The sequence below is a fragment of the Streptomyces sp. NPDC058373 genome (assembly GCF_042723275.1).
In the GTDB taxonomy this organism is placed as follows: domain Bacteria; phylum Actinomycetota; class Actinomycetes; order Streptomycetales; family Streptomycetaceae; genus Streptomyces.
In genome coordinates this window covers 79,300-131,087 of record NZ_JBHXJE010000013.1, presented here as the reverse complement: position 1 = coordinate 131,087, position 51,788 = coordinate 79,300, and the positions used below count along the sequence as shown (strand labels likewise).

Below are 51,788 nucleotides of genomic sequence, written 5' to 3'. Positions count from 1 at the left end.
GGGTCTTGGGTTTTTCGGGGGGTTGTCTTCTCCTCCCCCGGCTGCGGGCGGCGGGTGCGGCGCGCACCCGTCGTGGGGGCCCCCCCACCACGACGTGTGGCGCCCCGGCGGCGAGCGAAGCTCCCAAAAAGGGTGTCTCGACAACGACATGTGGCGCCCCGGCGGCGAGCGAAGCTCAAGAAGGAGGTGCCAGGGTCTCGATCAGGCTTTCCTGCAGCCCCGCCAGCCAGAGCTGAGCGATCACCATCGGCTTGCGAGGGTCGGAGTCCGGCAGCTGGAACAGCTCGTCCGTGTCCGACTCGTCCCGCAGGTCCAGCCGCGCGGCGATGGCCAGCCGCAGGTCGTTCAGCGCGCCGATCCACTGGCGCGACTGCTCGGGCGTCAGCTCCAGCGTCCCGCCGCCCTCGCCGTCGACCGGGACCGCGTCGAGGGTCCGGACGACCAGGAGCGCCGATTCGCGCTTGGCGGCGCGCAGGTCGTTCTCGGTGAAGCGGCGGAACTCGGCCGAACGGGCACGCAGCTCCTCGGCCTCCTGCGCGGTGTCGGCGGTGGCCGGGTCGGCGTAGGCGTCGGGGAAGAGGCGGCGCAGGACCGGGTCGGTCGGTGCCTCGCTGGGGCCTTCGGCGAAGAGCTCGGCGAGCGGGTCGTCGCCGAGATGGTCGTCGCCGGGGCCGATCAGCTCCAGGAGCTGGACGGCGAGGGAGCGGATGATGGAGATCTCGACGGCGTCCAGCGCCGCCGCCGCGCCCTTCTCGGTGGGCTCGAAGTACCCGGCCATCAGGCGCGGTCCTGCTGGAGGGTGGCCCAGAGTCCGTAGCCGTGCATGGCCTGCACGTCGCGCTCCATCTCCTCGCGGCTGCCGCTGGAGACGACGGCGCGCCCCTTGTGGTGGACATCGAGCATCAGCTTGTTGGCCTTCTCCTTGGAGTACCCGAAGTACGCCTGGAAGACGTAGGCGACGTAGCTCATCAGGTTCACCGGGTCGTTGTGGACGATGGTGACCCAGGGCAGGTCGGGTTCGGGTACGGCGAAGGTCTCCTCCGCCGCTGCGGGTTGCTCGGTCTCTGCGGGCGACACACTCACCCTGCCCATGCTGCCATCCGGGGCGCGCGGGCGCACAAACGGCGGGCCCGGGAGGTGCCGCGCCGCGGGGGTGGGCCCGGGCGCCGGAAATCGTCATACTGACGTTAAGTGGGGTAGCATCCAGCCCTGCCCGCCGCTGTGGCGGTCGTCGGCCGCACCCGGAAATGCGAGGTTGTCCCCGTGAGCACTGCGGAACCCAGGAACACGGCGCCCGGACCCCGGCCCGCACGGACCGGCGAGGAGGCGTTGCGGCTGCCGGTCGAGGTGCCCTCCACGGCGCTGTTCACCGACCACTACGAGCTGACGATGCTCCAGGCGGCCCTGCACGCCGGGACCGCCGACCGCCCCTGCGTCTTCGAGGTCTTCACCCGCAAGCTCCCCGAGGGCCGCCGGTACGGGGTGCTGGCGGGGGTCGGCCGGGTCCTGGACGCCGTCGAGCACTTCCGCTTCGAGCCGGCCCAGCTCGACCACCTGCGGGCGCACGACGTGGTGGACGAGGCGACCCTCGACTACCTGGCCGGCTACCGCTTCAGCGGCGACATCCTCGGCTACCCGGAGGGCGAGGTGTACTTCCCCGGCTCCCCCGTGCTGCGGGTGGAGGGCACCTTCGCGGAGTGCGTGCTGCTGGAGACGGTGATCCTCTCCATCCTCAACCACGACTCGGCGATCGCCGCCGCCGCTTCCCGGATGTCCTCGGCGGCGGCCGGGCGGCCGCTGATCGAGATGGGGGCGCGCCGCACCCACGAGCTGGCGGCGGTGGCCGCCTCCCGGGCCGCGTACATCGGCGGCTTCACCACCACCTCCGATCTGGCGGCCGGGTTCCGCTACGACATCCCGACCACCGGGACCAGCGCGCACGCCTTCACCCTGCTGCACGACAGCGAGCGGGACGCCTTCGAGGCCCAGGTGGCCGCGCTCGGGCGGGGGACGACGCTGCTGGTCGACACGTACGACGTCCAGGAAGCCGTCCGGACCGCCGTCGAGGTGGCCGGGCCTGAGCTGGGCGCGGTCCGGATCGACTCCGGGGACCTGCTGCTCGTCGCCCACCGGGTCCGCGACCAGCTCGACCGGTTGGGGGCCCGGGACACCCGGATCGTGGTCACCTCCGACCTGGACGAGTACGCCATCGCCTCGCTGGCCGCGGCGCCGGTGGACGCGTACGGGGTCGGGACCCAGCTGGTGACCGGCAGCGGGCACCCGACCTCCTCGATGGTCTACAAGCTGGTGGCGCGGGCCCGCTCCACCGAGCCGGGGGCGCCGCTGGAGCCGGTGGCGAAGAAGTCGCTGGGCGGGAAGACGTCGCTGGGCGGCCGGAAGTGGGCGGCCCGCCGCCGGGACGCCGAGGGCACCGCCGAGGCCGAGGTGGTCGGCACCGGGTCGGTCCCGGCGGAGCTGGCCGACGCGCAGTTGCTGGTGGAGCTGGTGCGCGGCGGCGAGGTCGTCGGCCGGGAGCCGATGGACGCGGCGCGCGAGCGGCACGCCGCCGCCCGGGCCGCGCTGCCGCTCTCCGCCACCCAGCTCTCCAAGGGAGAGCCGGTCATCCCGACCGAGTACGTCGCCCCGCAGCCGGGCTGAGCTCCGCCGCCCCCCTGCCGCGGGCGGCCGCCGGTGCCTAGGCTCGGAGGGGTGAGCCGCCCGGCTCCGCCCGCCCCTGTCCGCTCCCGTATCCGCCCCGTCATCCGAAGGACATGCCATGCGCCGCGCACTGATCGTCGTCGACGTCCAGAACGACTTCTGCGAGGGCGGCAGTCTCGCCGTCACCGGTGGGGCCGAGGTGGCCGCCGCGATCACCGAGCACCTCGACGGGCCGGGGCGGGAACTGTACGACCACGTCGTCGCCACCCGGGACCACCACATAGACCCGGGCGACCACTTCTCGGCCCGCCCCGACTTCCGCGACTCCTGGCCGCCGCACTGCGTGGCCGGGACCGAGGGGGCGAGCTTCCACCCGAGTTTCGCCCCGGCGCTCGCCTCCGGCGCGGTCGAGGCCGTCTTCGACAAGGGGGCGTACACGGCCGCCTACAGCGGGTTCGAGGGGGTCGACGAGAACGGGGTCGGTCTGGCCGACTGGTTGCGGGGGCAAGGGGTCACCGATGTGGACGTGGTCGGTCTCGCCACCGACTACTGCGTGCGCGCCACGGCCTTGGACGCCCTGGCGGCGGGCTTCGGTACGCGGGTCCTGCTGGACCTCGCCGCCGGGGTCGCGCCCGACTCGGTCGAGGCCACCGTGGCCGAGCTCAGGGAGGCTGGCGCCTCCCTCACCGGGGACCTGGCCCAGCCCTGAGCCGGGCTCCGCCCGCCTTCCCCGGCCTCACGCGCCGGCCGGGCTGGGTTCTGGCTGAGCGCCGCTCGACCGTGCCGGTCACAGGTGGCCTCAAGCGCCGGCCGGGCTGGGATTCGGCTGAGATCGGCTCGACCGTGCCGGTCCAAGATGGCCTCAAGCGCCGGCCGGGCTGGGATTTCTCGGTTGCCGGTGTTTTGAGTGTCGGCCTGGCCACGGGGTTTCGCCGTTGCTCCGGGGCGGGACCGCCTCAGGGCACCCCGCGAACAAACCGCGAACCCCAAGCCCGGCCGGCGATTGAGGCCACCTGTGACCGGCACAGCCGAGCCGAGCTCAGCCAAAACTCAGCCCGGTCGGCGATTGAGGCCATCTTGGACCGGCACAGGCGAGACGGGCAGAAGCCGAGAACAGCCCGGCCGGCGATCGAGGCCCAGGCGGGTCAGACGAGGAGGGCCCGGATGGGACGCCACAGCTCCGGTGCCCGGGACACCGCCACCGCACCCCCTGCCGGCTCCCCAGGCTCCACCCCGGCGGTCCGCCATATCAGCCCGTCGGGATGATGCAGCACAGCCGTGATCTCGTCCGGCGTCGGCGGAGCCGCGTTCCCCCGGAGGTAGACGGCGCGCAGGCCGAGGTTGCGGAGCCGGGTCAGGGCCCGGGCCCGGTTCTTGGCGTGGACGAGCACGCGTACGCGCTGCTCCCCGCCCCCGGCACACGGCGCGGGAAGACTCAGCGCGACGACCACGCTACCCCCCGGCATCCGGACAAATCCGCCTGCGGCCATGGCTCAGCTCACCCCCGTGAGAAGTCGTGTCAATAAGACGGTCACGGGTGCATCTAAGCGCGATCGGCCGCCGCCCGCTAGGGGGCAGCGACCGATACGCCTGTGACCTGCGGTTTCGCTGGCTACTTCAGCGAGGGTCCGACCTTCACGGTGATCGTCTTGCCGCTCAGCGGCTCGTTGGAGATCGTGATCCGGGTGTTGGTGTCAGTGACCTTGACCGAGCCGGTGGGGTTCGACGCGTCGTAGTACCGGCCGGGGAAGCCGTCGTCGAAGACCGGGATGCCGAGCTTCGGCTTGACCTTGGCGGGCTTGCCGTCCTGGTGGAGGGTGAAGCCCTGCGTCGGGTACCAGCTGAAGGGCGCGTCATACGCCTGGACGCGGTTGCGCATGATCGTTCCGTCGGCCCACTTCTCGGCCTTCGGGTGGGCGTCGACCGGCAGCACGCGGCCCTCACCGGGGTGGACACCGGTGTTGTTGTCCTTCTGGGAGGTGTCCCACAGCCAGATCAGCAGACCGTTCTGGTAGGGGAAGTGCTCGACCCAGTCGGGGCGCGTCGAGGTCCAGCCGAAGTTGTACGGGCCGGTCTTCAGCGTGGTGTCGTAGCTGACGTACTGGCGGTTCTCGGCGATGTAGTACTGCGGGTAGTCCTGGGTGAAGGAGGCGCCGATGCGCTGGAAGCCCTCGGCACTCCAGCCGTTGTCGCCGTCCTCGGCGCCGTCGGCGAAGAGCTCCTCGCCGTCGGCGGTCAGGGTGATCGCGTCGGCGGCGAAGCCGGGCTCGGAGAGGCCGCCGTCGGTCTGGTAGCGGAACCGCAGCTCGACCTTCTGGCCGGCGTAGGCGTCCAGCGGGAAGGAGAGGGCGCGGTAGCCGTCGGAGACGCCGTGCAGCGCGGGGGTGTCGCCGCCGTCGCGGGGCAGCGGCTTGCCGTCCACGGTGCCGTCGAGCGCGGTCCAGTCGGCGCCGCCGTCGGTGGAGACCTCGGTGTAGAGGAAGTCGTAGTTCTCCTCGATGTCCCACCAGCCCTGGAGCTCCAGGGTGGCGGCGGACCTGCCGGTGAGGTCGACCGGGCGGGTCAGGGTGTTCTTGAGGTCGTCGCCGCTGTCGGACCACCACTGGGCCGCGCCTTCGGCGGGCTCGGTGATGGTGGTGGTGACTTCCTTCTCGGGCAGCTCGACGACGAGCGCCTGCTTGTCCTTGGTGTTGTACTCGGCGAGGCCCAGCTTGTGCGTCGACTTCGTGCCGGCCTTCGCGGTGGCGTGGTCGAGCCAGCCCAGCTGGAGCTTGTCCCAGGCGGTCATGTCGCCGGGCAGGTTGCCGATCTCGCTCTCGCCGGTGCCGAGCCAGGAGCCCGAGGACATCAGTGACCAGAAGGCGGTGGAGTTCTCGCCGGCGCCGCTGGTGTCGTAGTGGTCGGGCAGGCCGAGGTCGTGGCCGTACTCGTGGGCGAAGACGCCGAGGCCGCCGTTCTCGGGCTGGACGGTGTAGTCGCCGACCCAGACGCCGGTGTCGCCGATCTGGGTGCCGCCCGCCTTGTTGTCGGCGGGGCCGGTCTTGCCCGCGTCGGTGCCGTACGCGTACCAGCGGTGGGCCCAGATGGCGTCGGTGCCCTGGGCGCCGCCGCCGGCGGACTCGTCCTCACCGGCGTGCACGATCTGGAAGTGGTCGATGTAACCGTCGGGCTCGTTGAAGTCGCCGTCGCCGTCGAAGTCGTAGCGGTCCCAGGTGTCGTACTGGGCGAGCTGCTCCTTGATCTCGGCGTCGGTGCGGCCGGCGGCCTTCTGGTCGGCGGCCCACTGGGTGACGCCGTCGCGGACCGCGTCCCAGACGTTGGCGCAGTTGGTGTCGCCGCAGTAGTTGGAGCCGTAACGGGCCTCGTTGTACTCGACCTTGACCCAGTCGGAGACCTCGCCGTCGACCGAGTAGCGGCCGGAGGACTGCTTCTCGTAGTACTTCTTGACGGACTCCTTCTTCTTGTCCGTGGAGAAGTACAGGTCCTGGAAGTGCTCCTGGGAGAAGTCGGCCCTCCAGTCGGTGGAGTTGTCGTTCTTCCGGTCGGGCTCGGCGATCTGGTTGTGCAGCGGGCCGGGCTCGCCGCCGTACTTGACGACGGGTTCCTCGGGGCCGTCGGGGCCGTCCGGGTCGTACATCGTGGTGTCGTCGACCTTGTCGCCGAACTCCACGAGGATGGTGAAGATCTTGTCGGTCTTCTCCCGGCCCAGTTCGACGTACTTGCCGTCGTCCAGCCTGAGGACCCGGGAGGCGCCGCGCTGGCTGGCCTTCTTGTCGCCCGATATGAGCTGGCGCAGGGCCTCGCCCCGCTGCTTCTCCTGCTTCTCGCTGAACGGGCCTTCGAGGTTGTGCTCGACGTGGCCCTTGGCCGGTGCCGGGTCGCGGCGCTCGACGGCCGTGTCGTCTCCCGCCGGGCGGTCGGCGGCCTGTGCGGTGCCGATCGTCGCGGTGGTGGCGCCTATCGCGGCGATGGCCACGGTCAGGGCGGTGGCCCTGAAGGCTCTCCGATGTCTGCTCACGTGTGCGCTGTCCTCCCGGGGAGGCCGGACGCCGGGGACTTCGGCCTCTTGCCGGGTCCGCGCCCGGCACGGAACACAAGTGACGACATTCGACCGGAGTGGCGGAGGAAAAGACAGACCTTGACTTGAACAGGTCAATAACGTTATGCGCGCGGCCAGTTGGCCCGCACACGCGCCCGGGCGGCGGCCGACTGTACGAGGGCGCGCCCGCCGGGCGCCAGTGCTCCGCACCCGGTGACTCCGTGCGCCCCCGTGTGCCTCACCGCCGAAGAGGCGGGTGGCTTACCGGCCTTGGGCGTGGGGCATCGCCCCCCTGAGGCCGAGCCACGGCCCTGGCCCGGCCGCCCGGTGCCCCACCCGCGCGGCCGGCCGCACCAACCCGCCACCGCCTCCCCGTCTCCACCAGGACCGGAGGCACGACATCCCCGAGAAGCCGAGGACGGTCCCGCCATGGCTCGCCCCACCACCGCCCAGTACGCCACCGGTTCGGCCACCGTGGTCCTCGCCACGCTCGCCCTGCTGCTGCTCACCGGCACAACCGAAGGGCCGGGGCTCGCCCTGGTCGCCTGCGCCGCGCTCGCCCTCGGGCTGCTGGCGGCGGGAGCCGTGCCGGGGGCGCGCCGCGCGGCGGAGGCGGGTGGGCGCCGGGAGCCCATCCGGCCCGCCGCCACCCGTGGCGGGGTCGCCGTGCCGGGCGGGGAGCGGGGACTGCGGGGCTGAGCATCCGCCGGGCACCGCGCGCCCGGCCCTGCCGCGACAAAACAGGTCCCGGCCGGACCCCTTGAGGGATCCGGCCGGGACCTGGTGCGGCTGCCGCCGCCGCGCGGCCTGCCGGGAGCGGGGCCGCCGCTCAGGCGGTGGAGACCTCCACCGTCTTCGCCGCCTTGTCGTGCAGGCCCTGCTTGTAGGGCCGGTCGAAGAAGCTCCAGCCGCCGCAGATGACGGTCCAGACGCAGGCGCAGCAGAAGGCGAAGGGGAGCCAGAGGACGACCGCGCGGATCAGGGAGGTCTGCATGCCAGGCGTCGCGCCGTTGCTCAGGTCGGCGACGCGCAGGTGCAGCAGCCGCTTGCCGAGGGTCTGGCCGGTGCGGGCGGTGAGGATCGTGTCGTAGCCGATGTAGAGGATGGCGGCGATCAGCGACTGGCCGAAGGACTCGCCCGCTTCGATGTTGTCGATGTCGGTGCCGTACGTGCCGACGCCGAACAGCAGCGAGAGCAGCCACACCACGACACCGACGATGATCATGTCGATGATGCGGGCCAGTACGCGCTTGCCACTAGGCGCCAGCGGCGGCATGCCCGCCAGCGGGTCGCCGCCGTAGGGGCCGCCTCCCCCGGCCCCGCCGTACGGTCCCCCGCCCGAGCCGGGCGGGGGCGTGTCGTAGGGGTTGCGGCCGTACGGGCCGCCCCCGCCGGGCGGGGGGGCTCCCTGGCCGCCGCCGGGAGGCGGGCCGTACGGGTTCCCGCCGCCCGACGGGGGCGGGTCGTAGGGGCTGCCGCCGCCGGAGGGCGGCGGGTCGTGCGGGGTGCCGCCGCCGGAGTGGGGCGGCTTGCGGAACGGGTCGTCGTCCGGCGAGGAGCCGGACCCGGGGGGCGGCGGTTCGGTCGTCATGGGCCGAGTCGACCGCGCCCCGGGGCGCCCCGCATCCGCCGGGCCGCCGTCCGGGGGAGGCGGGTGAGCGCGGTTGGGCCTATCGGGCGACGAAGGTGCGGGCCGCCTTGTCGTGCCAGCACTGGCGCCACGGCCGGTCGAAGAGGCACCACAGGACGCCGACCACGCCGATCACCAGCAGCCCGGGGACGCTGTACACCAGCCAGCGCTTGAGCGCCGCCCCGAACGTGGGGGCGTCGTGCTCCTCGATGTCCTGGACGCGCAGGCCGAGCAGCTTCTTGCCGAGGGTGCGGCCCCACTTGGCGGTGGGCAGCGCCTCGTAGACGACGCCGAAGAGGAGGAGGACGGCGAGGACCGCGCCGAGGTAACCGGCGGTGGTGCCGTCCAGCAGCCAGACGGTGACGGTCCGTCCGGAGAGCCTGGCCGACTCGATCTTGGCGTCGATGTGGTCGCGGGCGCTCGACGCCAGCGGGACGGCGGCCGCGGCGGTGACGGCGGCCACCACCAGCGTGTCGACGAGCCGGGCGGCCAGCCGCCTCCCGAGTCCGGCCGGGCGGGCGGCGGCCTGCGCGCGGGCGGCGGCGAGGAACGGGTCCTCGACCGGCGGCTTCCACGGCACCACCGGCACGTTCTCGTCGGGCTGGGCGGCCCCGTGCCCCGGGGCGGCTGGGCCGGGCGGCTGCTGGGCCCACCCGGGCGAGGGCTGGGGCCGCGCGGGCGCGGCGGGCTGCGCCGGGGGCGCGGGGCGGGGCTGGGGTACGGCGGCCGGGGCCGGGGCGGGCGCGGGGTGCGGCTGGGCCGGAGCGGCCCCCTGGCCCGGCGCCGGGCTCTGGGCGGGCAGCGCCGCCGGGGAGGCGGGCTGTTCGGCGGCGGGCGGGGCCGAGCGGGGCAGGGCGCGGATCGACAGGGTGCCGGGGTCGTGGGCCGGGGCGGGGGCGGCCGGGGCGCCGCCCGGCGGTGCCGGGGCCGAGGTGCCGCGCGGGTCGACCGGGGATGGGGCGAGGCCGGGCGGGCCCGCGGGGCTCGCCGGGTCGCGGCGGGCGGCCGGGGGGACGGGGCCTGCCGGGCGACGGAAGGTCAGGGTGCCCTCGGCGGGGGCGGGCGGGGCCGACTCGCCGGTGCGCGGGTCGGGCACGTCGGCGGCGGGCGGGGCGGCGGGCCCGCCCCAGGAGACGCGGTGGTCCGGGGCGCCGCCGAAGCCGGACTGGCGGGCGGGGTCGGCGCCCCAGGCGGCGTCGCGGGCGGGGCCCTCGGCGCTGGGCGCGGCCGGGTCCTCGTCGAGGAAGACGGGTCCTGTCTCCTCGGCGGGTGCTGGGGTGGGGCGGGGTGGTTCGGGGGCGGAGCCCGGGGGTGGTCCGGGCAGGGGTTCGCCGTCGGCGGGGGCGGGGCGGCTGGTGCCGGGGGCCCAGGAGGCGCCGTTCCAGTACCTGATGTAGCCGGGAATGGACGGGTCGGGGTAGTAGCCCGGGCGGGGCCTGTCGTCACCGGGTGCCGGAGTTGGGGCGCTCATGGTCCGTCGTCCCGTATCTGTTCGGGGGTGTTGTGGTGGCGTCCACATTTATCAGAACTCCCCTGTCCGGCGGGCCGGTGTGGGCGGACCGGCCCGCTCACGGGCGACGCCGGGCACGGTACGGAGGGGGCTTCGCGGACGGGCGCGACTTCGGCGGAAAAAAATTCCGCCGAAGTCGCGTAATGCCCGGCATCCGGCGCGCTCTCGCCTGGTGACGGGCCGTCCCGCCGCCCTGCCGGGGCAGGCGGGACGGCAGGACGTCCGGTCCCCGGGGGACGGACTTGTGGGAGAGCTGAGGAGCGCACCGAGATGAACACCGTTGTGGAACGTGAGCTGGAACTGCGGCTGGTCCTTTCGCCCGAGCGGAGCATCGCCGTCCCGGCCCGGCTTGTGTACGCGGCGGCCGATCCGTTCGCGGTGAGTGTCACCTTCCACCTGGGTTCGCAGAACCCGGTGCACTGGACGTTCGCCCGCGAACTGCTGGTGGAGGGGGTGTTCCGCCCGTGCGGCCACGGGGACGTGCGGATCTGGCCGTCGAAGGCGGAGGGGCGCAGCGTGCTGCTGATGGCGCTGAGTTCGCCGGACGGCGACGCGCTGCTCCAGGCGCCGTCGGCCGCGATGTCGGCGTGGCTGGACCGCACCCTCGCCCTGGTCCCGCCGGGCACGGAGCACGAGCGGCTGGAGATGGACGAGGGCCTGGCCCGGCTGCTGGAGCCCACTCCGGCCGACGACCTGTGGCGCGGGGACCCTTGGTCGGAGGAGGCGCCGGGGGCGGACGGTGAGTGAGCCCGGCCCCGGGCCGGCCGCCGCCCCGCGGGGAGGCGAGCCGCCGGGCCGGGCACCGGCTCCCGTACGGCGTGACGGGCGCCGGTGTCCGGCGCGGCGGCCCCTCCGGCGGCCGCGGGCGGTGCCGCGCGCCGGGTTGACGGACCGGCGGTTCGGCCGGGTCAGTGGTCAGGGGTCAGGGCCATAAATGAGGGTGGGGGTCAGAACAGCTTGCCGGGGTTGAGCAGGCCGAGCGGGTCGAGGGCGGCCTTGACCGAGCGCTGGATCTCGACGCCGGTGGGCCCGAGTTCGCGGGCGAGCCACTCCTTCTTCAGGACGCCGACGCCGTGTTCGCCGGTGATGGTGCCGCCGAGTTCCAGGCCGAGCGCCATGATCTCGTCGAAGGACTCGCGGGCGCGGCGGGCCTCGTCGGCGTCGGTGGCGTCGAAGCAGACGGTGGGGTGGGTGTTGCCGTCGCCGGCGTGGGCGCAGACGCCGATGGTCAGGTCGTACCGGGCGGCGATCTCTTCGACGCCTTCGAGGAGTTCGGCGAGGCGGGAGCGGGGCACGCAGACGTCGTCGATCATGGTGGTGCCCTTGACCGCCTCCAGCGCGGTGAGCGACATCCGGCGTGCGGCGAGCAGGAGTTCGGACTCGGCCTCGGTGTCGGCGGGGACGGTGCCGGTGGCTCCGGCGGCTTCGCAGAGGGCGCCGACGGCGGCGAGGTCGGCGGCCGGGTCGGGCGTGTCGAAGGCGGCGAGGAGGAGCGCCTCGGTGGTCTCCGGGAGTCCCATGCGGGCCATCGCGTTGACGGCGCGGACGGTGGTGCGATCCATCAGTTCGAGCAGGGACGGGGTGTGCCCCTCGGCCATGATCCGGCAGACGGCGTCGCCCGCGGCGGCGGCCGAGGGGAACTCCGCGGCCAGCGCGAGCTGCCGGGGCGGGCGGGGCTTGAGCGCGAGGACGGCCTTGACGACGACGCCGAGGCTGCCCTCTGAGCCGACGAAGAGCCGGGTGAGGTCGTACCCGGCGACGCCCTTGGCGGTGCGGCGGCCGGTGGTGAGCAGGCGGCCGTCGGCGAGGACCACGTCGAGGCCGAGGACGTACTCGGCGGTGACCCCGTACTTGACGCAGCACAGCCCGCCGGAGGCGGTGCCGATGTTCCCGCCGATGGTGCACGTCTCCCAGGAGGACGGGTCGGGCGGGTAGCTGAGGCCGTGTTCCTCGACGGCGCGGGAGAGGACGGCGTTGACGACGCCGGGTTCGGTGACGGCGATGCGGTTGACGGGGTCGATCTCCAGGATGCGGTCCATCTTGACGAGGGAGAGCACGAGGCACCCGTCGCTGGCGTTGGCGGCGCCGGAGAGGCCGGTCCGGGCGCCCTGCGGGACGACGGGGACCCGGAAGGCGGTGGCGGTCCGCATGACGTGCTGCACCTGTTCGGTGGTGCGGGGCAGCACGACGGCGGCGGGCTTGCCGGCGTCGCAGAAGCTCGCCATGTCGTGGGCGTAGGCGGCGGTGACGTCGGGGTCGGTGAGGACGGCTTCGTCGGGCAGGCCCTCGCGGAGCCGTGCGAGGAGCGCGGTGGGGCCGGTGGGCGCGGGCGGCTCTGCGGTGGGGGGCGCGGGCATCTGCGGCTCAGGCATGGGCACAGGGTGGCACCGGCGGCCATTGGTGTGAACCCGTCGGCGACCAGCGGCTCTCCGCGTCGATGGGATCGTCGTACTGGCGCACAGTGTGCGGCATGGACAGGGAGACAGGGCGGCCCGGCACGGGGCTGCGTACGGACCGCCGCACGCCGCTGCCCGGGGCGGTACGGACCCCCCGCCCGCGCCAGCCACCGGGCGGCCCCGGTGCTCCCCCGCCGCCCCCTGCGCGCCGCCCCCGGCGCCGGGGCCTGCGCCTCCTGGCCGCCGTCGGCGTGGGTCTGCTGCTGGCGGGCGGCGGGGTCGTCGCCGTCGACCGCCTCGCCCGCGACCGGGCCGCCGTCGCGCCGCTCACCCCGGCAGGCCGGGCGCTGGCCGCCGCCGCGGCGGGGCGCCCCGCCGCCCTGGGCGACCTGGCCGCGCTGATCGGCGAGCGGGAGGCGCGGGTGCGCCGCGATCCGGCCGACCGCGACGCCTGGGCGGTGCTCGGCGCCGCCCTCGCCGAACGCGCCGCGCGCTCCGGCGCCCCCGGCGCGCACACCGAGGCCGAACGCGCCCTCCAGCAGGCCTTGGCCGGGGACGGCCCCGCCGACGTACGGGCGCTGACCGGGCTGGCGGTGCTCGCGGGCGCCCGGCAGGACTGGGCGGGCGCGGCCCGCTGGGGCGAGGCGGCCCGGGACCGGTCGCCGGGGCGCTGGACGACGTACCTGGTGCTCCTCGACGCGTACCGGGGGGCGGGGAACGCGAAGGCGGCGGACAAGGCGCTGGAGCGGCTCCAGGAGCTGCGGCCGACGCCGGTGGCGGCGCTCGCGGCGGCCGGGGCGCACCGGGAGCGCGGCTGGCGGGAGGACGCCGAGGCGACCGTGTACGACGCGGCGGCGCGCGCGGCGACCCCCGCCGAACGCGCCGGGGCGCTGCGCCGCGCCGGTGACCTGGCCTGGGAACGCGGCGAGGCCGAGACCGCGCTCACCCGCCACGAGGCGGCGCTGCGGGCCGAGCCCGCGCACCATCCGGCAGCGGCCGGGCGGGCCCGGGCGCTGGCCGGGCTGGGCCGCACCGAGGAGGCGCTGGCCGCCTGGGCGCGGGCCCGCGCGCTCGCCCCGCACCCCGGTTACGCCGTGGAGTCCGGCGAGCTGCTGCTGGCGCTGGGCCGCTCCGGCGAGGCGGCCGACCACTTCTCGCTGGCCCGGGACCAGGTGGCGGCCCTGGCGCGGGACGGCGTACGGCAGGAGCCGCTGCTCGGACGGCTGGAGGCCGACCACGGCGACCCGGCGGAGGCGGTGCGGCTGCTGACCGCCGAGCACCGCCGCCATCCGGGCCCGGCGGCCTCCGACGCGCTGGGGTGGGCGCTGCACCGGGCCGGGCGGTCGCGGGAGGCGCTGCCCCGGCTGCGGGCGGCGGTGAAGGACGGCCCGAACACGGCGCTGCCCGCGTACCACCTGGGCATGGCCCATCTGGCGCTGGGCGAACGAGGCGCGGCCAGGCGGCAGTTGGAGCGGGCCCTGCGGATCGCCCCGGAGTTCTCGCCGCTCCACGCCGAACGGGCCCGCCGCGAACTGGCGGCGCTGGGCGAGCCGGCCTGGGGGCCGCCGCCCGCCTGAGGACGGCCAGGCGGCGCAGGCGGGACCCGTCCGGGAGGCGGGCGCGCCGACGGCCCGCCTCCCGGGCCCGCGAGGGGAGGCGCGGGTGGGGAGGCGGGCCGTCGTGTGGTGCGGCTCAGAGGTTCCCGCGCCGCTCCTGCTCGCGCTCGATCGCCTCGAAGAGCGCCTTGAAGTTGCCCTTGCCGAAACCCATCGAGCCGTGCCGCTCGATGAGTTCGAAGAAGACGGTCGGCTTGTCCTGGACCGGCTTGGTGAAGATCTGGAGCAGGTAGCCGTCCTCGTCGCGGTCGACGAGGATCTTCAGCTCGCGCAGGGTCTCGACCGGCACCCGGGTCTCACCGGCCCACTCGCCGAGGGTGTCGTAGTACGAGTCGGGGGTGTTGAGGAACTGGACACCGGCCTCGCGCATGGTGCGCACGGTCCGCACGATGTCGTTGGTGGCCAGCGCGATGTGCTGGACGCCCGCGCCGCCGTAGAACTCCAGGTACTCGTCGATCTGCGACTTCTTCTTGGCGACGGCCGGCTCGTTGATCGGGAACTTGACCTTGAGCGTGCCGTCGGCGACCACCTTCGACATGAGGGCGGAGTACTCGGTGGCGATGTCGTCCCCGACGAACTCCTTCATGTTGGTGAAGCCCATGACCTTGTTGTAGAAGGCCACCCACTCGTTCATCCGGCCGAGTTCGACGTTGCCCACGCAGTGGTCGATGGCCTGGAAGGTGCGCTTGGCGGGCGGGGCGACGATCGGCTCGGCGGCGACGTAGCCGGGCAGGTACGGGCCGTCGTAGCCGGAGCGCTCGACCAGGGTGTGGCGGGTCTTGCCGTAGGTGGCGATGGCGGCGAGGACGACGGTGCCGTGCTCGTCCTTGACCTCGTGCGGCTCCTCCAGGCCGGTGGCGCCGTGGGCCACGGCGTAGTCGTAGGCGGCGCGGGCGTCGGGCACCTCGATGGCGAGGTCCACGACGCCGTCACCGTGGGCGGCGACGTGGCTCTCCAGGAAGGCGCCGCGCTCGGTGCTCGCCTTGATGACGGAGGTGAGGACGAACCGGGCCGAGCCGTTCTCCAGGACGTAGGAGGCGGTCTCGCGGCTGCCGTTCTCCGGTCCGGAGTAGGCGACGAGCTTCATCCCGAAGGCGGAGGAGTAGTAGTGGGCGGCCTGCTTGGCGTTGCCGACCGCGAAGACCACGGCGTCCATTCCCTTGACGGGGAACGGGTCGGCCTCGCGCGCGGTGTGGGGGGAGGACTGGGGGGCCTGGGGGTTCGTCGATGTCGCTGCCATGGCCGCAGCTTCACCCCGTTCCGCAAGGTGCGCAATAGTTCGCGAAAGTACTGGGCAAGGTGCCCGGTGACCCGCCAGTATGGGCGGCTCATCTGTACAGGATGACCATCTGGGAGTGGGGAGGGTGGCCTGATGGGCATTGACGAGCTGGACGGCCGGCTGATCGTGCTGCTGGCGCGGGAGCCGAGGATCGGGGTGCTGGAGGCGTCGCGCAGGCTGGGAGTGGCGCGCGGCACGGTGCAGTCGCGGATGGACCGCCTTCAGTCGAACGGAGTCATCCGCGGTTTCGGCCCGGACGTCGATCCCGCGGCCCTCGGGTACCGCGTGACGGCCTTCGCGACGCTGGAGATCCGCCAGGGCCAGGGCCCGGACGTGCGGGCGCACTTGGCGCAGGTCCCGGAGGTGCTGGAGCTGCACACGATCACCGGTGAGGGCGACATGCTGTGCCGCCTGGTGGCCCGCTCGAACGGCGACCTCCAGCGGGTGATCGACCGGGTTGTGGGTTTTGATGGCATCGTCCGGGCCGCCACGGCGATCGTGATGGAGAACCCGGTGCCGCTGCGCGTCATCCCGTTGGTGGAGCAGGCGGCCCGGGAGATCTGAGCGCGACCACGAGGCGGCCCCGCGACACCGACCCGAAGGCGAAGCCGAGACCCTCGGCCGACCCGCCCGCGACCACCGCGCGGGGCCGCCTCCCCACAGGCACCCCGCACACAGCCGACCGGGCGCGCAGCGCCCCAGGAGCTCCGGGAGCCAAAGGGGCGCCCCGGCGGCGAGCGAAGCTCCAAGAAGAGAGGCGCCTGGTGAATCTCTGGGAGTACCTCGGCAACCGCCATCAGCAGTTGCTCGCCGACGCCTATCAGCACGCCAGCGCCGTCTTCCAGTGCATGGTGGTGGCCACCGTGATCGGCGTGCTGATCGGCGTCGTCACGTACCGCAGCGGGTGGGCGGGGAACCTGGCGACGCTGACCACCTCGTCCATCCTGACCATCCCGTCGCTGGCCATGATCGGTCTGCTGATCCCGCTGGTGGGGTTCGGGGTGGCGCCGACGGTGATCGCGCTGACGCTGTACGGGCTGCTGCCGATCGTGCGGAACGCGATCGTGGGGCTGCGCGGGGTCGACGCGACGCTGGTGGACGCGGCGACGGGGATCGGGATGTCGCGGTGGGCGCGGCTGCTGCGGGTGGAGCTTCCGCTGGCGTGGCCGCCGATCCTCACCGGTATCCGGGTCTCCACGCAGATGCTGATGGGGATCGCGGCCATCGCCGCCTTCGCCTCGGGCCCGGGCCTGGGCAACGAGATCTTCCGCGGTATCTCCTCCCTGGGCAGCGCCAACGCGCTGAACCAGGTCCTGGCGGGGACGCTCGCCGTGATCGTGCTGGCCCTGCTGTTCGACGCGGCGTACGTGCTCATCGGCCGCCTGACGATTCCGAGGGGTATCCGTGCCTGAGTCGCCCGCACCGCCCGACTCCCCCGACTCCCCCGGCTCGGCCCCGGCGGGCGCGACGCTCGCCGAGGCGGCGCCCGGCGGCGGGGCGGCCTCGGGTGCCTCGATCGAGCTGGAGCACCTGACCAAGCGGTACCCGGGCACGTCCGTCCCGGCAGTGGACGACGTGAGCCTGGAGATCAAGGCGGGCGAGACGGTGGTCTTCGTCGGCCCGTCGGGCGGCGGCAAGACGACCCTGCTGAAGATGATCAACCGGCTGATCGAGCCGACCAGCGGCCGCATCCGGATCGGCGGCGAGGACGTCACCGACATGGACCCGGTCAAGCTCCGCCGCAAGATCGGGTACGCCATCCAGTCCTCGGGGCTGTTCCCACACATGACGGTGGCGCAGAACATCGCCCTGGTGCCGAGGATGATCGGCTGGCCGAAGGGCCGGACCAAGGCGCGCGTCGAGGAGATGCTCGACCTGGTGGGGCTGGACGCCGCCGAGTTCCGGGGCCGCTATCCGCGCCAGCTCTCCGGCGGCCAGCAGCAGCGGGTCGGGGTGGCGCGGGCGCTGGCCGCCGATCCGCCCGTGCTGCTGATGGACGAGCCGTTCGGCGCGGTCGACCCGATCACCCGGGACCACCTCCAGGACGAGCTGATCCGGCTCCAGCACGAGCTGCACAAGACGATCGTCTTCGTCACCCACGACTTCGACGAGGCGATCAAGATCGGCGACCGGATCGTGGTGCTCCGCGACCGCTCCCAGATCGCCCAGTTCGACACGCCGGAGGCGATCCTCACCAACCCGGCGGACGACTTCGTCTCCGGTTTCGTCGGCGCGGGCGCGGCCCTGAAGCGGCTCAACCTGACCCGGGTCCGCGACGTGGAGATCCGCGACTGGCCGACGGTGGGCGTGGACGATCCGCTGCAGAACATTTTCGAGTCGCTGCGCTCGGGCCGTACCAACGAGCTGCTGATGCTGGACCGGCGGGGCCGCCCGTACAAGTGGCTCAGGCGCGGCGACCTGATGCGCGCCAAGGGGTCGCTGGCGGCGGCGGGCACGCTGGTGCACGACACGGTGACCCGGGACGCGACGCTGCGGGACGCCCTGGAGGCGGTCCTCACCGACAACGCGGGCCGGGTCGCGGTGACCGGGCGGCGCGGCGAGTACACCGGGGTGGTCGACATGGCGACCCTGATGAACTCGGTCCACGAGATGCTGGAGGAGGACCGGCTCGACGCGATGGAGCACCAGCAGGAGCTGGCCGACCAGCGCGCCGGGCAGGAGCGCGGGGAGCCGGGGGCGGGCGGCGGGGAGGCGGGCGCATGAGCGGTCCCGCGCCCCGCGAACCGGGTACGCACGAGACGCACGGCCACGTCTACCGCGACGTCGGCGAGGCCGACCACGACGACCGGCCCGCCCCCGGGCCTCCCGCCCCGAGGAAGCCGGCCCGCCGGGTGAGCTGGCAGAAGCTGACCTTCCTGCCGGTCTTCCTGCTGCTGGTGCTGCTCGCGACCTGGCTGTGGTTCCAGGGCGCCGACCTGGACGCCATCTCCGAGAACGCGCTGGGCGGCGGCAACGTCTGGCTGCGGCTGCGCCAGCACATCCAGCTCACCGTCATCTCGACCTTCTTCGTGCTGATCATCGCGATCCCGCTGGGCATCCTGCTGACCCGCCCGCGCCTGCGCCGGACCGCGCCGATCGCCACCGCCCTCGCCAACATCGGCCAGGCCACCCCGGCCATCGGTCTGCTGGCCCTCTTCGTCATCTGGCTGGGCATCGGCGAGCGCCCGGCCCTGTTCGGCATCATCATCTACGCCGTGCTGCCGGTCCTCTCCAACACGGTGGCGGGCCTGAAGGCCAACGACCCGACGCTGCTGGAGGCGGCGCGCGGCATCGGCATGTCCCCGCGCGGCGTCCTGCTCAAGGTCGAACTGCCGCTCGCCGTCCCGCTGATCCTGGCCGGGGTGCGCACGGCGCTGGTCCTCAACGTCGGCACGGCCACCCTGGCGACCTTCGGCGGGGGCGGCGGCCTCGGCGACCTCATCACCACCGGCATCACCAACCAGCGCATGCCGGTCCTGGTCCTCGGCTCGCTCCTGACCGTGGCGCTGGCCCTGCTCGTCGACTGGCTGGCCTCGCTGGCCGAACTGCTGCTGCGTCCGCGCGGCCTGGAGGTGGGCACGTGATCCGGGGACGCGCGGTACGGGGGCGGGCCGCGGCGGCGCTGCTGCTCTGCGGAACGCTGCTGGCCGGGTGCGGCCTGAAGAGCGGCAGCCCGATGGTGGACAACGTCCAGCCCGGCATCGTCGGCAAGGGGCGCCCGCTGGAGGGGGCGCAGCTCACCGTCACCTCGAAGGAGTTCACCGAGCAGCTGGTCCTCGGCGCCATCATGGGCATCGCCTTCCAGGCGGCCGGCGCCTCGGTCCTGGACCGCACCGGCATCCAGGGGTCGATCGGCGCCCGCGAGGCGGTCAGGTCGGGCGACGCGGACGCCATGTACGAGTACACCGGCACCTCCTGGATCACCTACCTCGGCAACAGTGAGCCGATCGTCGACCCGCACGAGCAGTGGGTGGCGGTCCGCGACGCGGACCGGGCCAACGGCATCACCTGGCTGGCCCCGGCCCGCCTCAACAACACGTACGCGCTGGCGGTGAACCCGGCGACGGAGAAGAAGTACGGCATCAAGAACCTCTCCCAGGTCGCCGAGTTGGCGAAGCGGGACCCGGGCGCGGTGACGCTCTGCGTGGAGAGCGAGTTCGCCTCGCGCCAGGACGGGCTGCCGGGCATGCAGAAGAAGTACGGGATGAACATTCCCGCCTCCAACATCCGCAAGATGGACGGCGGCATCGTCTACACCGAGCTGTCCAGCGGGCGTTCCTGCACCTTCGGCGAGGTGTACACCACCGACGGCCGCATCAAAGCGCTGGACCTGACGGTCCTGGACGACGACAAGAAGTTCTTCCCCAACTACAACGTCGCCCCCGAGATCAACACCGCGGCCCTGAAGAAGTACCCGGCCATCCCCGAGGTGCTGGCCCCCGTCACGGCCAAGCTCGACAACGCCATCGCCCAGGAACTGAACTCCAAGGTGGCGGTCGAGGGGCAGGACCCGCACACGGTGGCGCTGGAGTGGATGCTCTCGGAGGGGTTCGTCAAGGGCTGAGGCGGGCGGCGCACTCGCGGGAATGCGCCCGTCCACTTGCAAAGGTTCCCTTGCAAAGGGTTCCGTGCAAAGAATCGCTTGCAAAGCAGTCTTTGCAACCTTACGTTGCCGGCATGCCTCCTCCCTCCGCCGAAGAGCCCGACGACGGACCCCCTCCCCCCGCCGCCCCGGCCCACCAGGTCCGCACTCTCGACCCTCGCTCCCTGCGTGGCATCGCCCACCCGCTCCGGCTGAAGATCTTCCGGGCGCTCCGGGCGGGCGGCCCCGCGACCGCCTCCCAACTCGCCGCGCTGCTCCACGAATCGAGCGGGGCCACCAGCTACCACCTGCGTCAGCTCGCCACCTACGGCTTCGTGGAGGACGCGCCCGAACTCGGCAGGGGCCGGGAGCGGTGGTGGCGGTCGACCGTGGAGGGCATCCGCATGGTCCCCGGCAACCTCGACCTCGCCGACCCGGTCCAGCGGGGCGCCATGGACACCCTCCTGCACGAGATCGCCGACAACCACACCGAGGAAGTGTCGACCTGGATCGGCACCCGCCACGAGTGGCCTGCCACGTGGCAGGAGGCATACGACCTGAGCGACTTCACCTTCTCCCTGACCCCGGCGCAGGCCGAGGAACTCCGCAGCCGTACACAGGAGTTGCTGGAGTCCTTCCGCTCCTACGCCGCACAGAACGCGGATGCCGCTGACGCCACGGCCTACCGCGTCCACCTGCACGCCTTCCCCCGCGCGTCCACCGGCCGCGCGGAACACCCGGATCCCCCGGAGGCCCAGTCATGACCCCGCACCCGGACGTCCACCTCCTCCTCCACGCCCAGGCCGTACGCGCGCTCCCCGCCGGCCCGGCCCCGGAACCGGCCCCCTGTGACGCGCACGCCTCCCCGCGCGCCCGCCTCGGCTGGGCCCTGGTCACCGTCGGCCTGCGCCTCGCGATGCCCCCAACCGCCCGCCCGGCCCTGCGGTGACCGCCGACGCCCCCACGCCCCCACGCGACCGCCGCCCCCTCGCCCTCACCCTCGCCGCCAACACCGTCTTCTCACCGGCAACGCCCGCACCCTGATCGGCGCCCCCCGGTTCGCCCTCCAGACCACCGGCTCGGCCACCCGGGCCGGGGTCGTCGCCCTCTGCGCGACGCTGCCGGTCGTCACCTCCGCCCTCTTCGGCGGCCCGCTGATCGACCGGATCGGCCGGCGGCGGGTCAGCGCCCCCTACACCTAGCCCTTCCGGACGAGCAGATGGATCTCCTGGAACTGGCGCCGGTCGGCGGGCTGCGGCTCGCGCACCATCCGGGCCACCTCGTCCAGCCCGCGTTCCCGCAGCATCGCCGCGAGATGGTCAGGCCACCAGCGGTAGGCGGGTGCGACCGCGTGGTCGAAGACCTGCGTCGGGTGAAAGGCGTCCTCGCTTCCCCAGAACCCGAGCAGGAGGTGGCCGCCGGACGTCAGTACGCGCTGGAACTCGGCGAGTACGGCCGGGAGTTCGGACGGTGGCGTGTGGATGACGGACCACCGCGAGAGGATGCCGCCCAGCGCGCCGTCGGCGATCTCCAGTGCGGCCATCGAGCCCACGTCGAACCGCAGCGCCGGGTAAGCGGCGCGGGCCAGCTCGATCATCGCGGGAGAGGCGTCGACTCCGGACGCGGTCAGCCCCGACTCCGCGAGGTGAGCGGTGACATGGCCGGGCCCACAGCCCAGGTCCGCGACCGGCCCGTCCCCGCCCGCGCGCACCGCCTCGGCGAAGGCCGCCAGCATCGCGCGGTCCAAGGGGCTGTTCCGCAGGGTGTCGCGGAACAGCTCGGCGTAAGCGGGGGCGACGGCGTCGTAGGCGTCGCGGGTGGCGGTGAGGGCGTCGTGGTCGGTCACGGGCGCGACAGTAGTCGCCGCCTCCGACAGTGCGCCGGGGCGGCGCCCGGCCTGGGGCGATGGCCGCAGGGACGGGAAAGTCCTTCCCATGCTCCACTTCGTGGGCGTGGCGGCCGCTGAGTGCTCGCCGTCAGCGCGACGGCGTCAGCAGGAGGGGACCTTGCCCCCGTGCTCCAGCGCCAGCAGCGAGTCGACGGCGCCGTCCAAGGTGGTGACCGGGATCAGCCGCATGCCCGAGGGCAGCTCCGCCCGCGCGTCCCCGCACTCGGCCTTCGGGACGAGGAAGACGGTCGCGCCGTCCCGGTCGGCGGCGCGGGTCTTCAGCGACACCCCGCCGACCGCGCCGACCTTCCCGTCGGCGGTGATGGTGCCGGTGCCCGCGATGCTCCGGCCCCCGGTCAGGTCGCCACCGCTGCCGTCGCCGTCCAGCTTGTCGATGATGCCGAGCGAGAAGAGCAGTCCGGCGCTGGGCCCGCCCACGTCGGCGAGCTCCAGCTTCACGTCGACACTGCCCGGCTCCAGACCGAGCTGCTTCAGCGCCGCCTCGACGGCGACGTTCTGCGACTCGACCATCTGCTCCCGGTTGTACTGCTGGATCTCCTTCGGGGTGTCCCCGCTCGGGTAGACCGCGTCCACCGGCATCACCGCCTGGTCGGAGCGGAACCAGCCGTCGACCACCTGCCCGATCCGCACCGGCGTCTGCGGCCCGGTCGCCTCGATCGTCGTCATCCGCAGCTCACCGGAGGTCTTGCGGACCTGCTCGCCCTTGATCGTGACGACCTCGGCCCCGTCGCGGGCGCCGAGCACGTCGGCGGTCATCCCCGGCTGGGCCACGGCGAACGGCAGCGGCGCGAGGGCGGTCACGGCCAGCAGCGCCACCACGGGCGCGGCGCAGATCGCGAGGGCACGGGGGCGCGGAAGTGCGGCGAGCTTGGAGAACACGCGCCCCAATCTATCCGCCCCCGCGCGGGGGCGGGCAGGGGCACCACCGGGCACCCCCTACCGCCGTCGCCTGCGCGTCCACGCCCACGGCCGCCCGCGCCTCAGCGCAACGCGTCCGCGACCTCCCGCGCGGCGTCCACCACGCGCGGGCCGACCCGCTCGGGTACGGCGTCGGAGAGCATGACCACGCCGACGCTGCCCTCTATCCCGGTCAGCCCGATGAGAGGGGCGGCGGCGCCGCACGCCCCGGCCTCCAACTCGCCCTGTGTCAGGGTGTATCCGGGGTCGGGCAGGGCGTTCTGGCGGACGGCGAGTATGGCCCGGCCCGCCGCGCCCCGGTCGAGGGCGTGCCGGAAGCCGGTGCGGTAGGCGACGTGGTAGTCGGTCCAGGTCGGCTCGACCACGGCGACCGCCAGCGCCTCGGCGCCGTCGACCAGCGTCAGGTGGGCGGTCGCCCCGATGTCCTCGGCCAGCGACCGCAGGGCGGGCAGCGCCGCCTCACGCACCAGCGGATGCACCTGGCGGCCGAGCCGCAGCACCCCGAGCCCGACCCGGGCCCGTCCACCCAAGTCGCGGCGGACCAGGGCGTGTTGTTCGAGGGTGGCCAGCAGGCGGTAGACCACCGTGCGGTTGACCCCGAGCTTGTTGGACAGCTCGGTCACGGTCAGGCCGTGGTCGGTGTCGGCGAGCAGCTTGAGGACTCTGAGTCCCCGGTCGAGCGTCTGAGAAGTCTCCGCGGTCACGACGCCCACTCCTTAGTGGTGAGGGTGCGGCAGTGGTGAGGGTGCGGCGGCATCCTGGGTGAGCGGCGGCGCCGGTCCCAGCGGCGACGCGCGTCAGAGGCCGCCGAGCGCATGGCACCGGCTGCGCTCCGCGGCGACGCTGCCACGGGGCGTGTACGTTGCCGGGAATGTAGCGAGCGGTCCCGCTCAGCGGAAGGGTCCGTCCAGAATCCGGGCGATCACCGGGGGGTGCGCCCCGGTTTGCCCTCGGTGTCCCGCACGGCAGCGGCGGAGGGTGCCCGTTCGGGCGGGCGCCCCGCCAGGGGGCGTCTTCGAAGTCCTGTGCGGCGTGCCGGGCCCCATGGGCGCCGTGCGGGACTTGAGGGCATCCCCTAGCGGATGTCCGCCTCCACCAGGGCGCGCGCCAGGTCGGCGCTGACCGCGAGGGTGCCGAGTGAGAGGGGCCGCAGGGCGACGGCGCCCTCGTGGAGCACGAGGAGCTGGGTGGCGAGGGTGGCCGGGTGGGCGCGGTCCGCGGCGGCGGCGAGTTCCTCGAAGAGGTGCAGCAGCCAGCGCTTCTGGTCCGCGGCGATGCGGTGCGCGGGGTGCGAGGGGTCCGGGAGTTCGGCCAGCGCGTTGATGAAGGCGCAGCCGCGGGCGCTGGCCCCGAGCCAGCTCCGCAGCGCGTCGAAGGGGGCGGTGACGGCGGCGACAGGGTCGTCTCCGGCCGCCTCGACGGCGGCCCGGACGAGGGAGCGCCAGCGCTGGTCGCGTGCGGTGAGGTAGGCCGCCAGGAGGTGGTCCTTCGACCCGAACTGGTTGTACAGGGTCCGCTTGGTGACGCCTGAGTGCTCCGCGATCAGGTCCACGCCGACCGCGGTGATGCCGCGCTCGTAGAACAGTTCCTCGGCGGCGGCCAGGATGCGGCGGCCTGCCGGTGTCATGGGCCGCGCTTCCGGCACGGGGCACCTCTTCACTGGTCGGTGTACGGTGGATGGCGTTCACCGATCAGTATACCTGCGAGGAGGTTCACGCCATGGGTGTCACCCGGACCATGCGAGCAGTGCGCATCACCGGACACGGAGGACCGGAGGTCCTGGAGCGGACGGAGGTAGCCGTTCCCGTGCCGCGAGCGGGAGAGGTGCTGGTCAAGGTCGGCGCGGTAGCGCTGAACAACACCGACCTGTGGACCCGGGAGGGCGCCTACGGCCGCCCGGGCTCCCCCGAGACGCGGTCGGGCTGGCGCGGCCCGCTCGACTTCCCCCGCATCCAGGGGGCCGACGTCGCCGGCCGGATCGCGGCGGTCGGGGCCGGCGTCGAGGAGGGCCTGGTCGGACGCCGCGTGGTCGTCGACCCTGCGATCTACGACGCCGACGGGCCGGACGCCAACCCGGTGGGCCTGATGGGGAGCGAGCGCGACGGCGGGTACGCCGAGTACGTGACGGCGCCGGTGGAACGCGCCCACGACGTGACGGAGTCCCCGCTCACCGACGACCAGCTCGCCGCGTTGCCGACCGCGTACGGCACGGCGCTGGGCATGATCGAGCGAGGCCGCCTGCGGAAGGGGGAGACCGCCCTGGTCTCGGGCGCCTCCGGCGGCGTCGGCCTCGCCCTGGTGCAGATCGCCCGGGCGCGCGGGGCGCGGGTGGTCGCCATCAGCAGCGGCTCCAAGACCGACGCGGTACGGGAAGCGGGCGCCCACGAGGTCGTCGACCGGGCGGGCGACCTCCCCGAGCAGCTCCGCGCTGCCGCCCCGGAGGGCGTCGACGTCGCCCTCGACGTGGTCGCCGGCGACCTGCTGAGCGAGGGGCTGCCGCTCCTGCGCGAGGGGGGCCGCTGGGTCGTCGCCGGGGCTCTGGGCGGATACGGCATCACCTTCGACGTACGCCGCCTCTACCTGCACAACGCGCAGGTGATCGGCTCCGCGATGCACACGCCCGCCCACTTCGGCCTGCTCATGGAGCTGGCCCGCCGGGCCGAGATCCAGCCGGTCATCGCAGCCGCATACCCCTTGGAGGAGGCCACCCGGGCGCAGGAGGAGCTCTCCCGCCGGGGGCACGTGGGAAAGATCGTCCTGCACCCCTGACGTGTCTCAGGCCCCGGTGCGCCCGTCCACCAGCTCCCGCACCACGTCCAGGTGCCCGTTGTGCCGCGAGGTCTCCTCGACGAGATGGAGCAGGACCCACCGCAGGTCGACGTGGCGGCCGTCGCGGATGGGCCGCTTCGCGGTCGCGTCGAGGCCGAGGCCGGCGACGATCCGCCGGTACCGGGCGCTCTGCTCCTCGTACTCGGCGAGCAGCTGCGGCAGCGGGGTGTCCACCGCCGTCCGCATCTCGGGGTCGGGGTCCTCCTCGGTCGCGTGGACCAGCGGTCCCGACGGCTCCTGGCCGAGGAAGACCTCCTCCACCCAGTAGTGCTCGACCCACCGCAGGTGGTTGATCAGCCCGCTGAGCGTCATCAGGGGCGAGCCGGGAAGCGGCGCCTTCACCGCGTCCTCCGCGGAGACGCCTTCGCACTTGGCGTGCGCCGTGGCACGGGCGTAGTCGAGGAAGGTGGTGAGCTGGGTACGTTCGTCCCAGGCGGCCGGGGTGTCCGTTCGTCGCGTCATCGCGAGGAGTCTGGCATACGGGCAGACGCGCGGCGAACCGTTAATCTCACCGGTACGACCGGGCCCTCAACCCGAATCCCCCGACGCCTGAGGCCGAGCCAGGCACAACCAGCCCGGCCGGCGCTTGAGGCCATCAGTGACCGCCACCGCCAAACGCAGCCCAGCCGAAAACAGCCCGGCCGGCGCTTGAGGCCACCCCACCGCAACGCCCGCCAGGGCCGAGCCGAAAAGCCAGCCCCAGCCAGGGGCCGACCCCAGCCGGGGGGCAAGGTCAGCCCCGCGTAGCCCACTCCCGCACCTTGTCGATCCGCTGCCGAATCTGCCCAGCAGTGGCCTCCGCGCTGGGCGGCCCCCCACAGGCCCGCCGCAACTCGTTGTGGATGACCCCGTGCGGCTTCCCGGTCTGGTGGACATACGCCCCGACCAGGGTGTTGAGCTGCTTGCGAAGCTCCAGCAACTCCTTGTGGGAGACGACGGGCCGCCGCTCCGCGGGGAGTTCGAGCAGATCCGCCTCGCTGTCCGGCTTCTTCCGGCTGTGCGCGATCTGCCGGGCCTGCCGCTTCTGCAGGAGGAGCTGCACCTGGTCGGGTTCGAGGAGCCCGGGGATCCCGAGGTAGTCCTGCTCCTCCTCGCTCCCGGGGTGGGCCTGCATCCCGAACTCGGCCCCGTCGAAGAGGACCCGGTCGAAGACGGCCTCGGACTCCAGGGCCTCGAAGGAGAACTGCTCCTGCTCCCCGGTGTCCTCGTCCTGCTCCTTGTTGGCCTCGTCCATCTCTTTCTCGGACTCGGCGTACGGGTCGTCCTCGCCGTCCTTCTTCGGCTTGTCGAGGACGTGGTCGCGCTCGACCTCCATCTCGTTGGCGAAGCCGAGCAGGTTGGGGACGGTCGGCAGGAAGACCGAGGCGGTCTCGCCGCGCCGCCGGGAGCGGACGAAGCGCCCGACGGCCTGGGCGAAGAAGAGCGGGGTGGAGATGGTGGTGGCGTAGACACCGACCGCCAGGCGCGGCACGTCGACGCCTTCGGAGACCATGCGGACGGCGACCATCCACCGGTCCTCGCTCCGGCTGAAGTCGTCGATGCGCTGGGAGGCGCCGGTGTCGTCGGAGAGGACCAGGGTCGCCTTGGACCCGGTGATCTCGCGGATCAGCTTGGCGTAGGCGCGCGCCGAGTCCTGGTCGCTGGCGATGACCAGGGCCCCGGCGTCGGGGATGGCCTTGCGGACCTCGGTGAGCCGCTGGTCGGCGGCGCGCAGCACGTTGGGCATCCAGTCGCCGCGCGGGTCGAGCGCGGTGCGCCAGGCCTGCGAGACGGCGTCCTTGGTCATCGGCTCGCCGAGCCGGGCCGCGATCTCGTCGCCCGCCTTGGTGCGCCACCGCATCTGCCCGCTGTAGCTGAGGAAGATCACGGGGCGGACGACGCCGTCGCCCAGCGCGCTGCCGTAGCCGTACGTGTAGTCGGCGGCGGAGCGGCGGATGCCGTCGTTCCCCTCCTCGTAGGTGACGAAGGGGATGGGGTTGGTGTCGGAGCGGAACGGGGTGCCGGTGAGGGCGAGGCGGCGGGTGGCCGGCTCGAACGCCTCCAGGCAGGCCTCGCCCCACGACTTCGAGTCACCGGCGTGGTGGATCTCGTCGAGGATGACGAGGGTCTTGCGCTGTTCGGAGCGGTTGCGGTGCAGCATCGGCCGCACGCCCACACCCGCGTAGGTGACGGCGACGCCGTGGTACTCCTTGCTGAGCGGCCCGGCGCTGTAGTCGGGGTCCAGCTTGATGCCTATCCGGGCGGCGGCCTCGGCCCACTGCTTCTTCAGGTGCTCGGTCGGAGCGACCACCGTGACCTGCTGCACGACGTGGTGGTGGAGCATCCACGAGGCCAGGGTGAGCGCGAAGGTGGTCTTCCCGGCGCCCGGGGTGGCGACCGCGAGGAAGTCGCGGGGCTGCTCCTGGACGTACTTGTCCATCGCGGCCTGCTGCCAGGCCCGCAGCTTTCCGGCGGTGCCCCAGGGGGCCCGTCCGGGGAAGGCGGGTGAGAGGTGATGGGAGGCGGAAGTAGTCACGGTCTCCGATTCGGTGCTCTCGGCTCGGGCCGGGTCGCGCCCCGGCCCACGTACGACAACCGGGCCACCCTACCCGTGCGCGGCCCCTCCCCCGTCCGCCGAGCCGGGAGTGCCGGGCGATGCGACGGGGGTCACAGCGGTACGGGCCCGGGAGCGCCCGGCGCCCGGTTGTGTCGGCGGTGTGGCAGTCGCGTTGCGTGGCCGGCCGATCGCTTGAGGCGCCGGTCCCGGCGGCCCTAACGTCGTGAGTGCGCCGGGGAGATCCCCCAGACTTCCCCGGTCACGACCGTGTGCCCGAGAGGCTCAGGGACTCGTCTGCAAAGCGGGGAACGCGGGTTCGAATCCCGCCACGGTCTCGGTCCCAGCCGCCACGGTGCCGGCCCCGCCCCAGGAGAAGGTGGCGGGGCCGTCGCCATGTCCGGGGGCTGACGGGCGCCGGGCGCGCACGGGGGCGTACCGGCACCCGGCCGTGCCCCCGCGCGCCCTCAGCTCTGCTGCGCCACCGCCGCCTGCGGGCGGATCGGCAGGCGGTTGACCGGGCGGCCGGAGGCGGCGCGGACGGCGGAGGCGACGGCGGCCGGGGCGGTGACGACCGGCGCGGCGCTGGCCGCCTTGGCGCCGAAGGGGGCGACCACGTCGCGCTCCTCGACCAGGCGGACGATCCGCAGGTCCGGGGCGTCCAGGGCGGTCGGCAGGGCGTAGCCGGTGAGGTCGGGGTGGCGCAGGACGCCCTGGGGGGCGCGCAGGTTCTCGGTGAGGGCGGCGCCCACGCCCTGGGTGAGCCCGGCCTCGATACGGGCGGTGAGCTGGGCCGGGTTGAGGACCCGGCCGACGTCCTGGGCGACGGCCAGCTCGACCACGCGGACCGAGCCGATCTCCACGTCGACGTCGACGACGGCGCGCACCGCGCAGAAGACGAGGCCGACGAAGGCGTCGCCCTGCCCGGCACCGTCCAGCGGCTCGGTGGGGTGCGGGCGGCACTGGGCGGTGGCCCAGAGCTCCTTGCCGTCCATCGCCTCGGTGACGGTGGTGGAGAGCACCCCGTCGTAGGAGGTGATCTTGCCGTCGGTGATCTGGAGGAGTTCGGTGGACATGCCGAACTGGTGGGCCAGCGGCTGGAGCAGCTGGGTGCGGACCATCTTCGCGGCGCGCTCGACCGCTCCGGCGGAGACCCAGGTGTGGCGGCTGTGGCAGGAGGGCCCGGCGGGCGGCTGGTCGGTGTCGACGGGGGCGACGGCCACCTCGTCGATGCCCAGGGTCTCCTGGACGATCTGCCGGGCCAGCGTGGTGAAGCCCTGCCCGGTCTCGACGGCGGCGCAGATGACGGTGGCCCGGCCGTCCTGGACGCGGACGGTCGCGGTGGAGACCTCGTCGGCGCCCTCGGCCCCGAGCATGTGGACCATGCCCAGGCCGTAGCCGACGCCGCGCCGCACGGCGCCGGGCTCGCCCGCGCCCTCGGGGCCGCCGGGCAGCAGCCACTCCTCCTCGGGGGTGTCCTTGGGGAGCGCGGGCAGCGGGAAGTCCTGGACGGCCTGGAGGAGTTCGGCGACCGGCGCCGGGCAGGTCACGGTCTGGCCGGTGGGCAGCACGTCCCCGGTGGCGAGGACGTTGCGCAGCCGCACCTCGGCCGGTTCCAGGCCCAGCTTCTTGGCGAGCTTGTCCATCTGCGCCTCGTACGCCGCGCAGACCTGGAGGGCGCCCTCGCCGCGGACGTGGCCGGCGGGCGGGTTGTTGGTGCGCACCGCCCAGCCGTCGATGGTGGCGTGCGGGACGACGTACGGGCCGCAGGCGAAGGCGACGGCGGCGGCCAGCGACTCGCGGGACGAGTCGGTGTAGGCGCCGCAGTCCATCAGGATCTGCGCCTCGACGCGGACCAGCCTGCCCTCGGCGTCGGCGTGGTGGCGGTAGCGGAGCAGCGTGGGATGGCGGTGGGCGTGGCCGAGGAAGGACTCCTCGCGGGTGGCGGCCAGCTTGACCGGGCAGCCGGTGCGCATCGCGAGGAGTCCGAGCGGCAGCAGGAAGCCGGGGTCCTCGCGGTCGGCGGTGGCGCCGGGGACGCCGGTGACCACGACCTTGACGCGCTCGGGTTCGAGGCCGTAGACGGCGGCGGCCCGGTCGCGGTCGGCGTGCGGGTCGGTGGAGGCCGCGTACAGCTCGACGCCGCCGTCCGGGCGCGGTACGGCGAGGCCCGCCTCGGCGCCGACGGGGGCGGGGTCCTGGCGACCGATGCGGTAGACGCCCTCGACGACGGTCTCGCCGGTGGCCTCCTGGTCGCCGTGGCGGAGCGGGATGTGGCGGACGACGTTGCCGTCGGGGTGGAGCGGTTCGGCGGTGAAGGCTTCCTCGGGGTCGGTCTGCGCCTCCAGCACCTCGTACTCGACGAGGATCGCGGCGGCGGCCATCCGGGCCGTGTCGGGGTGGTCGGCGGCGACGGCGGCGAGGGGTTCGCCGTGGTGGCGGACGACGTCGGAGGCGAAGACGGGCCGGTCGGCGCCGTAGCGGCCGTGCAGCTTGTCGCCGGGAACGTCCTCGTGGGTGACGACGGCGTGCACGCCGGGCATCCGGGCGGCCTGCCGGGTGTCGACGGACAGGACGCGGGCGTGCGCGTGCGGGGAGCGCAGCACGGCCGCCCAGAGCAGTCCCTCGGCCCACAGGTCGGCGGCGTAGGGGAAGGTGCCCTCGGTCTTGGCGCGGGCCTCGGCGAGCGGCAGCGAGACCCCCAGCCCGTGCGGCGGCGGCTCGGCCTCGGCGTCGGCCTGGGCGGGGATACCGGTGGCGGTGTCGTGGCTCACGCCTGGCCTCCGTCCGGGTGGTGGCCCTGGTGCGGGCCGGGTTCGTGCGGATCGGGCGGGCCCTGCTCGCCGTAGCCGTAGCCGTCCTGGCCGTGGTGCGGCGGGTACGGGCCGGGGGCGGTGCCGTACGAGGGCGGGGGCTGGGGCAGGCCGGCGTAACCGTCGGGGAGGGTGCCGTACGGGTGGCCGGGGGTCTCGCCGTCGGCGGGGCCCGCCTGGTGCGGGACGGTGACCTCGGCCCGCTCCTCGTCGGCGGGGGCGCCCTCGGCGTCCCGGGCCTCGGCGGCGCTCTCCTCGTCGGCCGCGGCGGCGGCCTCTGCGGAGGCCTCGCGTTCGCCGACGACGTCGCGGACGGCCTCGACGATGGAGCGGTAGCCGGAGCAGCGGCAGAGGTTGCCGGAGAGGGCCTGGCGGGCCTCCAGGTCGGTGGGGCGGGGGTTGCCCTCCAGCAGGTCGTGGATGGTCATCGCCATGCCGGGGATGCAGAACCCGCACTGGACGGCGCAGCGGCGGGCCAGCGCGCGCTGCACGTCGGAGGGTTCGCCGGGGGTGCCGTCCTCGGCGGCGCCGAGCCCCTCGACGGTGTGGATGTCGCTGCCCTCGGTGGTGGCGGCGGGAACCAGGCAGGAGGCGACGACGCGGCCGTCGACGCGGACCGCGCAGGCTCCGCACTCGCCCTGCGAGCAGCCGTCCTTGGCCCCGGCGAGGCCGAGCCGCTCGCGCAGCACGTGCAGCAGCGACTCGCCGATCCACGCCTCGGTGACGGGGCGGTCGATGCCGTTGACGTTGAGGGTGTAGGAGACGACCGGGCGTGCGTCGTGGAGGACGTCGGCCTCGGGGTCGGGGTCGGCGTCGGAGGCGGACCCGGGCCCGGCCGGGCCCGCTTCGGCGGACTCGTCGGACGCGGCCTCGCCAGCCCCCTCCTCGGGTTCCGCTTCAGCTTCCGGTACGGACTCGGCCTCAGTCTCGCCCGCCGATTCCGGGACCACTTCGGCGTCCGGGCCGGGTTCCGGGAGGGCTTCCGCTTCGGGCTGTTCCGCGGGCTCGGGGGCGGCCTCCTGAGCGGGCTCGGGAGCGACGTGCCCGGCCCCGGTCTCCGGCTCGGGTTCCGGCTCCGCGCGAGCGGCGTCCGGGCCGCTCGCCCACGGCGCGGGGGCGCCGCCGGGAAGCGTGGCCGGGGCCTGGCGCGTCGACGCCCCCGCCCAGCCGCCGGAGTGCGGCGCGGCGTGCGAGAGCGGGTACTCCCCCGAGTCCTCGGGCACGTCCTCCGGGGCGAGCGGCACCGACCACTGCCCGGTGCCGGACGCGGGCGGCGCGCTCTCGCCGAGGGCGGCGCCGAAGTCCCAGTGCCCGGTGGCGTCCTGGCCGGGCGCCTGCGAGCCCGGGCCCTGCTGCTGGCCCGGGATGCCCGGGCCGTCGTGCGGGTGCCCGGCGCGCTCGGCACCGACGAAGGCGTCGCCGAGGTTGGGCCGGGGGCCCTCGGCGCCGAGGCCGGGGTGGACGGTCAGGGGCTGCGTGTCGCCGAAGGCGTCGGTGGCGGTGAAGACGTCGGCGGGGGCCTGCGGGTAGCCGTCGGCACCGGGGACCTGTGCGCCGTCCGGGTAGACGTCGGCGACGACCTGGCCGGGCGCGGCCTCGGGCGCCCCCTGCGGCGGCAGCGTCCCGTACGGGTCGGGCCCCTGGCCGGGCACCTGGGCGTACGGGTCGGGCGCGGGGGCGCCGCCCCCGACGGCGCCGGGGATGGTCCACACACCGGTGGCGGCCGGGTCGGCCGGGCCGTTGGCGGGGGTGACGGTGATCGGGGGCACGTACCCCTGGCCGGGGGCGGCGAGGGGGATGTCGGCGATGCCCTCGGGGAGCTGGACGAAGGCGGTGGCCCCGTCGTCGTACTCCTCGCCGCCCTGGTGGGGGATGGCGCCCCAGCCCAGGGAGGTGCCGGGGGCCGCCCCGGTCCCCTCGCGCCGCTCGTCGTCGGTCATGACAGCGCTCTTCCCAGTGCTCGTCGGGCCAGCGCGGCGACGGTGCGCCGCAGGTGCAGTACGGCGACAGGCAGCTTCGGTGGCTCGCCGCCGTCGGCCGGGGGCTCCGGGTCCGGTACGCAGGCCGTGGCCACGTACGTCCCGAAGGCGGTGAGGGTCTCCTGCGGCAGGCCCCGCTCGCCGTCCCAGTCGATGAGGGAGGCGGCCCAGCGCTCCGCCTCCAGGGGCCGCAGCGGCATGGGGGCGATGGCGCCGATGGCGCACCGCACCTCGCGCCGGGCCGGGTCGACGACCAGGGCGACGGAGGCGGTGGCGCGGCCGGGGCCGGTGCGGCCGGTGGCCTTGAGGAAGACCTGCGGGGCGTGGAGCAGCGGGACGCGGACCCAGCCGATGAGTTCGCCGCCGCGCAGCATGTCCATGCCCGCCAGCAGGTGGGAGACGGCGACCTCGCGGCGGGCGCCGCCGGGCGAGGCCACGACGAGGGTGGCCTCCAGGGCGGCGAGGACGGGCAGGGTGTCGCCGGAGGGGGCGGCGGTGGCGATGTTGCCGCCGAGCGTCCCGGCGTTGCGGATCTGCGGCGGCCCGGCGGCCCTGGCGGCGGCGGCCAGCGCCGGGATGAGGGCGGCGAAGTCGGGGCGTCCCATGCGGGCGTGGGTGAGTCCGGCGCCGAGCAGGGCGTGTCCGTCGAGGTACTGCCAGCCGCGGATCTCGCGGACCCGGCTGAGGCCGACCAGGGCGGTGGGGCGCAGTTGGCCGGCGTTGACGGAGGTCATGAGGTCGGTGCCGCCGGCGACGGGGACGGCGGCGGGCGTGGCGGCGAGCGCGGCCACGGCCTCGTCCAGTGAGGCGGGCAGCGTCACCGACGCTGCCGCCTGCGGTGCGTGCGTGGTCAAACCGGCTGCCCCTTCCGTCACCCCGCCTGGTCCCGGCTGTTGCGCCGTACGGTACGTCCTCACAGGCGGGACGTGGCAACTCTGGCACATCTTGCCGTTGCCCCGGCGCGGGGGTCCGCTAGGACTCCTTTGCCCCTTCTGGCGGGCGTGCGTGGGGTATTGCCGGGTTTGCGCACGACGAGCGCGCGCCCTCCGAGCGGCGGACTCGGGGGCGCGCGCCGGGGGCGTGCGGTGGTAGGGGCAGAGCGCGGGCGAGCCGCGTGCGGCCGGACCGGTGCCCGGGCGGGCGCACCGCGGGCGGAGCTCAGCCCGGCTGCGGCGCTCCCTCGAAGGGGCGGCCCAGGACGCCGGGGCGGCGCTGCCAGGGGTGCGGGCCGGCCGGCGGGCGGTAGCCGACGCCGAGCGCGTCGAGGCGGCGGTAGTGCGTTTCCATGCGCCCGTCGAACTCGGCGAAGTCGCGGGCCTCGGGCGCGGGCAGCTCGGTCCAGGCGACCTCGGCGAGGGCGGCGAGGCGCGGGTAGAGCTGGTAGTCGACGCGGTCCTGGTTCTCCAGCACCTCGGTCCAGACGTTGGCCTGGACCCCGATGACATGGGCGGCCTCGGCCTCGGTCAGCTCGGGCGGGACGGGCTCGAAGCGGTAGACGTCCTCCAGGGTGCGGACGTAGCCGATCGGCACCGGCTCGTCGGGCCCGCCGCCCTCCCGGTAGTTCAGGTAGACCTGCTGCTCCGGGCACATGACGACGTCGTGGCCCGCACGGGCGGCGGCGATGCCTCCGGCGTAGCCGCGCCAGGAGGAGACGGTGGCGCCTTCGGCGAGGCCGCCCTCCAGGATCTCGTCCCAGCCGATGAGGCGCCGTCCGCGGGCGGCGAGCCAGGTGTCGAAGTGGCGGATGAACCAGGACTGGAGGCCGTCCTCGTCACCCACGCCGAGTTCGGCGATACGGGCCTGCGCGGCGGGCGACGCCTTCCATTCGTCCTTGAGGCATTCGTCGCCGCCGACGTGGACGAAGGGCGAGGGGAAGAGTTCCAGGACTTCCTCGAAGACCCCTTCGTAGAAACGCAGGGTGTCCTCGGTCGGCGCGAGGGAGTGCGGGTTGATGCCCCAGGTGTCCCAGACGCCGAGGCTCGCGGTGTCGGTGACGTCGGTGTTGCCGAGTTCCGGATAGGCGGCGATGGCGGCCTGGGAGTGGCCTGGGATCTCGATCTCGGGGACGACGGTGATGTGGCGTTCGGCGGCGTAGGCGACGATCTCGCGGATGTCGTCGTGGGTGTAGTAGCCGCCGTGCGGGGTGTCGTTCCACAACTCCGAGGCGCGGTGCCCCCATTTGCTGCGCGGCCGCCAGCCGCCGGTGCGCACGAGTTCGGGATGGCGGCGGATGTCGATGCGCCAGCCCTGGTCGTCGGTGAGGTGGAAGTGGAAGACGTTGAGTTTGTGCGCGGCGAGCAGGTCGAGCTGGCGCAGCACCCCGTCCTTCGGTGTGAAGTGCCGTGCCACGTCGAGCATCATGCCGCGCCAGGCGAACCGCGGGGCGTCCTCGATCCGCACGTGCGCGAGGCTCCAGGCGCGGCCGGGGTTGAGCGGGGCTCGCCGGAAGGCGTCGGGGCCGAGCAGTTGACGCAGTGTCTGCGCGCCCCAGAAGACGCCGGCCGCGTCGCCGCCCTCGATCTCCACGCCGTCCGCGGAGACGGTGAGCCGGTACGCCTCGGGACCGAGCCCGGCCGCCTCGCCGGAGATCCGCAGGTCGACGACGGGTCCGGGCCGCGTACCGCCGTCGGCGGCGGCCTCGGGCAGCGCCAGCCCGGTGGCGGCGCCGACGGTGGTACGCAGCCAGCGCGCGGCGGTGCCGGTGCCCGCGCCGGTGCGCAGGGCGGTCGTGTCGCCGAGGGTGAGGCGGGCCTCGGGGCTGTCCTCGGCGGTGTGGATGCGGGGTGCGGGGATGAGGTGATGCACGTCAGTCCTTGACCGCGCCGCCGAGCCCGGAGACCAGGCGGCGCTGAACGAGTACGAAGAAGACGAGGACCGGAACGGTCATGACGGTGGACGCGGCCATGATGCCGCCCCAGTCGTTCTCGTCCGGTTTGAAGAAGAGCAGCAGCGCCATCGGAAGAGTCGACTGGGAGGTGTCGCTGATGATGAAGGACTTGGCGAAGAGGAAGTCGTTCCAGGTGCTGATGAAGGAGAACACACTGGTCGCCACCAGCCCGGGGAAGACCAGCGGGAAAAGGATCTGCCAGAGAAAGCGGGTACGGCTGGCGCCGTCGATGAGCGCGGCCTCCTCCAGCGCCTCGGGAACGGCTTTCACAAAGCCCCGCAGCATCCAGATCGCGAACGGCAGCGAAAAGGCGAGATGCGGCAGGATCAGCGCGCCGAGGGTGTTGAGCAGCCCGAAGTCGCGCATCTGGAAGAAGAGCGGAATGGTGAGCGCCTCGACCGGCACCATCTGCGCCACCAGGAACATGATGAGCAGCGTGGTGCGGAACCGGAACTTGAACCGTGTGACGGCGGTCGCGGCGAGGAAGGCGATCAGCGCCGAGAGGACGACGACAGTTCCGGCGACGAAGAGGCTGTTGAGGAAGTAGCGCCCGAATTCCTCCTGCTGGAAGACGCGCCGGAACGAGTCGAGCGAGGGCGCCAGCGTCCAGGGCCGGGGGCTGTCCGACTGGACCTCCCCGGCCGGCTTGAAGGCCGAGAGCACCATCCAGTACAGCGGGAAGGCCACGACGGCGGCGGTCAGCAGCGCGAACGCCTCGGCGGCGAGCCGCCAGGGGCGGTGGACGAGCTTCACAGTTCTTCTCCCTGGCGTCGCATCAGCCGGAGGTACACGAGGGTGACGGCGAGCAGGATGAGCAGCATGACCACGCCGATGGCGGCGCCGAGGCTGTACTGGGAGGAGGCGAACGCCTTCTGGTACGCGTAGACGTTGAGGACGAGGTTCTGCCCGGCGATGCCGCCGCCGTCGGTCATCACGTAGATCTGGGTGAAGATCTTGAAGTCCCAGATGACCGACTGGATGGTGACGACCAGGAGGATCGGGCGGAGCATCGGGGCCAGCACCGAACGCCAGATCCGCCACTGCGAGGCGCCGTCCAGCGAGGCGGCCTCCAGCACCTCGGCGGGGACGGCGCGGATGCCCGCGTAGACGGTCACCATCACGAACGGGAAGGAGCACCAGACCACTTCGAGCAGGACCAGGGCGAAGGCGCTGTACCGGCCGTACGTCCAGGAGAAGTCACCGAGGCCGAGCAGCCGGTTGACCGGGCCGAAGTCGGCGTCGAAGAGGAACATCCAGACCGTGGAGCCGGTGATGGCCGGGGTCGCCCAGGCGCCGAGCGAGGCGACGAGCAGGGCCAGGCGCGGAAGGGCGCGGATGCGGGTCAGCAGGACGGCGAGGGCGCAGCCGACGAAGAGCGTGGAGAGCACGCAGAGGGCGGCGAAGACCACGGTGGCGCCGAGGACCTGCCAGAACTGCGGGTCGGCGAAGAGCTTCTGGTAGTTGCCGAGCCCCTGGAACGAGGTCGGTTCGCCGCCGCTGACCTGGGCCTGGGTGTACTCCAGGACGGATATCAGGCCGAGTTGGTAGACGGGGTAGATCAGCAGTCCGGCGAGGACGACCAGGGCGGGGGCGAGGTAGAGCCACGGGGTCCAGCCGGGGCGGCGGGAGCCGGCTCTGGGAGGCCGGGCGGCCCCGCCGCCCCTGGGGGCGGGCGGGGCGGCCGGGGTGGTGAGGGTCTGGGTCACGGTGGGGCCGTTCTTCCGGTGCGCGGGGGCGTCAGCCCGCGCTGGCGAAGGCGTCATCCATCTTCTTGGCCGCGTCGCGGGAGGCCGTGGCGACGTCCTTCCGGCCGCTGACGATCTCCTGGAACATGGTCGGCAGCACCATCGAGGAGTCGATCTGCGCCCAGGCCGGGGAGGCGGGCACGAAGGTGGCTCCGGCGTCGAGGGTCTGCACGAAGGGCTTGACGAAGGGCTCCTCGGCGGCGGCCTCGGCGCGGGTGTCGGTGAAGGTGGGCAGGAAGCCCATCGCGTCGAACAGCTCGCCCTGCGCCTTCTTCCCGGCCAGTTCCTTGACCAGGTCGACGGCGAGGGAGCGGCGTTCGGTGGACTTGAGGACGCCGAGGTTGTTGCCGCCCGCGAAGGCCGGGGCGATCTCGCCCTTCTCGGTGCCGGGCAGCGGGACGACCGCGTACTTCCCCTTGACCTTGCCGTCCTCCATCGCCTGGTGGCTGAAGTCGCCGCCGATGGCCATGCCGGCCTTCCCGGCCGCGAACGCCGTCACGGTGTCGTTGCCGCCCATCTGCGCGCACTTGGCGGCGGGGCAGTTGTCGTCGCCGAACAGGTCGGTGTAGGCGGCGATCCCGGCCTGCGAGTTCTTGTCGGCGAGGGCGGAGGTGTACGCGCCGTCCTTCTCCTCGGCGAGGCCGCCGCCGTGCGCCCAGAGGAAGGGCATGGCGCCGTAGGTGTACGCGCCGCCGACGGCGATGCCGTACAGCCCGGACTCGGCCTTGCGGAGCTTCTTCGCCGCCTCGGCGACCTCGTCCAGCGTCTTCGGCACCTCGATGGAGTGCTTCTCGAAGAGGTCGGTGCGGTAGTACAGGGCGCGGACGCCGACGAAGTAGGGGGCGCCGTACGTCTTGCCGTCGACGGTGACCGAGGCGCGGGCGGCCTCGTCGGTGTCGGCGGCCTCGTCCCAGGCCGTGAACTCCTTGGTGATGTCGGCGAGTCCGCCGTCCCGGACGTACCCGGCGGTGTCGGTGTTGCCGTACTCGATGACGTCGGGGGCGCTGCTCGGGTCGTTGAAGGCGGCCTTGATCTTCTCGGCCCGGGAGTCGACGGGGATGTACTGGACGTGCACCTTGCTGCCCTGGTGCGCCTTCTCGTAGGCCGCCACGGCCCGGTCGACCACCTTGGCCTTGGGCCCGTTGTTGACCTCCTGGAAGAGCCAGACCCTGAGGTCCCCGGTCTTCTCGTCCTTGCCGGAGGAGGTGTCGGAGGTCTGCGGGGCACAGGCGGTGGCGGTGAGTCCCGCCAGGACGAGGGCCGCGACGGGGGCGGCCAGGCGGGCGAGCAGCTTCATCCGAGGTCCCTACGTAGACGCGTTGCATTGTCTGCAACGCGTGTTTCGCACTGCACAACAGGCAGGAGCGTAGGGCGGCTCTCGCCGCCCGACAAGGGGGGACCGGGGGGTAGCCGGCGAGGTGGGCGACCAACTGGGCCGACACCCCCTCAACTCGCCCATTTCTCGCGGCAGTTGTCCCGCGTCACCCCTCTCGCTCCCCCTGCGGGGCACGTATGGGGCAGTCGCTGCTTACGACACCGAACCGGGCGAAACATCGCCCCCTCCCGACCGGGGGCGCCGGGTGGCCTCAATCGCCGACCGAGCTCAATGAGACGCGACTCCACTCCCAGGAGCCGGTCACAGACGGCCTCAAACGCCGGCCGGGCTGAAGATGCCCTGCCTCGCTCCGAACTCCGGGGGACCGGGGCACCCGTCACCTACGGCCTGCACTCGGGCGAACCGCCTGAGCCCCAACTCAAGCCCGGCCGGCGTTTGAGGCCACTCAGCCCGGCCGGCGCTTGAGGCCACCCCACCTCAGCCCGGCCGGCGTTTGAGGCCACCCCACCTCAGCCCGGCCGGCACTTGAGGCCAAACCCAGCCCGGCCGGCGCTTGAGGCCAACCCAGGGCCAAAAAAAGGGCCCCCGGCCGCATCCCCGGCCGGGGGCCCCAGCCCCGCGCGGGCAGAGCAAGAACACGTAAGGAAAGCGAAGAGGAGCCGGCCCCCAGCCGGGGGCGCCCCTTACTTCTTGTCCTTCCCCCCGCCATCCTTCCCCTTGTCCCCACCGGGCCCCATGGACTCGTAGATCTCCTTGCACATCGGACACACCGGATACTTCTTCGGGTCCCGCCCGGGAACCCAGACCTTGCCGCAGAGGGCGACCACGGGCGTGCCGTCCAGCGCGCTCGCCATGATCTTGTCCTTCTGGACGTAATGGGCGTAGCGCTCGTGGTCACCGTCGCCGCTGGAGGTCTGCGGCGTCGGCTCGACGAGGGTCCCCGTACCTGCCCCGCGCTCGGGCTCAAGAGTGCTCATGGAGTCCAAGGGTACCCAGCCCCGCCGCGTCCCCGGGGCGCCGCCCGCCGCGCCGCCGGGGGTCAGTTCAGCGAGGGGTCGTCCGGGTAGGTCGCGATCATCGCCAGCTCGCTGCGCTGGCGCCGCAGCACCGCCCGCCACAGCCCTTCGGGCCGGGGCGCGGAGATGTCCCCGGGCTCGGACTCCACGACGTACCAGGCCCCTTGGACCAGCTCCTCCTCCAGTTGCCCGGGCCCCCACCCGGCGTACCCGGCGAAGATCCGCAGCGAGCCGAGCGCGGCGGCGAGCAGTTCGGGCGGCGCCTCCAGGTCGACCAGACCGATCGCCCCGTGCACCGGCCGCCAGCCGAGCGGCGGTTCGGCGCAGCCGGGCCCGCCGGGGACGACGGCGACGCCGAGCGCGGAGTCGAGGGAGACGGGCCCGCCCTGGAAGACGACGCCGGGGTCGCCCGCCAGCTCGCCCCACCCCTCCAGGATGTCGCCGACGCCGACGGGGGTCGGCCGGTTGAGGACCACGCCGAGGGACCCCTCGGCGTCGTGGTCGAGGAGGAGCACCACCGCCCGGTCGAAGTGCGGATCGGCGAGTGCGGGGGTGGCCACGAGCAGTCGCCCTGTGAGCGAGGACACCTCGGTCATGTGCCACATGATCCCGCATGGGCGGTGCGCGCGGGGAGCGCTCCGCGCCATCGGTGGGTGCGCAGCTCAGGGCGCACGGAGGCGCGGCGGGCGCGCACACGCGCCGATGACCGTGCGCGACCGGTTCCGAACCCTCCGTGTTGTGGCGAATTCATGACGTCCCGGGGCGCCCTTCGCCCTTACTCAAGGGGGGTGGCGGGCCATTACGCTTGCGTGGTGCCGTGGCAGGCAGCGTCCGCCCGCCGAGGAGCGGTGCCCGGTGCGTGCTCTCGGCGTGCCGGCCGGAAGCCGGGTACGCGAACGGCGTACGCGGTTCCCCGGCCGGTGCGGTGAGAGTGCGTGCCGGGCGCCGCCGGTGGGCGGGCGCCGCCCGCCGGGGCACGAACCCTGCCCCTTTCACCGGAACGCGAGATTCATGACCGTCAACGACGATGTACTGCTGGTCCACGGCGGAACCCCGCTGGAGGGCGAGATCCGGGTCCGTGGCGCGAAGAACCTCGTGCCCAAGGCCATGGTCGCCGCGCTGCTCGGCAGCGCCCCCAGCCGGCTGGGCAACGTCCCCGACATCCGCGACGTCCGGGTGGTCCGCGGTCTGCTCCAGCTGCACGGCGTGACCGTGCGCCCCGGCGAGGAGCCGGGCGAGCTGGTCATGGACCCCTCCCACGTGGAGAGTGCCAACGTCGCGGACATCGACGCGCACGCCGGTTCCTCGCGCATCCCCATCCTCTTCTGCGGCCCGCTGCTGCACCGCCTGGGCCACGCCTTCATCCCGGGCCTGGGCGGCTGCGACATCGGCGGCCGGCCGATCGACTTCCACTTCGAGGTGCTCCGGCAGTTCGGCGCGAAGATCGAGAAGCGCGCCGACGGCCAGTACCTGGAGGCGCCGCAGCGGCTGCGCGGCACCAAGATCGAGCTGCCGTACCCGTCGGTGGGCGCGACCGAGCAGGTGCTGCTGACCGCCGTCCTCGCGGAGGGCGTCACCGAGCTGTCCAACGCCGCGGTGGAGCCGGAGATCGAGGACCTGATCTGCGTCCTCCAGAAGATGGGTGCCATCATCGCGATGGACACCGACCGGACCATCCGCGTGACCGGTGTCGACAAGCTGGGCGGCTACCGCCACCAGGCGCTCCCGGACCGGCTGGAGGCCGCCTCCTGGGCGTCCGCCGCGCTGGCCACCGAGGGCAACATCTACGTGCGCGGCGCCCAGCAGCGCTCGATGATGACCTTCCTGAACACCTACCGCAAGGTCGGCGGCGCCTTCGAGATCGACGACGAGGGCATCCGCTTCTGGCACCCGGGCGGGCAGCTCAACGCCATCGCGCTGGAGACCGACGTGCACCCCGGTTTCCAGACCGACTGGCAGCAGCCGCTGGTGGTGGCGCTCACCCAGGCGACCGGCCTGTCGATCATCCACGAGACGGTCTACGAGTCGCGCCTCGGCTTCACCTCCGCGCTCAACCAGATGGGCGCCCACATCCAGCTCTACCGCGAGTGCCTGGGCGGCTCGGACTGCCGCTTCGGCCAGCGGAACTTCCTGCACTCGGCGGTCGTCTCGGGCCCGACCCGCCTGCAGGGCGCCGACCTGGTCATCCCCGACCTGCGCGGCGGCTTCTCGTACCTGATCGCGGCCTTGGCCGCGCAGGGCACCTCCCGGGTGCACGGCATCGACCTGATCAACCGGGGCTACGAGAACTTCCTCGACAAGCTGGTCGAGCTGGGCGGCAAGGTCGAGCTGCCGGGCAAGGCCCTGGGCTGACCGACCCCGGGGCCCGGCCCCGCTAGGCCCTGTCCGGCCTAGGCCACACCGCTGAGGCGGCCGTACGCAGGCTCGTACGGCCGCCTCAGCGCTGTCCGGGGCCTGGGGGCGCCGGGGGCCCGGCCCCGTCCCGGCGCGGCGCTGAGCGGACGTACGGGTCCGCCGGGGTTCCGGCGGACCGGAGCAGGGCGGGCGGGGCGGCCCGTCCCCGGCCCGCGGAGGTGCTCGGTACGCCCGCCGGCCCCGGGCACGCCGAAGGGGGGCGGCCACCCGCAGTGGGTGGCCGCCCCCCTTCGTCTGTCCCTGCTGCGCGCGGTCCGCAGGCTGCCGCTCCCCGCCTCTCGGACGGTGCGGCGGCCGGGTGGCGCGCCCTCGGGGCCTTACTTGCCCTTGGCGGCTTCCTTGAGCTTGGAGCCCGCGGAGACCTTGACGCTGTAGCCGGCCGGAATCTGGATCGGCTCGCCGGTCTGCGGGTTGCGGGCGGTGCGAGCGGCACGGTGGGTGCGCTCGAAGGTCAGGAAACCGGGGATGGTGACCTTCTCGTCGCCCTTGGAGACGATGTCGCCGACGACCTCGGCGAACGCGGCCAGCACGGCGTCGGCGTCCTTGCGGGTCACCTCGGCGCGGTCGGCCAGGGCGGCCACCAGCTCACTGCGGTTCATGTTTGTACTCCCGTGTTCATCTTGCCGTTGAGGCGTGAGATCGAAGCCGATGCTGCCAGGACTCCCCGAGGAGCCCCGTACCGGGTCCGTCGTCGGACTCTCTTCCGCCCGGGTTCTCCCTGGACGTAGCCCTCGAAGAGGCATCCTGCCCCCACCTGCGGCGGGAAAGCCAATCCGGCACCCGTGAGAGTCACACGGACAGCGCCACGGCCTCGGATCGTGACGCTCCGTCCGCTCTCCGCAGCGGACCGCAGGGCCGGGGGCCTGCCCTCGCGGGCGGCTCCCGCACCGTTTCGCCACCCTAGAGCGGGGACGGGCGGGCTCTTCCGCGACGCGCCGGGCCGCCGCCCCTGTGCGCCGCCCCCGTTCAGGCGGACGGCGGGGGCGGCCGGCCCCGGCGGGTGTCAGACGGCGGGGGCGGGGGCGGCGCCGACGGCCTTCGCGGCGCTGCTGACGGCGCCGGCGACGGCACCGGCCACCTTGTCGTTGAAGACGCTGGGGATGATGTAGTTGGCGTTGACCTCGTCCTCGGCGACGACGTCGGCGAGGGCGCCGGCGGCGGCCAGCATCATCTCGGTGTTGACCGTGTGGGACTGGGCGTCCAGCAGGCCGCGGAAGACACCCGGGAAGACCAGCACGTTGTTGATCTGGTTGGGGAAGTCCGAGCGGCCGGTGGCGACGACGGCGGCGGTCTCGCGGGCCACCGTCGGGTCGACCTCCGGGTCCGGGTTGGCCAGCGCGAAGACGATGGCGCCCTCGGCCATGGCGGCCACGTCGGTGCCGTCGAGGACGTTCGGGGCGGAGACGCCGATGAAGACGTCGGCGCCGACCACGGCCTCCTTGAGGGTGCCGGTGACGCCCTCCGGGTTGGTGTTGTCGGCGATCCAGCGCAGCGGGGAGTCGGCGGCGGCCTCGACCAGGTCCTCGCGGCCCGCGTGCACGACGCCGTGGATGTCGGCGACGACCGCGTGCTTGACCCCGGCGGCCAGCAGCAGCTTGAGGATGGCGGTACCGGCCGCGCCGGCGCCGGACATGACGACCCGGACGTCGCCGATGGACTTGCCGACCACGCGCAGCGCGTTGGTCAGCGCGGCGAGGACGACGATGGCGGTGCCGTGCTGGTCGTCGTGGAAGACGGGGATGTCGAGCGCCTCGCGGAGCCGGGCCTCGATCTCGAAGCAGCGGGGCGCCGAGATGTCCTCCAGGTTGATGCCGGCGAAGCCGGGCGCGATGGCCTTGACGATCTCCACGATCGCGTCGGTGTCCTGGGTGTCCAGGCAGATCGGCCAGGCGTCGATCCCGGCGAACCGCTTGAAGAGGGCCGCCTTGCCCTCCATCACCGGCAGCGCGGCCTTCGGCCCGATGTTGCCGAGACCGAGGACGGCCGAGCCGTCGGTGACGACGGCGACGGAGTTGCGCTTGATGGTGAGGCGGCGGGCGTCCTCGGGGTTCTCGGCGATGGCCATGCAGACCCGGGCGACGCCGGGGGTGTAGACCATCGAGAGGTCGTCGCGGTTGCGGATGGGGTGCTTGGACGCCATCTCGATCTTGCCGCCGAGGTGCATCAGGAACGTACGGTCGGAGACCTTGCCGAGCACGACGCCGTCGATGCCGCGCAGTCCCTCGACGATCTCGTCGGCGTGCGCGGTGGAGCTCGCGGCGATGGTGACGTCGATCCGGAGACCTTCGTGGCCGGAGGCGGTGACGTCGAGGCCGGTCACCGAACCGCCGTGGGACTCCACAGCCGTGGTGAGCTGGGAGACCGCGGTGCCGCTGGCGGGCACTTCCAGCCGGACCGTCATCGAGTAGGAGACGCTGGGCGCCGTTGCCATGGCCGACTTCCTCTGCTTTCCCTGGTTCGCATACACACCGGCCACCTCTGTGCGTGGCGAGTGCTGTCCGATCGTCGCACCTACCCGGCAGTACGCGGTAGCCGCCTGAGTTACGGACGTTTTGTTCCCGGCCGGAGACCTGTTCGGACGCCGCATGCGGAAAACATATTCCACCATACGAGAGTTGGGCGGCGCACGGAACCCCCGCGCCCCCGGCGGACGGGCTCAGGAGCGGGCACGGGAGGCGTCGTACGCCCCGCGCACGAGGAGGCGTACGGGTCGCGGGCACGGCGCGGGAACGGAGGGCGCGTCGGCGGCGCGGACCGGCGGCGGGGAGTGTCCGGGCCGGGGCGCGCACGGCCGAGGGCCCGCCCCCGTCGGTGACGGGGGCGGGCCCTCGGCTGCTGAGTCAGTGACACCGGCCCGCCATGCTCGCCTCGCGGCAAGTGGTCGCTCGAAGCGACTATGGTTGGGCCCGGGGGCTTGGATCGAGCCGGTGCCACTTCCAGGCTAACAAACCTCTCCGATCCGTCCACTCCCCCGGAGCGGCGGATTCCGTCGGGCCGTCCCGGAATCCCGGGCCCGCCCCCTCACTCCCCCAGCAGATCCTGCAGGACGTCATCGCGCAGCAGGTCCGGAACGCCGTCCGCGTCCGGCTGGTCCCGGCGCCCGGATACCACCGTGAGCTGCTGCGTCGCCCGGGTCAGCGCCACGTACAGCACGCGCAGCCCCGCCGGGGACTCGTCGGCCATGTCGGCCGGGGAGACCACCACCGTCGCGTCGTACTCCAGCCCCTTCGCCTCCAGCGAGCCGAGCGCGACCACGCGCTCCCCGAGCCCGGCGACCCAGCGGGCGGCCTGCTCGCGCCGCTCCATGGCGACGACCACGCCGACCGTGCCGTCCACCGTCTCCAGCAGCCGCGCCGCCTCCGCGCGCACCGTCTCGCCCATCCGGTCCCCGGCCACCACGAAGCGCGGCTCGACGCCCGTGGAGCGGACGGCGCGCGGCGACGGGGAACCGGGCATGGCGAGGGCCAGCACGCGGGAGGCGAGTTCGGCGATCTCGGCGGGGTTGCGGTAGTTGACGGTGAGGGTGAAGCGGCGGCGGGGCCGGTTGCCGAGCGCCTCGTCGCGCGCCTCGGCGGCCTCCTCGGGGTCGGACCAGGAGGACTGGGCGGGGTCGCCGACCACGGTCCAGGTGGCCTGGCGGCCGCGCCGGCCGACCATCCGCCACTGCATCGGGGTGAGGTCCTGGGCCTCGTCGACGATGACGTGGGTGTACTCGGTGCGCTCCTGGGCCAGCCGCTCGGCCCGCTCCCACTGGGTCTCCTCGCGGACCGGCATCAGCTCCTGGAGCCCGGTGAGGTGGTCCAGCGGGTCGGCCTCGCGCTTGCGGCGGGGGCGGTGCGGGGTGCCGAGGACGGCCTCCAGCTCGTCCAGCAGGGCCACGTCGTGGACGGAGAGCGGCCCTTCCCCGGCCGGGCCGAGCCGGGCCAGCGAGCGGGCGACGCGGCGTACCTCGCCCTGGTTGAGGACGCGCCGGGACCAGCGGCCGAGCCGCTTCTCGTCGGCCATCGCGGCGAGCACCGCGCGCGGGGTCAGCTCGGGCCACCAGGCGTCGAGGAAGGCGGTGAAGGAGTCCTCGGAGAGGATGTCCTCGTCGAAGCCGGAGCGCAGCTCGGCGGCGAGTTCCGGGTCCTGGTGGCGTCCGGCGCCGCCCGACTTGGCCCAGAGCGCGTCGAGCAGCAGGCGGCGGGCGCGCGGCCGGAGCAGGTTGACGGGGGCGGTGCCGCTGAGCGCGTTGCGGCGGATGCGGCCCAGCTCGGCGGCGTCGAGTTCGACGCGGCGGCCGAAGGCGACGGCGCGCAGCCGCTCGGGCGGCCCGGCCGGTGCGGCGGGCAGGCCGAGATCGAGCTGCCCCCCGGGAACCTCGCCGTCCTCGTCACCGGGGGCGGCGGGCAGGGCGGTGCCGAGGTCGAGGGCGCCCCGGGCGGCGCGGCGCAGCACCTGGACCATGCGGGCGGAGCCCTTGGCGCGGGCGGCGGCCGGGGTGTCGTAGGCGGTGGCCTCGGCGCCGTCGACCAGGGAGCCGAGGGCGCGGATGGCGACCTGGCCCTCCTCGCCGAGGGAGGGCAGGACGCCCTCGGTGTAGGAGACGAGGAGCGGGGTCGGGGAGACGATGAGGATGCCGCCGGCGTACCGGCGCCGGTCCTGGTAGAGGAGGTAGGCGGCGCGGTGCAGGGCGACGGCGGTCTTGCCGGTGCCGGGGCCGCCCTCGACCAGGGTGACGGAGGCGGCGGGGGCGCGGATGACGCGGTCCTGCTCGGCCTGGATGGAGGCGACGATGTCCCGCATGGTGTGGCTGCGGGCCTGGCCGAGGGCGGCCATCAGGGCACCGTCGCCGACCACGGCCAGCGGCTCGCCGTCGAGCCGCGCCTCCAGTTCGGGGCGCATCAGGTCGTCCTCGACGCCGAGCACCTGGCGGCCCTTGGACCGGATGACGCGGCGGCGCACGACTCGGCCGGGCTCGACCGGTGTGGAGCGGTAGAAGGGCGCGGCGGCGGGTGCGCGCCAGTCGATGACCAGCGGGGAGTAGTCGGCGTCGAGGACGCCGATGCGGCCGATGTGCAGGGTCTCGGCGATGTCGGCGGTGCCGTCGGGGCGCAGGGCGTCCTCGGCGGGTTCGACGGAGGTGTAGGCGCCGTCGGGGCCCTTCTCGCCGTCCTTGCCGAGGAGCAGGTCGATGCGGCCGAAGAGGAAGTCCTCGAACTCGTTGTTGAGCCGGTTGAGGTGGATCCCGGCCCGGAAGACCTGGGCGTCGCGTTCGGCGAGCGCGCCGGGTGTGCCGACCTGGCCGCGGCGCGCCGCGTCCCGCATCAGGAACTCCGCCTCGTGGATCTTCTCCTCCAGGCGCCGGTAGACCCGGTCGAGGTGGTCCTGTTCGATGCTGATCTCACGGTCGCGTACGTCGGCCACCGACGCCCCCTTCTGACATGCGCTGGGCAGCCGTTTAACTTACGCGACCCACGGGCCCGCGTGCACGTCGCACACCCAATTGGAAGGCGCTCTTCCATTTGCCGGGGGCCTGGTCGGACGGGACCCGTGCCGGTCGGGGCGCGGGGCGTACGCGGGCCCGAGGAACACGGGCGGCGGCGTACCTACGCGCCGCCGCTCCCGCCCGCGGCGCCGGGTCCGCCCCGTCAGCCCGCCGCCCCGTCCGGCGCCTGGGCCCCGGCCCGCCCGGTCTGGCCCCGGCTGCGGCTGCGGCTGCGCCGGTGGCGGGCGACCCGTTCACGGTTGCCGCAGGTCTCGCCGGAGCACCAGCGGCGCCGTCGGCCGCGCGAGGTGTCGAGGTAGACCAGCGGGCAGTCCTGGCCCGCGCAACGGCGCAGCAGGGCACGCGCCTCGGGGTCGGTGAGCAGTTCCACCGCGTCGCGGGCGACCGCGCCGAGCAGCGCCTGGCAGTCGGGATCTCCGGCGAGGCCCCGCCCGAGGGTGCCGTCGGCGCGGCGGACGGCGCGCGGCGGGGGCGGTGGATTGCGGGCGACGGCGTTGACCCGGTCGAGGGCGTGGCCGGGCGGGCGGCCGTCGAGTTCGGCGGCGACCACGGCGGCGATCTGAGTGCGCAGGTCGCGGAAGGCGGCGAGCCAGCCGGGCCCGGCGCGCTCCAGCGGGGTGCCGGGCGGCACCAGTCCGGCGCCGGTCAGCCACTGCCGCAGCCGGTCGGCGCCGTCGAGCCGCTCCACGGGGTGGGCGGTGGCGGCGAGGTCCAGGCAGACCCGTCCGCAGTCGAACCGCAGCACCCGCGCGCTCGCCCCTGCCCGGTACGCGTGCCCCGTCATCGTGCACCTCCGCCCGCCAGGGGGCCGGCCGCCCGCCGCGGCCCCACCCCGTCCACCGTGCCCGCCACCCGGACGGCGGGGAAGCCCTGGGACCTGTCGTCGTACTCACGTCCGCCCCGCGGGGCCGCCCTTCGGGCGACGACGCGAGTGGCACGACAGACCCCGGAACCAACCGCCTTCCCCCCCTTGCCCAGTTGACCGGTCCTGTACGTCTTCCCCCGTAGCCTGGCCCCATGTACGCGCCTGTGAGCACGCCCGCCTTCCTCCCGGCCGGTCCGGGGCTCTCGCTGCGGCCCTGGCGGGCCCGGGACGCCCGGGAGCTGATCGACGCCTACCGCGATCCGCTGCTGCGGAAGTTCACCCGCACCTGGCCCGCCGACGAGGCGGGCGCCCGGGCGTGGCTGGCCCGGGAGGAGGCGGGCGCGCGGGACGGCAGCCGCTACTCCTTCGCCGTCGAGCTGGCGGCCCAGGCACCGGACGGCACCGGCCCAGCGCCCTCCGGCGTCCGGGACCCGGCGGCGACCGGCATCCTCGCCGGGTGCGTGGTGCTGAAGACGTTCCCGCCCGACGACCGTCCGGCGCGCACCGACACCGCCGAGGTCGGCTACTGGACGACCGCCTCGGTACGCGGCCGGGGCCTCGCCGGCCGCGCCGTACTGGCCCTCTCCGACTGGGCGTTCACGGCCCTGCCGGCGCTGGCCCGGCTCGAACTCCTCCACCAGGTCGACAACGAGCCCTCCTGCCGGGTCGCCGAGAAGGCCGGGTTCCCGCTCCACGAGACCCTGGCGCCGCAGCCGCCGGTGTTCCCCCTGCCCGGGCACGTCCATGTCCGGCCGCGCCCCCGCGCCTGATCAGGCGGGCCCCTCCCCCTCGTCCGCACCGGCGGCGAGCGGGTCGAGGGCCAGCCGGTAGCCGCGCTTGACCACGGTCTGGATGAGCTCCGGCGCGCCCAGGGCCGTACGCAGCCGGGCCGTCGCCGTCTCCACGGCATGCTCGTGGCGCGCGGCGCCGGGCAGCGCCCGCAGCAGTGCGGCGCGGCCGACGACCCGGCCGGGGCGCCGGGCCAGCGCCCGCAGCAGGGCCATCCCGGCGGGCGGGACGGGCCGCAGCTCCCCGTCGACCAGGACGGCGTGGCCGCGGATCTGCACCTGGTGCCCGGCGACGGGCAGGACCCGGGCGCGGGCGGGCAGTTCTTCGCAGACCCGTTGCACCATCGGCCCGAGCCGGAACCGCTCGGGCCGCACGGGCTCCACCCCGAGCGCCTGGAGCGGCTGCGCGGCGACCGGGCCCACGCAGACGGGCAGCACGCCGTCCGCCAACGTGCCGACAAACGAGGACAGTTGCCCTCGGGCTTCGGCCCGGCGGAGCAGGGAGGCGGCGGCGGGAGCGCTGGTGAAGGTGAGCGCGTCGACGCCGCGCCTCAGGGTGAGGTCCAGGAGCCGGTCGACGGGGGCGAGGTCGGCGGGCGGCAACCAGCGGTAGACGGGCACGGCGACCACCTCGGCGCCGCCCGCGCGCAGCGCCTCCGCGAAGCCCGGCACCGGCTCACCGTGCAGCTGGACGGCCACCCGCCGCCCGTCGACGCCCTCGGCCAGCAGCCGCTCCAGCACCTCCGCCATCGACTCGGAGTGCGGCGACCACTCCTCGCGCAGCCCCGCGGCCCGGACGGCGCCCTTCACCTTCGGCCCCCGGGTCAGCAGCCGGGCACCGCCCAGCGTCTCCAGCAGCGCCCCGCCGGTTCCCCACCCCTCGGCCGCCTCGATCCAGCCGCGGAACCCGACGGCGGTACTGGCGACCACGATGTCGGGCGGCCGCGCGACGAGCCCCTCGGTGGCGTCCCGCAACTCCCGGTCGTCGGCGAGGGGCACGACCCGCAACGCGGGCGCGTGCACGACCTCGGCACCCCGCCGGGCCAGCAGCGCCCCCAGCTCCTCAGCCCGCCGCTCGGCGGTGACCCCGACCGTGAACCCCTCCAGGGGCAGCCGCTCCACCACGCCCGCGTCACTCATCCGCACGTCCCGCACTCGTCGTCCCGCCCAGCATCCGCCGAGCCTGCCAAGGGCGCGTGTCAGGGCCCGAACACCACGATGACACCGGTGTTACGTCGCCCCCGCGCCTCCCCTCCCAGGGTGCCGCCTCGCGGCCCGCGCCCGGCGAACGTATACGAGCGCGGATCAGCAGGCGCCGCGCTCGGACCGCACGTCGTCCGTCCGCCACACGCCGTCGGCCGACTTCCGCAGCGTCGTCGCGTAGCGGACGGTCGGGGCCGTCCCTTCCGGATTTCCGACCCGCTTCCCCGTCTCCCGGTTCTCGGTGTACGCCGCGCTCTCGTCCGTGCAGTACACGAGCGAGGCCAGCCGCCCGCCTTCCCCGACGAAGCCGACCTCGGCGTCGTACACGGGCAGTGCGCCGCCCACGGTCACCTTCTTGCCGGTGTAGCTGCGGACCCACTCCTTGCCGGAGGCGAGAGCGGCCCTTGTGTTGTAGAAGGCGAAGTACGCGGCGTCCGGGTCGGCCGCGCCGATGGCGGCGTACCCGGCCCGCACCTGCTCCCGCCCGTCGTCCAGCACCGCCTGCTCCCGGGGATCCTCACTCCGCCACTCCCGGAGCTCCAACGAGAACCCCCGGGGCAGACGGAAGGCCGGCCGCTTCACCGCCCCACCGCCTGCCTCCTCCGTCCCGGCGGAAGCCGACAGCTCAGCACCGTCGGGCTCCGCGCGCTCGCCGCCGCCGCAGCCGGTCAGCGCGAGGGCGGCGGTGGCGACAAGTGCCGCGACCGGGGCCGAGCGCTGCCTCCCGTGGCCCTCACCGGCGGCACTCCTTCGCCTCACCCTGGACCTCGATCCGGCCCGCCTCCCAGACGCCCGGCTCCCCCTTCTTCTCCCGCATCAGCACGCTGTACTTCTGGAAGCTCTTCAGGCTCTTCTCGGTGCGGTGCACCTCGTCGGTCTCCAGGCTCCGGCTGAAGGTCTGCGACTGGTCGCGGCAGAAGGTCACCAGGACACCCTTGCCCGAGCCGGCCGAAGCCGTCTCGGTGTCGTAGTACCGGTCCTTCCCGGTCGGCGTCCAGCCGCCCTTCACCCACTGCTCGATCTGGTCGTGCGCGTACCGGGCCGCCCCGGCCGTCGAGTAGTACCGGTACGCGGCGTCGTCCGGGTCCTGCGCGACGATCCCGTGCCGCATCGCCTGGATGTAGCGGAACGCGTCGTCCAGCGCGGGCTGGTGGGCCGGCTCGGAGGGCCGGCCCTTGTCAACCTCCAGGACGGCGTCCTCGGGCATGCTGATGTCGGGACGCTCGCCGGCCTGCTGGCCCGCCTCCGCCGAAGCCGATCCACCGGCCCCCTCACTGGCATCCGACCCCGCCTGCTCACCCCCGCAGCCGGTGAGAGCGAGGGCGGCGGTCACGGTCAGTGCTACGAGTGGCAG

General features: G+C 73.9%; 45 protein-coding genes, 1 tRNA gene and 1 pseudogene (1 of these 47 running past the window's edge). 17 read left to right on the top strand and 30 right to left on the bottom strand.

Annotation, left to right across the window (positions count from 1 at the left end):
• Nucleotides 1–175: 175 nt before the first annotated feature.
• Nucleotides 176–778 (bottom strand): DUF2017 domain-containing protein, encoded by a 603-nt coding sequence (locus tag ACFWMZ_RS11400; RefSeq protein WP_383173378.1) that lies wholly within the window; start codon nt 776–778, stop codon nt 176–178.
• A complete protein-coding gene (gene clpS, locus ACFWMZ_RS11395) occupies nt 778–1,092 on the bottom strand; it encodes an ATP-dependent Clp protease adapter ClpS (protein ID WP_030696422.1) in 315 nt (104 codons plus the stop codon). The genes ACFWMZ_RS11400 and clpS overlap by 1 nt, the downstream gene beginning before the upstream one ends.
• Nucleotides 1,093–1,263: 171 nt before the next feature.
• Between clpS and ACFWMZ_RS11390 the strand changes: the two genes are divergently transcribed.
• Both ACFWMZ_RS11390 and ACFWMZ_RS11385 read left to right on the top strand, forming a co-directional pair.
• The gene (locus ACFWMZ_RS11390) at nt 1,264–2,658 is read left to right on the top strand and encodes a nicotinate phosphoribosyltransferase (protein WP_383173383.1); all 1,395 of its coding nucleotides are present in this window, start codon (nt 1,264–1,266) and stop codon (nt 2,656–2,658) included.
• A 118-nt stretch (nt 2,659–2,776) separates the two neighbouring features.
• Nucleotides 2,777–3,367: a nicotinamidase gene (locus ACFWMZ_RS11385; protein WP_383173385.1), complete on the top strand. Its 591-nt coding sequence runs from the start codon at nt 2,777–2,779 to the stop codon at nt 3,365–3,367.
• A 436-nt stretch (nt 3,368–3,803) separates the two neighbouring features.
• Here ACFWMZ_RS11385 and ACFWMZ_RS11380 read toward each other — a convergent pair whose 3' ends face one another.
• Both ACFWMZ_RS11380 and ACFWMZ_RS11375 read right to left on the bottom strand, forming a co-directional pair.
• A complete protein-coding gene (locus tag ACFWMZ_RS11380) occupies nt 3,804–4,148 on the bottom strand; it encodes a hypothetical protein (RefSeq protein ID WP_383173387.1) in 345 nt (114 codons plus the stop codon).
• A gap of 122 nt (nt 4,149–4,270) precedes the next feature.
• On the bottom strand, nt 4,271–6,676 hold the full coding sequence (locus ACFWMZ_RS11375) for an immune inhibitor A domain-containing protein (RefSeq protein ID WP_383200954.1): 2,406 nt from the start codon (nt 6,674–6,676) through the stop codon (nt 4,271–4,273).
• Between the two features lie 450 nt (nt 6,677–7,126).
• Here ACFWMZ_RS11375 and ACFWMZ_RS11370 point away from each other — a divergent pair, with 450 nt between their 5' ends.
• Nucleotides 7,127–7,396 (top strand): hypothetical protein, encoded by a 270-nt coding sequence (locus ACFWMZ_RS11370; protein WP_383173391.1) that lies wholly within the window; start codon nt 7,127–7,129, stop codon nt 7,394–7,396.
• A gap of 130 nt (nt 7,397–7,526) precedes the next feature.
• Here ACFWMZ_RS11370 and ACFWMZ_RS11365 read toward each other — a convergent pair whose 3' ends face one another.
• Both ACFWMZ_RS11365 and ACFWMZ_RS11360 read right to left on the bottom strand, forming a co-directional pair.
• A complete protein-coding gene (locus ACFWMZ_RS11365; RefSeq protein ID WP_383200951.1) occupies nt 7,527–8,288 on the bottom strand; it encodes an RDD family protein in 762 nt (253 codons plus the stop codon).
• A 79-nt stretch (nt 8,289–8,367) separates the two neighbouring features.
• The gene (locus ACFWMZ_RS11360) at nt 8,368–9,798 is read right to left on the bottom strand and encodes an RDD family protein (RefSeq protein WP_383200949.1); all 1,431 of its coding nucleotides are present in this window, start codon (nt 9,796–9,798) and stop codon (nt 8,368–8,370) included.
• A gap of 309 nt (nt 9,799–10,107) precedes the next feature.
• Here ACFWMZ_RS11360 and ACFWMZ_RS11355 point away from each other — a divergent pair, with 309 nt between their 5' ends.
• Nucleotides 10,108–10,584: an SsgA family sporulation/cell division regulator gene (locus tag ACFWMZ_RS11355; protein WP_383173397.1), complete on the top strand. Its 477-nt coding sequence runs from the start codon at nt 10,108–10,110 to the stop codon at nt 10,582–10,584.
• A gap of 200 nt (nt 10,585–10,784) precedes the next feature.
• Here ACFWMZ_RS11355 and ACFWMZ_RS11350 read toward each other — a convergent pair whose 3' ends face one another.
• Nucleotides 10,785–12,194: an FAD-binding oxidoreductase gene (locus ACFWMZ_RS11350; RefSeq protein ID WP_383173642.1), complete on the bottom strand. Its 1,410-nt coding sequence runs from the start codon at nt 12,192–12,194 to the stop codon at nt 10,785–10,787.
• 113 nt (nt 12,195–12,307) lie between these two features.
• Between ACFWMZ_RS11350 and ACFWMZ_RS11345 the strand changes: the two genes are divergently transcribed.
• Nucleotides 12,308–13,810 (top strand): tetratricopeptide repeat protein, encoded by a 1,503-nt coding sequence (locus tag ACFWMZ_RS11345; protein ID WP_383200946.1) that lies wholly within the window; start codon nt 12,308–12,310, stop codon nt 13,808–13,810.
• A 115-nt stretch (nt 13,811–13,925) separates the two neighbouring features.
• On the opposite strand, the gene hppD is transcribed toward ACFWMZ_RS11345, so the two are convergent.
• A complete protein-coding gene (gene hppD / locus ACFWMZ_RS11340; protein WP_383173401.1) occupies nt 13,926–15,089 on the bottom strand; it encodes a 4-hydroxyphenylpyruvate dioxygenase in 1,164 nt (387 codons plus the stop codon).
• 132 nt (nt 15,090–15,221) lie between these two features.
• On the opposite strand from hppD, the gene ACFWMZ_RS11335 reads away from it, so the two are divergent.
• The 8 genes and pseudogenes from ACFWMZ_RS11335 to ACFWMZ_RS11300 all read left to right on the top strand — a co-directional run.
• Complete coding sequence (locus ACFWMZ_RS11335; protein ID WP_383173403.1) at nt 15,222–15,692, top strand: Lrp/AsnC family transcriptional regulator; 471 nt, start codon at nt 15,222–15,224, stop codon at nt 15,690–15,692.
• 200 nt (nt 15,693–15,892) lie between these two features.
• Entirely contained in the window at nt 15,893–16,540 is a 648-nt protein-coding gene (locus ACFWMZ_RS11330; RefSeq protein WP_383200943.1) for an ABC transporter permease, read from the top strand.
• A complete protein-coding gene (locus ACFWMZ_RS11325; protein ID WP_383200940.1) occupies nt 16,533–17,852 on the top strand; it encodes a betaine/proline/choline family ABC transporter ATP-binding protein in 1,320 nt (439 codons plus the stop codon). Before ACFWMZ_RS11330 ends, ACFWMZ_RS11325 begins: the two co-directional genes overlap by 8 nt.
• Nucleotides 17,849–18,712 carry an ABC transporter permease gene (locus ACFWMZ_RS11320; RefSeq protein WP_383200937.1) on the top strand — a complete coding sequence of 288 codons (864 nt, stop codon included), beginning with the start codon at nt 17,849–17,851 and terminating at the stop codon, nt 18,710–18,712. Before ACFWMZ_RS11325 ends, ACFWMZ_RS11320 begins: the two co-directional genes overlap by 4 nt.
• Nucleotides 18,709–19,692 carry a glycine betaine ABC transporter substrate-binding protein gene (locus tag ACFWMZ_RS11315; RefSeq protein WP_383200935.1) on the top strand — a complete coding sequence of 328 codons (984 nt, stop codon included), beginning with the start codon at nt 18,709–18,711 and terminating at the stop codon, nt 19,690–19,692. The genes ACFWMZ_RS11320 and ACFWMZ_RS11315 overlap by 4 nt, the downstream gene beginning before the upstream one ends.
• A gap of 113 nt (nt 19,693–19,805) precedes the next feature.
• Nucleotides 19,806–20,474, top strand: coding sequence for an ArsR/SmtB family transcription factor (locus ACFWMZ_RS11310; protein ID WP_383200932.1), 669 nt, complete (start codon nt 19,806–19,808; stop codon nt 20,472–20,474).
• Nucleotides 20,471–20,659, top strand: a complete 189-nt coding sequence (locus ACFWMZ_RS11305) for a hypothetical protein (protein WP_383173419.1) — start codon at nt 20,471–20,473, stop codon at nt 20,657–20,659. Before ACFWMZ_RS11310 ends, ACFWMZ_RS11305 begins: the two co-directional genes overlap by 4 nt.
• Nucleotides 20,656–20,897: pseudogene (locus tag ACFWMZ_RS11300) on the top strand (MFS transporter); the annotation flags it as partial. The gene ACFWMZ_RS11305 and the pseudogene ACFWMZ_RS11300, both read left to right, overlap by 4 nt.
• Nucleotides 20,898–20,908: 11 nt before the next feature.
• Here ACFWMZ_RS11300 and ACFWMZ_RS11295 read toward each other — a convergent pair.
• From ACFWMZ_RS11295 to ACFWMZ_RS11280, 4 genes are all read right to left on the bottom strand, one after another.
• Nucleotides 20,909–21,556 (bottom strand): class I SAM-dependent methyltransferase, encoded by a 648-nt coding sequence (locus ACFWMZ_RS11295; RefSeq protein WP_383200929.1) that lies wholly within the window; start codon nt 21,554–21,556, stop codon nt 20,909–20,911.
• Between the two features lie 144 nt (nt 21,557–21,700).
• A complete protein-coding gene (locus ACFWMZ_RS11290; RefSeq protein WP_383200926.1) occupies nt 21,701–22,498 on the bottom strand; it encodes a S16 family serine protease in 798 nt (265 codons plus the stop codon).
• A 101-nt stretch (nt 22,499–22,599) separates the two neighbouring features.
• Complete coding sequence (locus ACFWMZ_RS11285; RefSeq protein ID WP_383173427.1) at nt 22,600–23,241, bottom strand: IclR family transcriptional regulator; 642 nt, start codon at nt 23,239–23,241, stop codon at nt 22,600–22,602.
• A gap of 371 nt (nt 23,242–23,612) precedes the next feature.
• Complete coding sequence (locus ACFWMZ_RS11280) at nt 23,613–24,164, bottom strand: TetR/AcrR family transcriptional regulator (RefSeq protein WP_383173430.1); 552 nt, start codon at nt 24,162–24,164, stop codon at nt 23,613–23,615.
• 92 nt (nt 24,165–24,256) lie between these two features.
• On the opposite strand from ACFWMZ_RS11280, the gene ACFWMZ_RS11275 reads away from it, so the two are divergent.
• Nucleotides 24,257–25,306, top strand: coding sequence for a zinc-binding dehydrogenase (locus ACFWMZ_RS11275; protein WP_383173435.1), 1,050 nt, complete (start codon nt 24,257–24,259; stop codon nt 25,304–25,306).
• A 6-nt stretch (nt 25,307–25,312) separates the two neighbouring features.
• Here the strand turns inward: ACFWMZ_RS11275 and ACFWMZ_RS11270 are convergent, their stop codons facing one another.
• Both ACFWMZ_RS11270 and ACFWMZ_RS11265 read right to left on the bottom strand, forming a co-directional pair.
• Nucleotides 25,313–25,828 (bottom strand): DinB family protein, encoded by a 516-nt coding sequence (locus ACFWMZ_RS11270; protein WP_383200924.1) that lies wholly within the window; start codon nt 25,826–25,828, stop codon nt 25,313–25,315.
• 271 nt (nt 25,829–26,099) lie between these two features.
• Entirely contained in the window at nt 26,100–27,881 is a 1,782-nt protein-coding gene (locus ACFWMZ_RS11265) for a DEAD/DEAH box helicase (RefSeq protein ID WP_383200922.1), read from the bottom strand.
• 284 nt (nt 27,882–28,165) lie between these two features.
• On the opposite strand from ACFWMZ_RS11265, the gene ACFWMZ_RS11260 reads away from it, so the two are divergent.
• Nucleotides 28,166–28,237, top strand: a tRNA-Cys gene (locus tag ACFWMZ_RS11260).
• A 129-nt stretch (nt 28,238–28,366) separates the two neighbouring features.
• On the opposite strand, the gene ACFWMZ_RS11255 is transcribed toward ACFWMZ_RS11260, so the two are convergent.
• From ACFWMZ_RS11255 to ACFWMZ_RS11215, 9 genes are all read right to left on the bottom strand, one after another.
• Nucleotides 28,367–30,673, bottom strand: a complete 2,307-nt coding sequence (locus ACFWMZ_RS11255) for a xanthine dehydrogenase family protein molybdopterin-binding subunit (RefSeq protein ID WP_383173447.1) — start codon at nt 30,671–30,673, stop codon at nt 28,367–28,369.
• Nucleotides 30,670–32,652, bottom strand: coding sequence for a 2Fe-2S iron-sulfur cluster-binding protein (locus ACFWMZ_RS11250; protein WP_383200919.1), 1,983 nt, complete (start codon nt 32,650–32,652; stop codon nt 30,670–30,672). Before ACFWMZ_RS11250 ends, ACFWMZ_RS11255 begins: the two co-directional genes overlap by 4 nt.
• The gene (locus ACFWMZ_RS11245) at nt 32,649–33,545 is read right to left on the bottom strand and encodes an FAD binding domain-containing protein (RefSeq protein ID WP_383200916.1); all 897 of its coding nucleotides are present in this window, start codon (nt 33,543–33,545) and stop codon (nt 32,649–32,651) included. The genes ACFWMZ_RS11250 and ACFWMZ_RS11245 overlap by 4 nt, the downstream gene beginning before the upstream one ends.
• 304 nt (nt 33,546–33,849) lie before the next feature.
• A complete protein-coding gene (locus ACFWMZ_RS11240; RefSeq protein ID WP_383200913.1) occupies nt 33,850–35,496 on the bottom strand; it encodes a beta-N-acetylhexosaminidase in 1,647 nt (548 codons plus the stop codon).
• 1 nt (nt 35,497) lies between these two features.
• Nucleotides 35,498–36,331, bottom strand: coding sequence for a carbohydrate ABC transporter permease (locus ACFWMZ_RS11235; protein WP_383200910.1), 834 nt, complete (start codon nt 36,329–36,331; stop codon nt 35,498–35,500).
• Complete coding sequence (locus tag ACFWMZ_RS11230; protein WP_383200907.1) at nt 36,328–37,284, bottom strand: carbohydrate ABC transporter permease; 957 nt, start codon at nt 37,282–37,284, stop codon at nt 36,328–36,330. The genes ACFWMZ_RS11235 and ACFWMZ_RS11230 overlap by 4 nt, the downstream gene beginning before the upstream one ends.
• Before the next feature lie 31 nt (nt 37,285–37,315).
• Entirely contained in the window at nt 37,316–38,620 is a 1,305-nt protein-coding gene (locus tag ACFWMZ_RS11225) for an extracellular solute-binding protein (protein ID WP_383200904.1), read from the bottom strand.
• Nucleotides 38,621–39,342: 722 nt separating this feature from the next.
• A complete protein-coding gene (locus ACFWMZ_RS11220; protein WP_383173468.1) occupies nt 39,343–39,636 on the bottom strand; it encodes a DUF3039 domain-containing protein in 294 nt (97 codons plus the stop codon).
• Between the two features lie 62 nt (nt 39,637–39,698).
• Nucleotides 39,699–40,271 (bottom strand): YqgE/AlgH family protein, encoded by a 573-nt coding sequence (locus ACFWMZ_RS11215; RefSeq protein WP_383173471.1) that lies wholly within the window; start codon nt 40,269–40,271, stop codon nt 39,699–39,701.
• A gap of 415 nt (nt 40,272–40,686) precedes the next feature.
• Here ACFWMZ_RS11215 and murA point away from each other — a divergent pair, with 415 nt between their 5' ends.
• Complete coding sequence (murA, locus tag ACFWMZ_RS11210; protein ID WP_383173474.1) at nt 40,687–42,027, top strand: UDP-N-acetylglucosamine 1-carboxyvinyltransferase; 1,341 nt, start codon at nt 40,687–40,689, stop codon at nt 42,025–42,027.
• Nucleotides 42,028–42,407: 380 nt separating this feature from the next.
• Here murA and ACFWMZ_RS11205 read toward each other — a convergent pair whose 3' ends face one another.
• From ACFWMZ_RS11205 to ACFWMZ_RS11190, 4 genes are all read right to left on the bottom strand, one after another.
• Nucleotides 42,408–42,689: an HU family DNA-binding protein gene (locus ACFWMZ_RS11205; RefSeq protein ID WP_003950507.1), complete on the bottom strand. Its 282-nt coding sequence runs from the start codon at nt 42,687–42,689 to the stop codon at nt 42,408–42,410.
• Nucleotides 42,690–43,093: 404 nt separating this feature from the next.
• On the bottom strand, nt 43,094–44,521 hold the full coding sequence (locus tag ACFWMZ_RS11200; RefSeq protein ID WP_383173477.1) for an NAD-dependent malic enzyme: 1,428 nt from the start codon (nt 44,519–44,521) through the stop codon (nt 43,094–43,096).
• Nucleotides 44,522–45,111: 590 nt separating this feature from the next.
• A complete protein-coding gene (locus tag ACFWMZ_RS11195; RefSeq protein WP_383173480.1) occupies nt 45,112–47,496 on the bottom strand; it encodes a HelD family protein in 2,385 nt (794 codons plus the stop codon).
• 224 nt (nt 47,497–47,720) lie between these two features.
• On the bottom strand, nt 47,721–48,362 hold the full coding sequence (locus ACFWMZ_RS11190) for a CGNR zinc finger domain-containing protein (RefSeq protein WP_383173483.1): 642 nt from the start codon (nt 48,360–48,362) through the stop codon (nt 47,721–47,723).
• Between the two features lie 233 nt (nt 48,363–48,595).
• Between ACFWMZ_RS11190 and ACFWMZ_RS11185 the strand changes: the two genes are divergently transcribed.
• Entirely contained in the window at nt 48,596–49,213 is a 618-nt protein-coding gene (locus ACFWMZ_RS11185) for a GNAT family N-acetyltransferase (protein WP_383173486.1), read from the top strand.
• Here ACFWMZ_RS11185 and ACFWMZ_RS11180 read toward each other — a convergent pair whose 3' ends face one another.
• From ACFWMZ_RS11180 to ACFWMZ_RS11170, 3 genes are all read right to left on the bottom strand, one after another.
• Nucleotides 49,214–50,371 (bottom strand): uroporphyrinogen-III synthase, encoded by a 1,158-nt coding sequence (locus ACFWMZ_RS11180; protein WP_383200901.1) that lies wholly within the window; start codon nt 50,369–50,371, stop codon nt 49,214–49,216.
• A 165-nt stretch (nt 50,372–50,536) separates the two neighbouring features.
• Nucleotides 50,537–51,193: a hypothetical protein gene (locus ACFWMZ_RS11175; RefSeq protein ID WP_383200899.1), complete on the bottom strand. Its 657-nt coding sequence runs from the start codon at nt 51,191–51,193 to the stop codon at nt 50,537–50,539.
• Nucleotides 51,168–51,788: the 3' portion of a hypothetical protein gene (locus ACFWMZ_RS11170; RefSeq protein ID WP_383200896.1), read on the bottom strand. It continues 15 nt past the right edge of the window; 621 of the gene's 636 nt are visible here — the last part of the coding sequence; its start codon lies off the right edge, out of view — the gene reads right to left on this strand; it ends in the stop codon at nt 51,168–51,170. Before ACFWMZ_RS11170 ends, ACFWMZ_RS11175 begins: the two co-directional genes overlap by 26 nt.

Bases quoted from the DNA above. Each gene is read 5' to 3' on its own strand.
- ACFWMZ_RS11380 (WP_383173387.1), bottom strand. From the start codon at position 4,148: ATGGCCGCAGGCGGATTTGTCCGGATGCCGGGGGGTAGCGTGGTCGTC.
- ACFWMZ_RS11200 (WP_383173477.1), bottom strand. From the start codon at position 44,521: ATGGCAACGGCGCCCAGCGTCTCCTACTCGATGACGGTCCGGCTGGAA.
- ACFWMZ_RS11250 (WP_383200919.1), bottom strand. From the start codon at position 32,652: ATGACCGACGACGAGCGGCGCGAGGGGACCGGGGCGGCCCCCGGCACC.
- ACFWMZ_RS11370 (WP_383173391.1), top strand. From the start codon at position 7,127: ATGGCTCGCCCCACCACCGCCCAGTACGCCACCGGTTCGGCCACCGTG.
- ACFWMZ_RS11185 (WP_383173486.1), top strand. From the start codon at position 48,596: ATGTACGCGCCTGTGAGCACGCCCGCCTTCCTCCCGGCCGGTCCGGGG.
- ACFWMZ_RS11350 (WP_383173642.1), bottom strand. From the start codon at position 12,194: ATGCCCGCGCCCCCCACCGCAGAGCCGCCCGCGCCCACCGGCCCCACC.
- ACFWMZ_RS11305 (WP_383173419.1), top strand. From the start codon at position 20,471: ATGACCCCGCACCCGGACGTCCACCTCCTCCTCCACGCCCAGGCCGTA.
- ACFWMZ_RS11180 (WP_383200901.1), bottom strand. From the start codon at position 50,371: ATGAGTGACGCGGGCGTGGTGGAGCGGCTGCCCCTGGAGGGGTTCACG.
- ACFWMZ_RS11320 (WP_383200937.1), top strand. From the start codon at position 17,849: ATGAGCGGTCCCGCGCCCCGCGAACCGGGTACGCACGAGACGCACGGC.
- ACFWMZ_RS11270 (WP_383200924.1), bottom strand. From the start codon at position 25,828: ATGACGCGACGAACGGACACCCCGGCCGCCTGGGACGAACGTACCCAG.
- ACFWMZ_RS11345 (WP_383200946.1), top strand. From the start codon at position 12,308: ATGGACAGGGAGACAGGGCGGCCCGGCACGGGGCTGCGTACGGACCGC.
- ACFWMZ_RS11275 (WP_383173435.1), top strand. From the start codon at position 24,257: ATGGGTGTCACCCGGACCATGCGAGCAGTGCGCATCACCGGACACGGA.
- ACFWMZ_RS11355 (WP_383173397.1), top strand. From the start codon at position 10,108: ATGAACACCGTTGTGGAACGTGAGCTGGAACTGCGGCTGGTCCTTTCG.
- ACFWMZ_RS11360 (WP_383200949.1), bottom strand. From the start codon at position 9,798: ATGAGCGCCCCAACTCCGGCACCCGGTGACGACAGGCCCCGCCCGGGC.
- clpS (WP_030696422.1), bottom strand. From the start codon at position 1,092: ATGGGCAGGGTGAGTGTGTCGCCCGCAGAGACCGAGCAACCCGCAGCG.
- ACFWMZ_RS11225 (WP_383200904.1), bottom strand. From the start codon at position 38,620: ATGAAGCTGCTCGCCCGCCTGGCCGCCCCCGTCGCGGCCCTCGTCCTG.
- ACFWMZ_RS11280 (WP_383173430.1), bottom strand. From the start codon at position 24,164: ATGACACCGGCAGGCCGCCGCATCCTGGCCGCCGCCGAGGAACTGTTC.
- murA (WP_383173474.1), top strand. From the start codon at position 40,687: ATGACCGTCAACGACGATGTACTGCTGGTCCACGGCGGAACCCCGCTG.
- ACFWMZ_RS11220 (WP_383173468.1), bottom strand. From the start codon at position 39,636: ATGAGCACTCTTGAGCCCGAGCGCGGGGCAGGTACGGGGACCCTCGTC.
- ACFWMZ_RS11215 (WP_383173471.1), bottom strand. From the start codon at position 40,271: ATGACCGAGGTGTCCTCGCTCACAGGGCGACTGCTCGTGGCCACCCCC.
- ACFWMZ_RS11385 (WP_383173385.1), top strand. From the start codon at position 2,777: ATGCGCCGCGCACTGATCGTCGTCGACGTCCAGAACGACTTCTGCGAG.
- ACFWMZ_RS11310 (WP_383200932.1), top strand. From the start codon at position 19,806: ATGCCTCCTCCCTCCGCCGAAGAGCCCGACGACGGACCCCCTCCCCCC.
- ACFWMZ_RS11365 (WP_383200951.1), bottom strand. From the start codon at position 8,288: ATGACGACCGAACCGCCGCCCCCCGGGTCCGGCTCCTCGCCGGACGAC.
- ACFWMZ_RS11190 (WP_383173483.1), bottom strand. From the start codon at position 48,362: ATGACGGGGCACGCGTACCGGGCAGGGGCGAGCGCGCGGGTGCTGCGG.
- ACFWMZ_RS11335 (WP_383173403.1), top strand. From the start codon at position 15,222: ATGGGCATTGACGAGCTGGACGGCCGGCTGATCGTGCTGCTGGCGCGG.
- ACFWMZ_RS11205 (WP_003950507.1), bottom strand. From the start codon at position 42,689: ATGAACCGCAGTGAGCTGGTGGCCGCCCTGGCCGACCGCGCCGAGGTG.
- ACFWMZ_RS11400 (WP_383173378.1), bottom strand. From the start codon at position 778: ATGGCCGGGTACTTCGAGCCCACCGAGAAGGGCGCGGCGGCGGCGCTG.
- hppD (WP_383173401.1), bottom strand. From the start codon at position 15,089: ATGGCAGCGACATCGACGAACCCCCAGGCCCCCCAGTCCTCCCCCCAC.